This is a genomic window from Dyella sp. (assembly GCF_036384435.1).
Lineage (GTDB): Bacteria > Pseudomonadota > Gammaproteobacteria > Xanthomonadales > Rhodanobacteraceae > GSA-30.
In genome coordinates, this window is the sequence record NZ_DASVMI010000115.1 from 1 (window position 1) to 43,385 (window position 43,385).

Consider the following 43,385-nt stretch of genomic DNA (forward strand, 5'->3'; position numbering starts at 1 on the left):
GAAAAGTCTTTAGGACACGTTGAAAAAAACACCCTGAATTTCAGGGTGTTTTTTTGTATGGAGGGGTATTCAAAAAAGTCATGATGGTGGCGATGGCTCGCCATGTGGGAGCGAATGCATTCGCCAAGCAATGCCGCGACGGGGTCGCGGCTTGGGGCTTGCGCGGCCTGAAAGTCCAAAGCCCCCATCGGCGACTGAATCGCCGATGACATCGCGAATGCATTGGCTACGACGAGGAACGCGTGGTGCGTGAGGCAGGCTTAGAATTTGCCCGCGCGAAAATCCGCGATCGCTTCGTGGATCTGCGCTGGCGTATTCATTACGAACGGGCCATAACGCGCTACCGGCTCGTTCAAGGCTTTGCCGGCCACCAGCAAGACACGCGCTGGCGCATCACGACCTGCCACGCGCACGCGATCACCCCTGGACAATACGGCCAGCTCACTGCGATCCAGGCGTTCACCGGCGATAGCGGCATCGCTACCGTCGAACACATAGGCAAACCCGCTGTGACCTTCCGGCAGGGGAATCTCCACCTGCGCACCGGCCTGCACGGCGATGTCCAAGTAGACTGGCGCAGTGGCGATGCCATTGACCGGTCCGATCGCACCGTCGAGCTCGCCGGCGATCACGCGCACTTCCACGCCATCGGCTGGATGCACGATGGGGATGTGCTCGGGCGCGATGTCCTGGTAGCGGGGCGCGGTCATCTTGTCTGCCGCAGGCAGGTTCACCCACAGTTGGAATCCCCACATCAGGCCATTCTCCTGTTGCGGCATTTCCGAATGCACGATGCCGCGCCCGGCGGTCATCCACTGCACGCTGCCCGGCCCCAGATCACCTCGGTTACCTTGGTTGTCACCGTGCTGCATATGGCCGGCCAGCATGTAGGTCACCGTTTCAAAGCCACGATGCGGATGTTCGGGAAACCCGGCGATGTAATCCCCGGCCTGATCGGAACGGAACTCGTCCAGCATCAGGAACGGATCGACCATATCCAGCCCGGGCTGCCCAATGACGCGCTTCAATCGCACCCCGGCACCATCGGACGTATCCATGCCGCGCACGCGGCGCACAATGCTTCGCTCGGTCATTTGATGAACCCTCCAATCAGATGACCGCAAAGATGGCGCTTGCCCGCCGGGATGCCAAGCGGCCGGGGAGTGAACGGATTGTTTCTTTGGGGGTGAGGTCGGCGGCCTTGCCGCCAGTGAGGCCACCGACCTTACGCCAACGCCGCTCCACACTCACCGCAGAACTTCGCCCCTTCCGTCACGCCATGCCCGCAGCGCGGGCAGTGGGTGGGGCGAGGGCGGGGCATGACGGGGGGCGCCGGCGGGGTCACGGAATCGACCACGTTTTGCAGGGCGGCACGGGTGTCGGCCGCACCGCTGGCGCGGTTCATGGCGTTCATGGCGGCGATCTTTTCGACGTCGGCGCGCGAGTGGGGCATGTCCACGCTGCTCTGGCCTTCGGCGAAACCCTGCAAGTGCTCGCGCAGCACCTTGGCAAGGTCGGGACGACCGCGCAGGCCGATCATGCGACGCGGCGAGTCGGCACCGAAGGTCACCGAATCGACCTCGGCCACCCACACGCGCATGGTCATGTCGTTGACGCTGATGATTTCCTTTTCAGTGCGCACGCGATCGGTGAACTGGGCACCGATGGCCGTATTGGAGCGCTGGAAATTACCTTCCACTTCCACCCAGGTCAGGCGCGAGGTGAAGTCGAAGCGCGACCACAGGATATGCCCGGCGCGCAGGCAGAAGGTGGCAAGCGAGAACATGCCCCCGGCGAAACAGATGTATTCCCAGATCACCGGCTCGGTGACATGCGCCACGACCTTGTGCGCATACATCAGCAGGGCCACCGCGCAGGCCAGCGTATAGGCCACGCCCAGGCCGCTGAGCAGGGTGAGCCAGCGGTAACGCGGCTCGCGCAGGGCATCGCGCAAGGTAATCTTGCGCATGTCGTCGCGCGGCATCGGCTGGGTTTCTTCCAGCAGTTCGCCGCTGAAGCTGCCGGCGGCACCGATGGTCTGCGGTACATGGCGCGCGTAACGACGGTTGGGGATCTGCTCGACCCAGCCGCGTTGCATCTCCCGATCGAGTTCCACCAGGACCTGATTCGGCGGCGCGTTCATCGAGACGGTGGCGATCTCGCAGGCCATCAGCGTGGGTGGGGGCGCCACCATCTGACGCAGCAGGGCCACGAAGAACACGACCACCGCGACGATGGCGCAAACCAGCAACAGCAGCGCCTGCCAGCTCAAGTCGATGCCGCCCAGCGAACGCAGGTGCGGCGAGATGGAGTGGATGAGTACCGGGGCCAGGATCGCCACCAGCACCAGCACGATCAACCCCGCCGGGCCCAGGTAGGTGCGCGCCAGCGCACCACGCTCGAGCGGCACGAACAGCAGCGCAGCGGTATAGATGAAAAAGAACAGGCCCAGCCATGCCAGGTCATGCGGCTCAAGCACACCGAGCATGGTCACCAGCAGCGCGAGCAACACCACGATCAGGGTCAATCCTGTGCGGAACTGCAACTGCGCCACCCATTGGATCGGCTGCGGCGCCCAGATCAGCGGCCGCACCATGCTGTAGAGCAGGCCGTTGAGCGCGCCACGCGGCTCTTCCACGGCAATCGCGCCACCCCGCATGGTCGCCTTGAGGCGCGGCGCGTCGGGCTTCTCGCCCAGCTGTCCCTCGGCCAGTTCGCCGGCCAGGCCTTCAGGCTTGCCGCGACCGAAAAAGAAGCGCAACCGGCTGAATGCAGTCGCTGCGTGCTTGATGCCGCCGGCCAGCATGCCCACACCAATGATGATCGGTGCCAGCGACCAGCCATCCAGGTGCGCGCCCAGGCCCGAGCGGGCGAGGATCAGCGCATAGAAGCCACAGACGATCAGGATCGCCGCGGCCACCATGCGAAAGATATTTTCTACCCGATAGGGGTTCGGGAAATCCAAGCGTTGCGCGCTTGAACCGTATTCGTAAGCCATCCTTTCCTTCCCCATGGAGGGATCGTGGCGCATCGCCACGATCCTGACGCGATCAGTGCACCCAGTGTCCGCTGCGCTGGCGCGGCGGCGTGCTGCTCGACTCGTCGCGGTCGTGGGTCAGTGCCTGCAGTTCCGCCTCGGTAGCGGGGTGCTCCTGCCAGTACTGGCTGACCGCTTCAAGCACGATCGGCACCTGCGACAGGCACTCGTCGTACTCGTCCTCGCTGAGCTTCTCGAAGTCGGCCTCGGCACTGAGGATGCCTTCGTCCACGGCCAACGCCATCACCGGGCCGAGCAATTCCATCAGTTGCGGGTCATCGGCCAGGCGTTTTTCCCATAGGCCAGCGCGCAGGTCGATGGCGCGACTGAAGCCTTCGCACCAGCCCGCCGCGCTCAACATGGGGCCGGCGTCCGTATCGATTTCGCCCAGAATAGGCTCGTAGGCATCCACGTCGAGCTCGGCATGGATGGAATCGTTGAGCTTGGCCAGCAGGGCAAGCACCCGGTTGCCTTCATCCTCGTCGGTAAACGGGTCGTGCAACACCTCAGGCAGCCATTCGTCGGGCATGACATCCAACGGACCGACGGCCAGCGCCGACAGCATGCCATGCACCCCGTCGAGCAGCAGGTCGCCATCGTTGGCGTGCGCGCGGAAGTAGCGGTCCAGCTCTTCCAGTTCGTTGTCATCCAGCGAACTGGGCCATTCGGTCTTGGTTGTATTCATGTGCGTGTGTGGATTCCAGTGCCCTAGATATCCAGGTCCAACGTTACCGGCGTGTGATCGGAGGGTCGTTCCCAGGTCCTTGGCGTACGATCGATAACGGCCGCCCTGGCCAGGGGCTTGAGCGCATCGGCGACCAGGATCAGGTCGATGCGCAGGCCCATGTTGCGCCGGAATGCGGCCTGACGATAGTCCCACCAGCTGAAGTGGCCGCCCTCAGGCTCGAACAGCCGGAAGCTGTCGTGCAGGCCGAGGTCGGTGATGGCTTTCAGGCCGGCGCGCTCAGGCGGCGAACACAAGATGTCTTCGCCCCAGGCAACCGGATCGTGTACGTCACGATCGTCCGGCGCGATGTTGAAATCACCCAGCACCACCAGGTTGGGATAGCGGACGATTTCCTCGGCGAGAAAGTCGCGCATCTTTGTCAGCCAGTCGAGCTTGTAGGTGTACTTCTCGTCGCCTACCGCCTTGCCGTTGACGACATACAGGTCAACCACGCGCACGTCACCCACGGTGGCGGCAAGGATGCGTCGCTGTGGGTCGATCAGTCCGGGGATGTCGGTGACCGGGTCTTCCAGCGTCAATGGCTCGCGCGCCAGGATCGCGACGCCGTTATAGGTCTTCTGACCGGAGAACAGGCAGCGGTAACCGGCGGCGGCTATTTCATCGACCGGAAACTTGCCATCCTCGAGCTTGGTCTCCTGCAAACCGACCACATCGGGCTTGGCATCGGCCAGCCATTGGGTGAGTTGCGGCAGGCGCACCTTCAGCGAGTTGACGTTCCAGCTGGCTATTCGCATGCCTTGCATCGCCTTGATTTCATTAGGTAGTTCCTTCATCCAGGGCTGGCGGGCACCTGGTGGGTATCGGAGTATAACGGACACCCTCGCAGCCACCGACTGAACCGTCTCGCCGGCACGACTTGCCGTGCCGGGAGCTCGCTTGCCGGTGGGTCAGGTAAGGCCGTGGCTACGCAGCAGGGCATCCGGCTGCGGCTTGCGACCACGGAATGCGATGAAACTCTCGATCGCCGGCCTGCTGGCACCCACGCTCAGGATCTCGCGGCGGAAACGATCGCCGGTAGCGCGATCAATGACGCCATGTGCCTCGAATTCGCCGAAGGCGTCGGCGCTGAGAAGCTCCGCCCACAGATAGCTGTAGTAACCGGCCGCGTAACCACCGGCGAAAATATGGCTGAACGCGTGCGGGAAGCGCTGCCACGCTGGCGGGTGGAGCACTGCCACTTCCTTGCGTGCTTGTTCGAGCACGGCCATGGTCTGGGCACCTTGGCTGGGGTCGTACTCCAGGTGCAGCAGGAAATCGAACAGGGCAAATTCCAGCTGGCGCACCAGAAACAGCCCAGCATGGAAATGACGCGCGTCGAGCATGCGCTGGAAGAGTTCGTCAGGCAGGCGTTCGCCGGTTTCGTAATGCCTGGCGAAAAGATCCAGGGCCTGCCGGTTCCAGGCGAAGTTCTCCATGAACTGGCTGGGCAGTTCCACGGCGTCCCATTCCACGCCATCGATGCCACCAATCGAAGGCAAGGTGATCTCGGTCAGCAAATGATGGAAGCCATGACCGAACTCATGGAACAACGTGAGCACGTCGTCGTGCGTCAGCAGCGCGGGCTTGCCTTCGGTGGGCGGCGCGAAATTGCAGGTGAGGAAAGCCACCGGAAGCTGCTCGCTGTCCCCATCCCGGAAGCGTGCGCGGCATACGTCCATCCAGGCACCGCCGCGCTTGCCGGTACGGGCGTAGAGGTCAACGTATGCGCCAGCGAACACGCGGCCATCGGCGTCGATGACATCGTAATAACGCACATCCGGATGCCACACATCGACGCCTTCACGCTGCACCAGGTTGATGCCATACAGGCGATTGACCAGGCCGAACAAGCCCTCGATCACCGACGGCAACGGAAAATACGGCTTGAGTTGTTCTTCATCGAGCGCGTATTGCTGCTGGCGCAACTTCTCGGCCGCATAGCTGATGTCCCACGGTTCGAGGTTGTCGAGCTTGAGTTCGGTACGCGCGAAATCGCGCAGGGTGCCGAGCTCGCGTTGCGCCACCGGCTTGGCGCGGGTCGCCAGGTCGCGCAGGAATTCCATCACTTCCAGCGGCGACTGCGCCATCTTGGTCGCCAACGATTCTTCAGCAGCATTGGCAAAGCCCAGCAGCAGTGCTGCCTCATGGCGCAAGGCCATGATCTTCTCGATGCGTTCGCTGTTGTCGAACTTGCCCGCATGCGGCCCCTGGTCGGAGGCCCGAGTCTGATAGGCCCAGTACACGCGCTCGCGCAGGCCACGGTTGTCCGCATAGGTCATCACCGCCTGCACGCTGGGCTGCTTGAGCGTGACCAGGTATCCATCGAGCTTCTGGTCCTTGGCGTACTGGCGCAGCACGGCACGACCCGATTCGGGGATACCGGCGACATCACGCTCATCGGTGAGGTGCTCGTGCCATGCGTCGGTGGCGTCGAGCACGGCATTGGAAAACTCGGTCGACAGCCTTGACAGCTCGACACCGATGTCGCGGAAGCGCGAGCGTGCCGGTTCTTCCAGTGACACGCCGGACAGACGAAAGTCACGCAACGCATGCTCGACCAGCGCCCGCTCCGGCCGGCCCAGTTCGGCAAAGGCAGGCGCATCGGCAACCGCCTGCACGGCGGCATACAGATCGCGGTTCTGGCCCACCTCGATGGAGTGCTCGGTCAACTTTTCCTCGGCCGGTCCATAGACCTTGCGCAAGGCCTCGCTGTCGGCCACCGAGTGCAGGTGTCCCACAGGTGCCCAGGCCCTGGCCAAGCGCTGGTCCAGGCGCTCCTGGCTGAGCATCACGCTGGCGAAGTCACGCGGTGCGCCGGGCGCGGTGATGGCATCGATACCGCTGCGGTAATCGGCCAGGATCGCGTCAATGCCCGGGGCTACGTGTTCAGGACGGATCGTCGAGAAGGCGGGCAGGGCGGCGTCGGCCAGCAGCGGATTGTCTTTGCTCATGGGTATTCCTTGATGTCCGGGAAGCCAGCGTGGCGACCGCCACGGCCGAAATCAAGCGGACTGCTTTCGTTTTGTCACAAACCACACCGTACCATCGCCAGCCATGAGCTCAACGGATCTGGCCGGGCGGTTCGCGCGCTATGCCGTCTTTCGGCACCTGGACACGCAAGCGCTGGCCGCATTGGAACGCGAATTGGTGTGGTTCAGCCTTCCTGGCGGACGGCCGCTGTTCAAGGCGGGCGAGCCGGCCGATGCGCTGTTCCTGGTCAAAAGTGGCAGCCTGGGCCTGTTCGACGGCCCGACCGACCTGCTGGAGCTGATCGGGCCGGGTGACAGCGCGGGCGAAATCAGCCTGATCAGCGGCGAGCCACGGCGGCGGACCGTGCGCGCCCTGCGCGATTCGCAATTGTGGCGGCTGGACCGCCAGGCCTTCGAATCCCTGGTGGCGCGTTATCCCAAGGCCATGCTCGGCGTCGCGCAGGTTGCCATCGATCGGCTGCTCAAGCGCGAGCAGCGCGATAGCGTGCCTTTCACGCCGCGCACGTTCGCCATGTTGCCGGTGGCCGCCGACGTCCCTGCACGCGCCCTGGCCATGCAGTTGGCCCAGGCGTTGGAACGCTACGGCAGTTGCCTGGTGATCGATGCGGCGATGGGCGCCGGGCGTGGCAGCGACTGGTTTGCCGAGCGCGAGGCGCAGGTACGCTTCGTGATTTACCTCGATACCCAGCTCGACCCGCTATGGCGCGAGCGCTGCCTGCGCCAGGCCGATGCTTTGCTGCTACCAGCATGGGCGGCCCAGCCTGCGCGACCGTGGCCGGAGAACGCGCCCGGCCATCCATCCCGAGTTCGCCATCGGCCACGACACCTGATCTTGTTGCAGCCCGGGCGCCAGCCCAGTCTCGGCTCGGCTCGGCGCTGGCGTGACGTCTTCAGTGGTGAGCTGCGCCATCACCATGTCGGCCACCAGGGCGACATCGAGCGACTGGCACGCATGATCAGTGGCCATGCGCGAGGCCTGGTGCTGGCCGGTGGTGGCGCACGCGGCATGGCGCACCTGGGGGCATTACGGGCCCTGCACGAAGCCGGCCACGTCTTCGATGCCGTCGGGGGCACCAGTATCGGTGCGATCATCGGCGCCGGCGTGGCCTGTGGCTGGGACATCGATACCATGACCGACACGTTCCGCCGCGCCTTCATGCAGGGCAAGCCGCTGTCGGATTGGACCTTACCCCTGGTGGCCCTGACTCGGGGGCATCGGGCGTCGGCGATGCTGCGCTCCACCTTCGGCGCGCTGGACATCGACGATATGGCGCTGCCTTTTTTCTGTGTCTCGACCTGCCTTTCCGGTGAAGGCATGAGCGTGCACCGGCATGGCTCACTGTGGATGTGGCTACGCGCTTCGTGTGCCATTCCCGGGGTGCTGCCTCCGATGCTCCACCAGGGCCGCGTCTATGTGGACGGCGCCCTGGTGGACAACCTGCCAACCGATGTCATGGCCGACGACGGCATCGCGCACATCACAGCGGTGGATATTCGCGCCGAAATCACCCTGGCGACCACCGCCGAAGAATTCGCCACGCCGCCATGGTGGCGCGTGCTGATGCAGAAAGACGCCGACATCAGCCGCCCCGGCATCGTCTCCACCCTCGTGCGCGCCGCCATGGTCAATAGCGAGGTGCCTTCGCAACGCCGTCGTGAGCGTGCCGATATCCTGATGACGCCACCGCTGGAACACGTGGGCATGCTCGACTGGCGCGGCTGGCAGACCGCGGTGGATGCGGGGTATCGGCATGCTTGCCAGGTGCTTGAGCATGGCCAGATGCGAGAAGGATCACGGAGCGAGGAGTGAGAGAACCTGCTTTCTCTGACTTCTCGATTCTCTTCACTGTCTTCCCTCCGACACCTCACGAAGGCGATACACTGCCGGAATGAATCTGCGTTCCTACAAAGGCAAAACCCCCACCCTCGGCCAACGTGTCTATGTCGATCCCGCTGCGGTGGTGATCGGTGCGGTGATGTTGGGCGATGATGCGTCCATCTGGCCTTGCGCGGTACTGCGCGGCGACGTGCAGCGCATCGAGATCGGCGCGCGCAGCAACGTGCAGGACGGCGCCGTGATCCATGTCACCCACGATGGTCCCTTCACGCCGGGCGGCATGCCGACCCTGGTGGGCGAGGGCGTGACGATCGGACACGGCGCGGTGATCCACGCTTGTACCATCGAAGATTATTGCCTGATAGGCATGCATGCGACCGTGCTCGATGGTGCACGGGTCAGGAAATACGGCTTCGTCGGCGCCGGTAGCGTGATCCCACCGGGCAAAGTGGTGGGCGAACGGGAACTGTGGCTCGGCAATCCCGCCAAATTCGTACGCCTGCTCGATGACCGGCAGATCGAGCAGTTGCACTATTCGGCCGATCATTATGTACACGTCAAGAATGACTATCTGATCGCCTGACCGTGCATCGCTCAAGAGCAAACGGCAGCGCCATACCCTGGTCGACCTCTCATGCGCAGAGTTAGCCGGCTTTTCGTATCGAGGTATCGCCGTGCGAATCAGCGGGGCAATCGATTACTGGGTAGCCTCAGTGTGCCTGGCTGCCCGAGGCATTGGCGGCCTGCATGGCCGCGGCACGCGCTTCGTCCTGCTTGACCATCACCTGGCGCGCTGCGTCGAGCTTGCTGCCCAACAGGGACAGCGTGTAATTGGTGCTGTCGAATTCGCGCAGCAACGACAGTTCGCGCTGGGCTTCGTCCAGGTCGTTGTTGTTGATCGAGCGCTCTACTTCCTCCGTTGCCGTGCCGAACAGATCGTGCATATTCTGCGTCGCGGTCTTGTTCTGGGCGTCGAGTTGAAGCACCGAAAGATAGAACTCGTAGGCGTTGCTGCCGGCCGGTGCGACCAGATGCTTGTCCTTGATCGCGGTATCGGCCAGGCCAAGCATGATGTTCACGCCCGAATCGGAAGAGCTCGATGAAGAGGCAGGATCGTTGCCGCCTCCAGCGGTGCTGCCCGCACCGTGGCCGACCACGAACCAGCTCGTGGCGCCCAGCACGACGACCGCCAGTGCCAGTGAAATCCAGATAAGCCCGCGCCGGTTCGGCGTGGCGGAAAGAGAAACATTCATGGGACCGGGGGGATCGGGGAGTCCGTCGCAACAGGAAGCTGCCCCCTGTAGACAGGTCCTCGCGACAACTACCGTACCGTAGCCCGGACGCGTGTCAGGAATGTGACTGATGCTGCTTGGGCAAGCAAGCAGGAGGGACGGGCGGCGCAAGCGCCTGGACCTGTGCACCCATGGTCCATCGCGGCGCCATCAACGGTCAGCCGAAATGACCACCTATGATCCGTCCATCCTTGTCGAGCTCGACAAAGTAGCGACTGTTGTTGCTGCGAAAATCCATCGTGGTGATGGTATTGGGCATCACCAGTTGCACATCCGGATACGCCGCGCGGAACTGCGCCGGTGTCGGGTGCGTCGCCAGGAAGGCATCGAAGGCCGGCATGTCGGTGACGAAGCCATGATGGACCATGGGGACCATGGGGGTGGAGGAGTTGGCAGGCGTGCTCTGGCAGCCTGTCATTGCAGGGGCGAGGGCCAGTACGAGGGCCAGCGAAAGCAGTGGGCGCATGCGGTTTCCTCCGATTCGCGCAAAGGTGCATCCTGGCGATGCTGGCACCCCGCATCATGCGAGGTGCCAGCGTTGAACTTTACCAAAGCGTACTTGCGTTGCCGCCATCTGGCGACCCATCCGGATGCGTGAACCAGGCTACGCGATTGCGACCACCCAGGCAGCCCTTACCCTGGCTGTAGCTGGTCAGAACGCCAGCCGATGTGGTGAGCGAGGTCTTGTAACAGCCAAGCAGGGAATCGGTGTAATTGAAGTCTTGCGTACTTTGCTGGCCCGTGTGCGAGGTCAACACGCCCGTGGAATCGAACACCAGGGTGTCACCCGTGCTGATCGCATTGGCCACATCGGCGGTAAACAGATCGATGCCGAGCAGGCGATGCGCCAGGTGCTTCTGATAGCCCTGCTTCACGGCGCTGGCGACGTTGGTGCTGCCGTCGTCGTTTGCCGTCTGGTTGTAATCCAGATAGAACGGATAACTGGTCGTCTCGCGATATTCGGCCGTGATCAGCGGACCGATCTTGCTCTGGCTGATGCTGTTGACCGTCGTCGTCTGGCTGGTGACCTGTCGATACTGGGTGGCATTGATGGTGAAGGTCTGGGTGTTATCGAAGCCCACGGTCTGCGTCACGGTGTTCTGAACGCGTCCCTTGGAAGTATTGGTATAACCTTCGATTACGAACTGGCGACTGATCGTGGTGTTGATCGGGCCGCTGATGTTGCCATTGCCGTCGTTCTGCAATGAATCGGTGACCGTAGGCGTGACCGCCTGTCCGATCAGCGTATTGCGCGTCACCTTGCCAGTGACCTGCTTGCTGTGTGCATCCTGGTACACCAGCAGAGCCGCGGTAGCGGAGAAATAGTTGTTCGCACCGGCAACGCTTACCGCGACCGTATGCGGCTGGCCATCGCTCAGCACGCCGGCAAACGGTGACAGGTCCACGCGATAAGGCAGGAAATTCAGCGTCTGCACGCCCGTGGTCGGACGCCACATGTATGGATCGATACCGCCCGTGTAGACCCAGGGATAGATCGGGGCCACGCCGGCAGGTTGTCCATCGATGCTGACCTCCGTTTCGCGGAAATTACCGCCACCGCATTCCTGCACTTGCGATGCATATTGATCGGGTACGCAGGTGTACCAGAATTCGTCACCGATCTGGCTCTGCGCGAACACGTCCAGATAGGCCTTCTCTACGTTGCGCGGCAGAGTGAAGGTCCTGGACAGGCTGTCCGAGGGCGTATTGAGCGAAGTCGTGCTGCCGATCGGGTCGCTGCCTAGCGGGTAGACGGCATCGGGCGCAGTCGACGCCGGTTTGCCCGGATAGAACAGCAGGCGGGCCGTACCGTGGATCACGCCCGTGTAGGTGCCATCGACAATATTGCCGATCAGGCTCTGGCCCTGTTGGGCCGACTTGAGCAGCGCGGTGTAATCGGTCAGGTCACGCTCGATGTGCCAGCTCGGAGCCACCGTGGCCGATGGCTCCTGCGTGGTACCGAAGTACACATTGACGCCACCGATCCAGATATTGGCCGTGCGATCGAACTGGCGACCTGCCGTAACGGAAAAATCGGCCTCCAGTACCACCTTCGACCACGACCCCTGGCAACCGGCCGGTGGCGCATAGGCGAACGTATGGTTGCTGAAATCGGTATAGCTCACATCGCTGAACAGCTGGACCACGCACGGCGTTCCCGCGGGGCGCGGAACGCCCGGGTCCGCGATGGCGACATCCGGCGATCCGACCGTGGGCGTGGACGCCCCTGCGGCCAGCGCCGAACCGGCAAAACCCAAGGCACACGACAAGCCCGCCAGATGAAGGACGTGGCGAGCCCAAGCACGATGCAACATGACGCGTATCTCCCATGACACCCCGCCCCCTGCCCGCCGAAGTTAGCACACGGCGTGGTTTGGACGGGAAGAGGGTGCAACACGGCCCGACTTCGTCCAGGGGATGGCTTAAATCACGTAGTAAGGGGCCCAATCAACGGGAGTATTGCGCCCATGGTGGCGCGCTTGCTGCCTCGAACTGTGCGCAGCTAGCCTGCGTCAAGGGAAACGCATCACTCGAAAAAAGAGGTCTCAACTTCCCATGGTCTGAAGCTGGGGAAACTCTTTTCGTCGGCGTTCTTTCACGATCGCCGGAATGTAGGTATTTTTCTTTTTTACATCACCGAGCCCGAGAAGCTCGTAAACCGAGCCACCAATGCCGGGAATGACTTCCTCGCCATCCGAACTCTTGCATGAATCGGTTGCGAAGTGGACAAACTCGAATTTCTTCGCAAGTTCATCCGGAAACTCGTTTGCAAGCCGTTTTTCCGCGTCTTTGAGCATGACCGGAGACACGACAAACACTCGCTTAGGATTTGTCGTGGTGATGGCTTTGGTCAAGTTGGTCTTGACCACGCACGCACCGGAAATGATCGATTTGACAATCACGAACACTACGTCGCTCTTGTCATAGACCTCCTCGTAGGTACGAACGACCGGAGAGATCGAAATCCCACCGCTCTTTACCCGTGCGTTCCACATGCAGATCATGCGCGTTCTGGCGCGATGTGATTCCAGCTCTTCGATCACGCCACGCGCGAGGAAATCTGCGTCTTCCACGGTGCAGATGACGCAGATGTCTCTGGTCAACTCGGACTTGAGCGTCGGGAACATGCTTGCAGCCAGATGAGCGCCCAATCTACGCATGTGCTCACGATAACCCTTGATATCCCCTTTGAGAGTCGGGAGTGATTCCAAGAGTGTCCTGGCTTCTGGATCTTTATCTGCGAAGGCGGTAAAGGTCCTGCCTGCGGTCATGGTAGAGCCTCTTCAAATGCTTCGAAGGTCTTCGGTTGCAGCTTGACGATCTGATTCTGAAACAATGCGAATTCTTCACTCAAGACCGATTGCGCAAAGACGCCGGACGTGCCAAATGCTGTCCACTGGAAGAAGCCTCGTGAGGCACCGTACATCAAACCTTCAATCCTATCAAGAACTTGTCGGAATCGGAGGTCGAAATGGCGCTCCCAATCCTGGTCGTCGGGCAGCAAGCGGATCTGACCAGGAAACAAGCCCGCGGCCTTGCCCAGCAGCTGACTTACCGTGGCCCCATCGGGGAACTCGATACAAGCCATCAACAACGCTCCGAATGTTCCAGTAAGCGCATCGTCGGTTGGCTTCTCGACATGACTTAGCACGGCGAGGTGTTCGCGAAGCGCCGGTAGCTCCAGCACGAGCTTGTTGGCGGTCCTGGTCCACGGGAAGTGCACCACTGCGGAATGGCTTTTGATATCGACGGGAATGGACTCACCCAGCGTGTTAGCCAGGGTGGCAGCGGGAACCACCAGGTTCGTGCTGGGGGCGGGCTCGTTCATGAAAACCGATAGCTTGTGCTGATACTGGAAATCCGTTGCGATGGGATGTTCCCCAGCAGTCCAACTCACCGCTTCCTGATTTTTCATCTGGAAATACGCGGTGCCATCATCCGAACCGAGTCGCAGGTCATCCACAAACCCCTCATCCTGCCCTTTCACGTGAGGATTGGACTCACCTACCATCCACCGAGCCGCCGCCTCGGCGACTTTGAAGGCCATGAAGAAGTCTTCATAACGCGTGCCCTTGTTGCCGCTACTGCCGCCCCTGTGCTTATTGGCAGCGTACCTGGCCGCGTCAACACCCAGACAAGCCTTGATCTGTGCGTTCGTCGCCACACGTGGTTCCAGTTTGATATGGCCGACATGGTAATCGCCCGAAAGTAGCGCCTGTATCAGGCCTCGCCTGGAATATCGGATCTGAGGTCAGCCAGCTGCTATGCAATCCAAGCTTAGCTGCTCCAACGCGGCCAGATAAGCCAATGCGTACCGCAGGTCGAGGCCGCGCCCAGGCGGCCCATGCCATGTTCAGCCCAACTGCGCGCGCAGCTCGTGGTACACCGGATCGGTCTCCGGCCGCTTGCCATGCCACAGCTCGAACGCGTCGGCAGCGGTCTCGACCAGCATGCCCAGGCCATCGACGATGAACTTGGCATTGGCGACCTTGGCCCAGGCCAGGAACTGGGCCGCGCCCTTGCCATAGGAAAGGTCGTAGCAGGTGGCGCGGTTGCCGACAAAGCCAAACGGCAGATCGAGCGGAGCGCCCAGCACACCGGCCGAGGTGGCGTTGATGATCAGGTCGAAGCTGCCGATGGTATCGAGGTCTTCCCAGTAACGTGTATGCGCGCGCGCCGGCTCGCCGATCGCATCGGCCAGGGCGTCGGCCTTTTCGGGCGAACGGTTGACGATGGTCAGCGTTCGCACGCCGGCATCGATCAGCGCCCAGGCCACACCCTGGGCTGCACCGCCCGCGCCAAGCATCAGGGCGTCGTGGCCACGCAGGTCCAGTTGGTGACGATCCGTCAGGTCACGCACCGCGCCGGCGCCGTCGGTGTTGTGCGCCGCAAGGCGGCCGTCGGCAAGCCGGGTCAGCACGTTGGCACTGCCTGAGCGCTTGGCCGCCTCCGAACACTCGTCGGCCAGCATGAACGCCGCGTTCTTGAACGGCAGCGTGACGTTGGCACCGCGCGCGCCGTCCTCGGCGAAGAAGGCCCGCACCGTCTCAGCGAAACGAGCCGGCTCGGCATCGATGGTGCGGTAGTCCAGCTCCAAGCCGAACTGGCGCGCGAACGCCTGGTGGATCCGGGGCGACAACGAATGGCTGATCGGGTGACCGAACACCGCGAACTGACCTGCCTGCATGGGCTCTCCTTACGATGGCTGCGAGGGCCGACGATCCGGCCAAATGACGATTTTATCGCGGTCGCAGTCCGTGAGATGAGCGATTCACACAATCGCTTCCACACCACGACGGAAGTCTGCACCCATGCGCCAGCCTGCCACCACGTTCCAAGCCCGTCACCAGCGCCTGCTCGGCGCCGCCCTGCTCTGGCTGCTGGGCGGCACGATGCTGCTGCTGACCACCCTGGTCCCGCTCTATACCGATACCTGGGGCTGGACGCCGGCATTCTGGCTGCTTGGCGCGCCGCTATCGGTGCTGCTGGTGCTGGAGCCCGGCCTTCCACGCCACTTGCTGGCCCTGGCCCGCCACGCCCGCCGCCGCCCGGCACGCCAGCCAGCGATCTGGAACTGATGCCCTCTCAGCCCGCAGGTGCCTGCGAGGCTGATCGAACGATTCGAAGAACATTCCGCTTGGCAGTGGATGAACGCGGCGGGAGGCCGCGAGGGGAGCGCCACGCATGGTCGAGGGATCGGCGGTGCAACTTGCCTGGCGCGGTTCCAGGGAGAGGAACCTTGGATCCGGCGGCTCACGGACGAGCTGTCGGAGGCACCCGGCCGGAGCAGAAGCCTCTCGCCTTGCTCGCTGTGAAGTCGCGCCTGCGGCGCTTTAAAAAGAAAAGAGGGCGAGCCCGGTCATCGCCGCTCTTCCTCTTTACTCTTCACAGACCTCACCGGCAGCCGACCTCACCCATCAATCCCCAGCCGCTTGCGCTCCATCCTGCGCAGGAACTCCTGCATGATGCGGCGATACAGGTCCTCGCCCAGATAGGCATCTTCCACGCCGGCGTCGATCGACGGGTTATCGTTGACCTCGATCACCACCGCCTTGTCGCCCACCTGCTTGAGGTCCACACCATAGAGGCCGTCGCCAATCGGCTGGGTGGCGCGCAGTGCCAGCTTCACCACTTCCGAGGGCGCATCGCGCACCGGGATGGTCTCGAAGCCGCCTGACTTGGCCGTGCCCTTGGCGCCGTGGTTATAGATCTGCCAGTGACCGCGCGACATGTAGTACTTGCAGGCGTAGATCGCCTCATGATTGAGCACACCGATGCGCCAATCGAATTCGGTGTAGACAAACTTCTGCGCCAGCAACAGCGCACTGTGCTGAAACAGTTCCGAGGTGGCTTTTTCCAGGGCCTGCTCGTTTTCCACCTTGACCACGCCTCGCGAGAACGAGCCGTCGGGAATCTTCAGCACCAACGGATAACCAAGCCTGGCGGCGACTTCTTTCAGGCCCTTGACGTCGTCGCGGTAGAGGATCTCCGTAAGCGGCACGGCCAGCTTGCGCGATACCATCAGGTCATTGAGGAAGATCTTGTTGGTGCAACGGAGGATCGAGGTAGGATCATCCATCACCACCATGCCCTCTTTCTCCGCACGGTGCGCGAAGCGATAGGTGTGATTGTCGCTGGCGGTGGTTTCACGAATGAACAGGCCGTCGTATTCGGCAAGGCGCTGGTAATCGTTCTTGCCGATCGGATCGACCTCGATGCCCAGCTCCTTGCCGGCGGCAATGAACGACTTCAGTGCCTTCTTGTTCGACGGCGGCATGGCCTCGGCCTGGTCGACCAGCATGGCGATGTCATAACGGTAGCGCTTGCGCGCACGGGGCTTGCGCCAGAGTTTCTTGGAGAAGCGGTCCAATTCCTCGGCAAACGCATCTTCCTGCGCATCATCGAGCGTATGCAGGCCCACCGGCTTGATCGAACTGATCTGCCACACCCGGTCGCGCTCGAATTCGATGCGCAGCAGCGGGCAGGGAAAGGTTTCAAATACCTGGCGCGCAAGGTCTTGCAGCGCGGTGTAGGCCGTTTCGCCGAAATACACCAGGATGCCGAAATCGGTGGTGTCACGGCCGCCAGCAGGCAGGAAGTGGGTGAGCTTCTGATTGAGATCGTCGATGTCCAGGCCATACAGCGAACGGCGGCGCAGGTCATTGACCGTGCGTACCGAGGGCATCACGCGATGACCACGTGCCTCGGCCAGCAGCGATACGTAGTATCCCGTGCCCAGGTACTTGTAGCTGCGGCACAGGTTGATGACATGGGTGCGTTCGTCGTCTGCGCCGATTGGCTCGCGCAGGTAGTCCATCGCCGTGACCACGTCCACGGACGGATAGTACGAACTCCAGTCGGAAGCTTTCTCGACAACAATGACGAGACGAGTCATGACACCTCGGATGGGCCGCCCCGGCATTCCCTGGCCACAGACTTTTATAGGTTTTTTCGCCCGCCGGGCGGGCGTTCAAGGCGCGCAGTGTGGCACATGCGCCGCCGCGCACAAGTGCGCGCACTGAAGCTCGATTAAATGCCCAGCCCGCTCGCGTTTGCTGCGTCGGGCGCGGTTGGCTAGAGTGCCGCGCTTGTTCTTCAGGATCAGGGCCGGACGACCCGATGACACCTACGCCCGCGACCGCCGCCGTACGCGTGCGCAGAGCCGAACTTTCCGATCTGGACGACCTGGTTGCGCTGGAGGATGCCACCTTCGACAGCGACCGCCTCAGTCGTGCGCAGTACCGCCGCCATCTGGATAGCGATAGCGCGCTGGTCCTGGTCGCCAGTGCCAACCACCGCCGCTTCCTGGGCACTGCCGTGGTGTTTTTTCGCAAAGGCACCCAGGTGGCCCGCTTGTACTCGATCGCCAGCAAGCCCGAAGCGCGCGGCAAGGGTGTGGGCTCGGCCTTGATCGAGGCCGCCGAGGACGCCGCGCGCGCGCGGCATTGCCACGCCCTGCGGCTGGAAGTGCGCACCGACAACGACAACGCCATCCGCCTGTACCAGCGGCTGGGTTATCGGGAAATCGGCCGGTACGAGCGCTATTACCAGGACGGCATGGCGGCGCTGCGGTTCGAGCGCATGCTGGTGGGGACGTGAGACCGGCCCGGGCTAGGAGTGAGTCGGATTAGGAGTGAGTGGAGAGGAGTGAGAGAAAAAGCGACCAGATCTTGCTTCCTCTTACTTCTCACTCCTAGCCCTTGCACTCACTCCTAGAACGGCTGCCCCATCCGCTGTTCGGTCGCCTCATCCGCGCGAGCGACCAGACCACCGGCACGGGACAAGGTCACGGTGTAATGGCCCTGGTCGACCAGCGGAAGGTAGGCGCCGCTGCCGAATACGGCATCGACTTGAGGTAGCCAGGTCAGCTCGTTGCGACGCAGGGCGACCAGGTCTTCGGCACCATCGCGCAGGTCCACCACGGTGCGTGGCGCGCTGGCTTCCTGGCCGGGATCATCGTAGCGACCACTGAGGCGGTCCAGGCGGTACAGCGGTGGCACACCGGCCAATACCGCCGGCAGCTTCCATTTCACTACCAGCGCTTCCATTCGCCAGGCGTCGCCGGACAGCGTCAGCTTCTGCACGCTGCCATCGGGCCGATGCAGGGTGATGGCCCACTGCTGCGGCGAGAGAATGCGCGCGTCGATCTCGGCCACGGGTGTTTCCTCATCCAGCAGGCGATAACCGTGGATCATCCAGCCGGTACCGCCAAGCGCCAGGGTCAGGGCGAAGGCCAGCAGCACGACGACGGCCCGGATACCCGCCGAGAGGCGCCGGCCACGATGCAGGTGGTCGCGCAATACAAACATCTGCATCAGGGTCACCAGCAGCATCACCGCCGCCAGGATCAGCAGGATCGTCGATGGCCAACGCAGCCAGACACTCCAGTCCATCATGTTCTCCGCGCGGCGACAGGCCGGCTCGGCGACATGATAGCCAAGGTGGCCGCCGAGGTTGCGACACGGTTACCAGCCCGGCGAATATCGCCCTGGCGTTCTATACTGGCGGCTTCGTCGAAGGATAAATCCATGCGTCAGCGAATCCTGTTCTGTCTGCTGTGCCTGGCACCGCTGGCCCTGTCCGGTTGTGGCAACAAGGGCCCGCTGTTCATGCCGCCGCCCAAGCCCGCCACAACGGCTGTCACGCCCAAGCCCAAGCCTGCCACCCCCGCGCCGGCCGACTCGTCGGCGATGCCGGCCCCCGCCAGCACGGTGCGCTGACCCGCCGTGAGCCTGCGTTTTTCCAAGATGCACGGCATCGGCAACGACTTCGTCGTGATCGATGGTCGTGAACCCGGCTTCACGTTGGAGACCGCACGCGTGCAGGCCATCGGCGATCGCCGTCGCGGCGTGGGCTTCGACCAGTTGCTGACCGTGGAACCGGCGCGCGATCGGTCTTGCGCGTTTTATTACGGCATCTGGAACACCGACGGTTCGCTGGCCCGGCAATGTGGCAATGGCGTTCGTTGCGTGGCGGCATGGCTCTATCGCGCCGGCCTGCTGCCGATGGGTGAAACCACCCGCCTGGAAAGCCCCTCTGGTCCCGTGACGGTCAAGCTGCTGGCTGCCGACCGCATCGCGGTGGACATGGGTGAGCCCGATTTCGATCCTGCCGCATCGCGCTTGGAGGGCGACGCGCCCCTGGCGCTCACGGTCGGCGAGCCCGGTGGTCCGGTGGCCGGCACGCTGCTGCCAATCGGCGTGGTATCGATGGGCAACCCGCACGCGGTGCTTGAGGTCGACAACCTGCAAGACCCCGCGCTGGATGTACAAGGACCCGCCATCACGACGCACCCGCGCTTCATCGACGGCGTCAACGCCGGCTTCGTGCAACGGCTTGCGCGCGACCACCTGGCGCTACGCGTGCACGAACGCGGCGCGGGCTGGACCCTGGCTTGCGGCACCGGCGCGTGTGCGGCGATGGCGGTCATGCATGAGCGCGGCGAAGTCGATGACAGCGTACGCGTGGATCTCCCCGGCGGCAGCCTGCATATCGACTGGGCCGGCCCGGGCAGCACCTTGTGGATGACTGGCCCGGCCGCCTTTGTGTTCGAAGGTGAATGGCTCGACTCGGACCTGTGCGACTGACATAGGCCCAAGGGTGAGAACACGGTTGCTATAGCCAGCTTTTCTCTCACTTCTCACGCCTCTCAACTGACTCCACAACCATCACGCCGAAAGCCACCGGTCTGACTCGGCTGCTCAAATCCCGGTTTACGCCCTTGAGTTGTTACAGCGACTCGTCGCACACTCCCGGGCATGCGGTGACGGCCGCCAAGGAATGTGAGGACATCCAGCGCATGACCGATACGGCACTCGTGGATACGCTGCAAGCCAGTGACGTGGCGGCTTATCTACAGCAACACCCGGACTTTCTCGCTGCCTATCCAGACCTGGCCGCCCAGTTGCAACTGCCGCACGAGAAAGGCCAGGTCGCCTCGCTGGCCACCTACCAGTTGCAGGCCTTGCGCGAGAAGAACGCCGGCCTGGAACGCAAGCTCGCTGAGCTGATCGACGTTGCCGCGGAAAACGAGAAGCTGATGCAGCGCGTGCACGAACTCAACATTGCTGTGTTGCGTTCGCGGACACCCGCGGTGGCCGCACGCAGCGTGGTCACCCGGCTCGGCGAGGACTTCCAGGCCGACCAGGTGCGCCTGCTGCTATACGGCGACATCGAATTGCCGCCCGCCGACTGGCTGGTGCATGAGCCGGGCGGCCGCAGGGCTTTACCCGAATTCGCCGATTTCCTGGCGCATCATGCCCCGATTGCCGGCCGGCTTACGCAAGACCGCCTGCAACGCCTGTTCGGCCAGCAGGCCGCTGACGTACGTTCGGCTGCCGTAATTCCGCTGGGCGAACTGGGCCTGTTGGCGATCGGTAGCAAGGACCCTGATCATTTCCAGCCCGGCATGGGCACGGTGTTCCTGCGCATGATAGCCGCCACCGTCACCGCGGCGTTGGTGCGTACACAGGAAGGCGTCTGAGCCGGCCATGACGCCTGCGCAACACGTCGAAGCGTGGCTCGGCCGCCTGGCTGGCGAACGCAAGGCCTCATCGCATACCGTCGATGGCTATCGGCGCGATCTAGGCAAACTGCTGCGTTACATGGAAACACAGCAGGTCGAAGACTTCGCACGGCTGGACAGCAACCGCATGCGCAGCTTCATCGCCGCCGAGCACCGTGGCGGCCTGTCGCCCAAGAGCCTGCAACGCCTGCTCTCTTCTTGTCGCAGCTTGTTTGGCCAGCTCAATCGCGAAGGCGTCATCGACCACGACCCAGCCGCGGGCGTACGCGGCCCCAAGGTACACCGCAAGTTGCCACAAGTGCTGGATGTGGATGAAGCCACCGCGCTGGTGGAGACCGACGTCGGGGGCACCCTCGCGGTGCGCGATCGTGCCATGCTCGAACTGTTCTATTCCTCGGGGCTGCGCCTGTCCGAACTGGTCGGCCTGCGTTGGATCGACCTCAATTTCGATGACGGCGAAGTGCGCGTGCTGGGCAAGGGCAGCAAGACACGCATCGTGCCGGTCGGTCGCCACGCCATCGCCGCGCTGCGTGACTTGGCGAGCGCCGAAGGCAACCGGCCCGAAACGCCGATCTTTCGAGGTCGCGGCGGTGCTCCCATCAGCCCCCGTACCGTACAGGCAAGACTCAAGCATCTGGCGCTTGCCGGCGGATCGGCCAGACATGTGCACCCGCACCTACTGCGCCACACCTTCGCCAGCCACATGCTCGAGTCCTCCGGCGATTTGCGCGCGGTCCAGGAGTTGCTCGGCCACGCGGATATCGCCACGACCCAGATCTATACACATCTGGATTTTCAGCATCTGGCGAAGGTGTATGACGCGGCTCATCCGCGAGCGAAGAAGCGGTAACGCCAACACGTCAGGCCCGTGAAATTTTCTCTGCTTGTCGTGATGGGCCAGGTTTGGCGCAGTTAATGCCCAAGCCGATACGATCGGCCCGTTTTTTACCGCCGTAGTGCAGGGATAGCGCCGATGGCTCTTTGGCTTTTGTTGTTATTCGTATCCAGTGTCATCGCTTTCACCATCAGCGCCATGAGCGGCGGTGGCGCGGGCTTGGTGCTGTTGCCGATACTGCGTCTGGCATTGCCTGCGTCGCAGGTGCCCGCCGCGCTGTCGATCGGCAGCACGGTCAGTTCTGCCTCGCGCATCTGGTTGTTCTTCGGCCATGTTCATTGGCCAGTCGTCCGCTGGTTCGTCCCTGCCGCCATTCCCTGCGTCTGGCTGGGTGCCTGGTTGCTCAGCTATGTGGAGCCGGCCTACCTCGAGGCCGCGCTCGGATTATTCCTGTTGGCCAATCTGCCAATGCTGTTGCGCCCCAAGGCGGCATTGACCGCACCGACTAGATCAGCGCTGCCGCGCTGGTCGCTGGCGCTGGTCGGCGGTGCGGCGGGCTTTGTTTCTGGGCTGACAGGGGCGGTCGGCATGATCTTCAATCGCTTTTATCTGCGATATGGATTAAGTAAGGAACAGGTGATCGCCACCCGTGCCGCCAATGAGATCATCCTGCATCTGATCAAGTTGACGCTGTACGGCCTGTTCGGCCTTCTTACGCCTGAAGTCTGGGCGATCGGCAGCAGCGTAGGCCTGGCGGCTCTATTCGCTACTTGGCTGGCACGAAAGGCGTTGCCGCATCTGAGTGAATCGCTGTTCAAGCGTGTCGGCTATGCCGCTATGGTGTTATCGGGTGTCTTGATGTGTGGCAACGCCGGTGCTGCCCTGGCCGATCGCCACCGCATCGCCTTGCAAATAAACGGGACTCGGCAAGGCTTCGAGAGCCAACTGTTTTGGCAAGAGGCGCGGATGACGCTTGAGTTCAAGTACAGGAAGGGTTTCGAATTCGAGCAGGTAATCCCCTGGAGCAGCCTGCCTGATGACCGCAAGGCGATGACGTTTGCCTGGATGGAAGGTGCCGACCAGATCGTGGTCGAAGAGGTGCGCACCTTCAACAAGCGCTCCTACGAAATCTACATCTATCGCGATGGCCAACTCACCAAGCACAAGTTTTGAGCCCGTATCCAGCTCACGGGCCTGACCACCAAAACCATTGAACCGCTGGCAGCCACCCCCACATGATCGGTTCAAGTCTTCGGAGCGTCACCCATGGAATCCTTCCACGCCACTACCATCGTTTCCGTCCGCCGCAACGGCCGTGTCGTCATTGGTGGCGATGGGCAGGTCACGTTGGGCAATACTGTGATGAAGGCCAATGCGCGCAAGATCCGGCGCCTGGGTAAAAACGGTGATGTGCTGGCGGGCTTTGCCGGCGCAACGGCCGATGCGTTCACGCTGTTCGAGCTGTTCGAGGAGAAGCTGGCCAAGCACAGCGCCAACCTGACGCGCGCGGCCGTGGAGCTGGCCAAGGAATGGCGTACCGATCGCCGCCTGGGCCGGCTCGAAGCCATGCTGGCGGTCGCCGACAAGGATGCTTCGCTGCTGATTTCCGGCAATGGCGACGTACTCGAACCCGAGCATGGCCTGATTGCCATTGGTTCGGGCGGTCCCTTCGCGCAATCGGCCGCGCTGGCTTTGATGGAAAACACCGACCTCGACGCCCGCGAGGTGGTGGAGAAAGCATTGAAGATCGCCGGCGACATCTGCATCTACACCAACCACAACACGACTATCGAAGAGTTGTGAGGAACGAAAGGCGAGTAGCGGGGCGTCAAGCCCGAGCCTTTCGCCTTCGCCGTCTCACCCAGGCATTCATTCCTGCGCCCTCGCTACTCAACCCTCGCCCGTAGAATACACGCCATGTCCGAACTCACTCCTCGCGAAATCGTCAACGAACTTGACCGCTACATCATCGGCCAGCACGAGGCCAAGCGCGCCGTCGCGATCGCGCTGCGCAATCGCTGGCGCCGCATGCAACTGGAACCGAGTTTGCGCGATGAGGTGACGCCCAAGAACATCCTGATGATCGGGCCGACCGGCGTGGGCAAGACCGAGATTGCCCGACGCCTGGCCACCCTGGCCAATGCGCCGTTCGTCAAGGTGGAGGCGACCAAGTTCACCGAGGTGGGCTACGTGGGCAAGGACGTGGAGTCCATCGTGCGCGACCTCGTGGACGTGGCCTACAAGCTCACACGCGAGCAGGCCATGAAGCGCGTGCGTACCCAGGCAGAAGATCGCGCCGAGGACCGTATCCTCGATGCGCTGCTGCCGCGACGCCAGGCCACGGATTGGAGCCACGATCCAGCGCCGGCCGGTGACAATGACACCCGCCAGAAGCTACGCAAGCAGCTGCGCGAAGGCGCGCTGGACGATCGCGAGATCGAGCTGGATTTCGCCATGAACGTGGGCGTGGACATCGTCTCGCCGCCGGGCATGGAGGAGATGGGTCAGCAACTGCGCCAGATGTTTCAGAACATGGGCGGTAACCGTACACAGAGCCGCAAGCTTGCCATCAAGGCGGCCCGCCCACTGCTGATCGACGAGGAAGCGGGCAAGCTGCTCAACGATGAAGAGATCCGCGCACAAGCGGTCAGTTCAGCCGAACAGAACGGCATCGTGTTCATCGACGAGATCGACAAGATTGCCCAGCGCTCGGAATGGGGCGGTGCCGGCGTCAGCCGTGAAGGCGTGCAGCGTGACCTGTTGCCTCTGGTGGAAGGATCCACGGTGTCCACCAAATATGGCCCGATCAAGACCGACCATGTGCTGTTCATCGCGTCGGGCGCGTTTTCCCTGGCCAAGCCCTCCGACCTGATCCCCGAGCTGCAGGGTCGCCTTCCGATCCGCGTGGAACTGTCGGCGCTGTCGGTGGACGATTTCAAACGGATCCTGCGCGAGCCGCAAAGCGCCTTGACCAAGCAATACGTGGCCCTGCTTGGTACCGAAGGTGTAAGCCTGGAATTTTCCGATAGCGGCGTAGACCGGCTGGCCGAGGTCGCTTTCCACGTCAACGAACGTACCGAGAACATCGGCGCGCGCCGCCTGCATACCGTGATGGAGCGCCTGCTGGAAAAGATCTCCTACGAAGCGGCAGACAAATCCGGCGAAAATTATGTGATCGACGCCGAATATGTGGATAAGAATCTGGGCACCCTGGTCAAGGACGAAGATTTGAGCCGTTATATCCTCTGAGCCTGCGACAACAAAGCAAGTCTTTGTTTTGTAAGCTTATGTAGGCCCATTTGGCAAGCCTTTAGCCAGCCCTAACAAGCCGGCTGACCCCCTCTGATAAAATGCCGCCCATGGGCAAGATCATCGAATTGAAGACCACCGGGCAGCGCGCCCAGTTGCGCGAGGCCCAGGAAAACCGCCAGTTGGTCAGGCTTTGGCGCGAAGAGCTGGAACACGGCAGCTTCTGCGGTTACGTAGGCGGTGTCGGCCGCGAGTTCTTCCTGTTGTGGGTGGTGGGTGACACCATCACCTATGACGGTATCTACATCATGCGCCACCGCGACGTCACCGAACTGGAAGCACCGGACAAGCACAGTATCTTCATGGAGAAGGCGTTGGCGCTTAAGTCACTGGCACCGACCTTGCCCGAGCAGTTCCCGCTGGACAACATTCGCGAAGTGATTGAAGCGGCAGCCCGTCAGGCAGCGGTGATCGGTGTGCACGTGGACAGCGAGGAAGAGGCCGAAGTCTGCTACATCGGCAAGCTGGTCAGTGTCGAGGAAGACGGTTTCAATATGCAGGAAATCAGCCCCGACGCGGAGTGGCTGCGTGAAGCCTCGTTCTTCTCGTGGGACGAGGTGTCCACGGTCAGTATCGAAGATGGCTATGCGCAATCCCTGCTGGCGGTGGCCGGTACACCACCGCCCCTTGAGCAGGGCCCCGGCCTGGGCCTGGCCAACGAATAAGCCATAACACCCAGCGAGGAGGCGACATGCGCTATCGGATGTTGACGTGGGTATCGCTGGCCGCCTTAATGTTCGGCGCCAGCCAGGCCCATGCCCAATGGAGGTCTGACCGAATGCCAGCCGATGCCGCTCCCAACGCCAAGCGCCTGATCGTCACCTATCAGGACGGTCCGGATTCGGCCGCCGCCAAGGCGGCCAATGCCAAGGTCGGCAGCATTTTCATTCGTCCAACCGGCTCGGGTGACAGTGCCGTTATCACCTTGCCGCCCAATGCCGATGTCAACCAATCCATGGCCACGCTCAGGGCACAACCTGGCGTGACCCACGTCGAGTTGGATGGGCTCAAGACCGTGTCGCCGCTGCGCGGGCCAACGCTCGAACACTAACCTGCCGGGCCTTGAGCCCAGACTGGACGCTGGCCGTAGCGTTGCCCGTGGACTTGCAAGTTTTCGATTCAATGATCGGCGCGAACGACCGATAGAAAGAAGACGTTATCCAGTCACAGCACGGGCCCTGGAGTCATGACCGACGCATCGCTTAAACGCATCCAGAAAGAATTGACCGATATGGTCAAGGATCCCCCGCCCCATGTTTCGGCCGGCCCGGTCGGTGACGATATGAAACATTGGCAAGCCAGCTTGATGGGCCCTTCGGGTTCTTTCTACGAAGGTGGGGTGTTCTTCCTGTCGATTCGCTTCCCGGACAACTATCCGTTCGCGCCACCGCAGGTGCGCTTTCTCACCCGCATCCATCATCTGAATGTGGCCGAAGACGGCAGCATCGACCTGGACATCCTGGGCGCCAACTGGTCCCCTGCCTTGACCGTGAGCAAGCTCATGCTGTCGATCAGCAGCCTGCTCTGCGATCCCAACCCGGATAGCGCCCAACCGGCACAACGCGAACAGGCCGAGCTTTACAGGACTAACCCGGCGGCCTATGCCAAGCAGGTGCGCGAAGAGGTAGCGCGCTACGCCAAGTGATCTGGTATCGGGGGATATGGAAGACCTGTCCGTCGCCCCGACGCAGGCCTGCCCCTGAATGACAGGGCTCTGATGGGGAGCGACAGGCACGCGACTGCGGCCGAGGGTTCGCCAGCCAGGGCTCCGGAAATAACGCCGCCGAGGTGGGGCTTCTCGATCATCTTCAATGGCCCGGCTGCGGCCTGACGATACGTAACAATCCCGAGCCCAGGTGATGGAGATTGCCCGCGGTAAAGGCATCGGCGTAGGCGATGTTGGAAAACGCCAGCGTCATGCTCGACAGCTTGCCGCCCGCCCCCAGCCTGACACTATGCATCCATACCGGTTGCGTCACACAGGTCTGCGGAGGCCTGATCCGGCGCAGCATGAAAAAGCCCTCGACCACGACCAATCCCAACGCCGCGGCCGCGTTGGGTAACGGCACGCCATGCAGCATGGTGGGGTCTATCCCCACTACCGTGGCGATCAGGAAAAACATGCTCCCCATCAGCGCAGCCATCAACAGGCGATTGAACCAGCCGTGGGCATAACGTTTGGCCGTGGCGTGGCAACGCTTGCAATAAGGCAGCCATAAGCCAAAGGTGGTCTCGGTGCCGGCGACAAGCATGAAACGCGTTCGCTTGAATAATGTCTCGACCAGCGTCAGGCCATCTGGCGTGCCGCAGTTGCAACACATGTTCCGCGGCGTCATGAAGGGCAGGGCGATCTTGTCGCGGTGCACGGTGAAGACAAAAAACATGCTTGCCTCAAGCGGAGCGAATCAACACGTGTCGAACGCAATGATGTGACGAGGGCATGATCCAAGCCATGTACGGTGCCGACATGCCGCATCCCCAGGGATGCGGCGTGCCCGGACCTGTGGACTGCCTGTGCTCAGGCGTCGGACGATTTTTCCTTGTCCTCACCCTTGGCCTTGGGCTTTGCCTTGCCTTTCTTCGGCGCGGGTTTCTCCGCCACGGTGCTCATATTGGCGATCGGCGAAGCACCCACGTATTTGGCGTAGTCGCTCTTGAGCTCCTTGGCGCTCAACGTGCGGGTCACCTTGTTGCCCGCCACGTCCAGCACGTAACCGGCAGTCGCGCCGCCACTGCCGCAGCCACCCGCCGGGACCTGTTCGATCACCAGCAGCTGGCTGTGGCCTTCCAACCAGGCCGATGAGCCCAGGTTGTGGATGCAGTCGGATTTGATCTTGGTCGCCGAACTCACCGCCGTTGCCACGGGTATCTCGCGCGCGGCGCCGTTCTCCAGCACGAAGACGTGCGTGGTCCATGTGCCACCGTCACCGCCATCGGACGTATTGACGAACACGGCTTGCGAATCGCTCGACCATGAGGCCTCGATCAAGTTGAGCGCGCCGGCATAATCGCTGAGATTGGCGACAGGTTTGTCGTGCACGAGTAGTTCGAGCTTGCCTTCGCCGTCGCGCAGCGACGACTGGGCATCGGGTGCCTTGATGGTGTAGACCGAATCATGCTGCGCACTGTCGCCCGCATGAAACCCCTGCGCTCCGATCGCCCAATAAGGCGACCAGTCTTGCGCCCAGGCGCTGCCCGAGCAGGCCAGCAGCACCGTCGAGCACAACGCCAATTTCCCCATCTTGGTCATGGACCGTCCTCTGGATAGTTGTCGTAACAGCATAAGCCCCCCAGGCGCACGCGTCAGCCCCCGGCCCGGAGGCGTGTAAGTGGTTGCACAACGATGACCGGTCCTAACGCGCGACCGGGACGAACGGGGGACAGCCAGATCGGGGATAGCAGACGGGTGGGGGGGCACAAAGACCGGAAACAGGGCTAAACGTCCATGCAAGGACAACGGCAAGCCCGTATGGCAGTTCACGACATACCTGCGAACCTGCGCCTCCCTTCTCCCATCCCGGCGAAAACCTGATCGGTCAGGTTGCTATGATGCGAGCCCTCAGCCGAGACGCTTCCCGGAGCACGCAAGCATGTCGCACGCAACATTCCATGTGTCGTGGTCATCTTCGTCGGGTCGGCCCGTGGTCCAGATCGCGATGGTGACCGCCGTTGTGATTGCGCTTTCAGGGTGCAGCCTGTTCAGCCGGCATAGCCAGCGTCCCAACGACTTCAGCATCAAATATGCGCGAACGAGTCCTTCGATCTCGCAGTTGAAGTGGTGGAAGTATTCGGTGGATATCGATACCACCGGCAAGAAGACCGTACACGCCGCTTCCAGCGACGGTGACAAGAGCAGCAGCAGCCAGCTCAGCACCGACGATTACGACGCGCTTTATACGATGCTGCGCAAGGACAAGGCATTTGCCAAGCTTGGCGACAATCCGCCGTGCCCGGCACCGCCCAGTGGCAATGAAGATCTGACCTTGCAGGCCAATGGCAGGTACTACGTCATTCCGCGTTGTTCGGTAAAACATCGCAGACAGAAAAAGATCGATCGCATCTGGACGGATGTCCGCCAGGCCCTGGGACAGCCGCCCCAAGCCGACGCCCACTGAGCGCATCCGCCTGCTCGCGGGCCATGCGCCGGCCGGATCGGCCTGGAATGCAAGCAATCCATCAAGCGATACAAAAAACCTGTCCCCGGATAATCTCGAATAACCGATCATCGAATGGGTTGTCCCGGCCCAGGCCAGGATCCAGCGGCTGCGGCCGCCCACCAAAATCCGTGCGCAGGGGCAGCTCAAGGGCACCGTGGGAGATGATCCAGGGCGACGGATAGCTGAGGTTTTCAAGATACCCCATGTAAGCATATCTCTATAGCACCTGTAACAGCCTGGGCTTGCCTAAGCTCTCCTGTGTTGATTGGTTTTCAACCGGAGATAACTCATGAAGGTATCCGATACGGTTTCACAAGCCATGGCAGTATCAGCTTCAGGGATTGGTTCGTTACCCATGGAACAACGGACAGACGCTACCGTTATTTCGGCGCGCTCATCCGAAGACCATTTCCAGAAAAAACATGCCTCCGTCGCCAGGCCGTCGAACGCCGCGCCCGCCGTCAAGACTTCGATGACGTTACCTGCGATCCCAGGCCTGTCCGGTGTCACCGTACATGCGGTGTCCGGCGATCAGATCATTTACCACGCTCTTCTAACCGGGGGCCAGCCGATCCTCTTCGGCTTTGACAGCTACGGCAATTTGATCGGCGGCAACAAAAAGCAATTTATTTTCCATACCGCCGAGAAGCGTTACGCAAAAATACCCGTTGAAGTGCTCGATGTGAAAACCTTTGCGAGGCAGATTGCAGCATCCGCGTCCAGCCACGATGAAGCGTTTACGCCACGCGCACTATTTGATGAAGTCATCAAGCATCTGCAGGACCCCTTTTACGGAATAGGAGACGTCGCCACCGTACTCGGCTTCGACCCGGCCACCGCTCATGGCCTCGAACGCTATGCGGACAATCCTCTTGGTGCGCTACTCATTGACTTGAATCACAAGTATGACAACCGGATTGGACAAGCGCTTGGCTTGTCCGAACAGGCGTTTGCTGCAAGGGCCGATAGCGCTGGGCGCACTGCGCAGGGTTTTATTCCTGTTTACGGCCAGATACGCGCAATTTCGGCGATGACGGCCAGCCTGTTGAAGCATGAGCCCTTGTCCAGACAAGAGCTGGCCGGCTACGTGGAGGTGCTTGGCTTGTCTCGGCCTGGCGCGCCGTTAAACGAGAGCGCCAGCACGGCACCCGAACTTTCCAAAACCGTGCCGCAAAAGCCCTCAAAATCGTCTTCGACGACCTCAATCACGACAGCAGCCATACGCGACGCCAACGGCCTTTATCACTTCGATGACAAGCAATACATCATCTACAACGATCACGCGTTTCAGGTAAGGCAAAGCACGGTATATCCAGATACGGCTTATCTACTGAACTCCGCTGGAGACAGCGCCACTGGCCTGATGTTCAAGAAAAATGTGAACAACCAGTGGAATCCCTATAAGCCGCCCAGACTCAAGGGCGGTGATCGCGACCCGGTCGCGCCCATGCCAACGACGTCCGACGATTGGTCCAGGGTATTCAGCAGCGGCAGCGACGGCATGGCGGCGATGGATCATTTTTCACAGGCCGCGCTTGCCCGCCAGGATGCTTTGTATCAACAAATGGGATATCTAGATGCGGACGTCTATCCCGACAACCCTGGCGACGATGCCGCAAGTACGGCATCCGATGAGCTTGTGCACAACCAGGGAGCACCCAGCATCGAGCTTTTCAGCATGGATCCCGATCGTTGGCACAACGAGCTGTTACGCGATGAATACTCTGCCGATCCACAGAGCGAAGCATCTGAACCGGATGTCGCCGATTTGTACGATACGCTGGGCCTGCTACCCGTCAATCAAGGCGTGCCGCTATACGGCGGCTCGGTAGGCATCGCCAGCCTGAGCGAGCATCTGTCCCATGGCTCGATCCAGCCAGGCGACGAGTTGATCAACCCGGAATTCATGCGGTTCACCGAAGTGCCTCATCGCGTCAGGAACTATGTGGGAAGACTCGAAGGCCTGGGTGAGCACTATCGACCCGATGACACATCCGTCGTTTTCGTGCTGCCCAAGCCCATGCAAGCCCGGGCGATCAGTCCCTTTGGTGACCCAAACATGGGCGAGTCGGTTTACCGACCTGGGCATCGATTCAAGGTCACCGGCATATCGCACCAAACCGTGCACATAGATGGAAACGCGCCCCAGTTGAAAGTGGTGACCCTGGAGGAGATCCCACTGGATCAACCGCCGGCAGAGCGGCGGTTCAATATGCGTACCGGCGGGCCGTTGAACCTGGATACCTTGGGCGGCTCGATAAGCGACAACTTGAAGCAGAAGATCTTCGGACATCTGCTGCCCTGAAGCCAAAGTTGCGCGGACAGGGCTAACAGACACGGAAGCCAGGGCGTTTGGGCCATCCCGGTCTGCACCGGGATGGCATGCGCGCCGTATCAAGCCTGGATGACGGCTATTTTCCCTTGACCTGCGTCTGAAAGAAATTCTCGATCAGGTGGTACACATGCGTACGTTGACCCGGCAGGTTCAAGCCGTGCTTGGCGCCCGGATAGGCCATGAACTGGAATTGCGTGCCGCGCTTCTGCAATTCGGCCATGAGCTTGGTCGAATTGACAAAGAGCACGTTATCGTCCGCCATGCCATGCACCAGATACAGCCTGGACGTCATGCCGTCGAGCCAGGCGAAGGGTGAACTGCGGGTGTAGCCGGCGTCGTTGTCCTGCGGGCGCCCCAGGTAACGCTCGGTATAGAAGGTGTCATACAGGCGCCAGTCGGTCACCGGCGCCACAGCCACCCCACCGGCCAGTTCATTGGAGGCCTTGCTGAGCATCATCGTGGTCATGTAGCCACCGTAGCTCCAGCCAAACACACCCACGCGCTGACCATCCACCCACGGCTGCGACTTGAGCCAGTGGATGCCGGCCAACTGATCTTCCACCTCGGCGTTGCCCAGTTGCTGGTAGATGGCATCTTCGAACTTGCGACCACGACGCGCCATGCCGCGGTTGTCCAACGTGAAGACCACGAAGCCCTGGTTGGCCATGTACTGATCGAAATAGTCGCCCCATGCATCGGTCACCAGTTGTGCGTGCGGGCCACCGTAGTAGTAGTTGAAGACCGGGTATTTCTTCGATGGATCGAAACCGGCCGGCTTGTAAAGGCGATAATAGAGCGTCTGTCCATCGGCGCTCTTGAGGGTGCCGAATTCGGGCGTGATCAGGCTGTCGCGATACGGCCAGAAAGGGTGCTTTTCGTCGAGCGGATTGTGTTCGATCCAGCTCACCAGGCTGCCATCGCTTTTGTGCACGCTGACCTGCGGCGGTGTCTGCGCATTCGAATACGTGTCCAGATAGAACGATGCGTCATGCGCGAATTCGGCCATGTGCGTGCCGCTGCCCTGGCTCACCCGAACCGGAGCGCTGGCGGTGCTGCCATCGAGCTTGAGCTCGTAGACCTGGCGATCCGGCACGAAGTCGCGATTGGAGCTGACGTAGACCTTGCCGGCTTTTTCATCGACCGCCAGCACACCGTCGATCTGCCAATCGCCCTGGCTGACCGGATGCTTGAGCTTGCCGTCCAGGCCATACAGGTAAAGGTGATGAAACCCGCTGCGCTCGCTGCCCCACAGGAAACTCTTGCCGTCCTTGAGGAAGGTCAGGTCGTCATTGAGGTTGATCCAGGTGTCGCTGGTCTCGGTAAGCAAAGTGCGTTGCGCGAGCGATTTGGCATCGACCAGGCGCAGCTCCAGTTTTTGCTGGCTGCGCGGCATCCACTGGTAGCTCAGGTGTTTGCCATCGGGTAGCCACTTCACGCGAGTAAGGTAGATATCCGCATCGCTGCCCATGTCCACCCAGTGCGCCTGGCCGCCGCCGGGCGCGACCAGGCCCAGTTTCACGGTTACGTTGGCATCACCGGCAGCCGGATAGTGCTGCTCGATCACATCGGTGCGATCGGCGTAAACCTCGGTACGCTTGACCGTGGGCACATGCGACTCGTCGTAGCGCTCGAAAGCGATCAGGCTGTCGTCCGGTGCCCACCAGTAGCCTTCGCTGCGCTGCATTTCTTCCTGCGCGACGAATTCCGCTTCGCCGTTATGCACCGTGCCACCACCATCGTGGGTGAGCTGATGGGCACTGCCGTCGGCAAGATCGATCACCCACAGATTCTGGTCACGCACGTAGGACAGGTAGTGACCCTTGGGCGAGATACGCGGATCGATCACGTCGCCTCCGGTATCGAGGGCACGCGGCGATGCCTTGGCATCGGCCAGGTCATACAGGTACAGCTTGCCGCCGATGGGGAACAACAACTGCTTGCCGTCGGGTGACCACTGATAGCTGAGAATGCCGTGCAGGCCGGCCGTGCGCGCACGTTCACGGCGCGCCTTCTCCGCATCGGACAGGTGTTCGCCCTGGGGTTCGAGCTTGCGCGAATCGACCAACAAGCGGGTGCTGTTGTCCTTGAGGCGGTATTCCCACAGATCGAGCTGGTTCTGGTCATCGGGGCGTGCACGCAGGAACGTCACGCGCGTGCCATCAGGCGAGATTTGCAAGCCACGTGGCGCAGGGCCCGCCAGGCTGCCACCGTCGAAAATCCGTTCGATCGTCAATTTTTCTGCCATGGCAGGAACAGCCACCGTCATCAAGGCCAAGAACCAAAAAGCGCGCATGCATACATCCCGGGTAAAGCGCCAACGTCTAACGCGTCGGCGATTAAAACCGGTTGTCTAGCGCAATGCCAGTTATCGTGCGGTATAGGGCGCTTCACGGAGCGCCCCATTCATCCTGTCCGGCGGATCGAAACCCGCAATGTGGCCGCACCCCACCTCAGAGTGGCCCTATCGATCAGCTTTTCGCGCCCTGGCCGAACAGTACCTTGCGCGCTTCCTCATCCTTGGTCAGGTCGAAACCCGCGCGGATGGGCTCGCCAAGCGCATAGGCACGTTGCGTGGCCGGACGTTCGGCGATGGCATCGAACCAGCGCTTCAAGTGGGGGAAGTCCGCCATGTCCATGCCCTGGGCCTCGTGCGGCACGATCCACGGATAGGCCGCCATGTCGGCGATGGTGTAGTCGTCGCCAGCCACGAATGCGCGACCATCCAGCCGTTTGTTCAACACGCCGTACAGGCGGCGCGTCTCGTTGACGTAGCGATCGATGGCATAGGGAATCTTCTCGGGCGCATAGCGATTGAAGTGATGGTTTTGGCCCAGCATCGGGCCGAGCCCGCCGACCTGCCAGTACACCCATTCGAGCACCGCAAAGCGCGATCGCGTGTCCACCGGCAGGAACTGCCCCGTCTTGGTGGCCAGGTATTCCAGGATCGCACCGGACTCGAACACGCTCAGCGGCCCTTGGCCGTCGGCCGGCTCGGTATCGACGATCGCCGGCATGCGATTGTTGGGCGAGATGGCCAGGAAGGCCGGCTCGAACTGTTCGCCCTTGCCGATGTTGATCGGCTTGATGGCATAACGCAGGCCAGTCTCTTCCAGGAACATGGTGATCTTGTGCCCGTTGGGCGTGGGCCAGTAATGCAGTTCGATCATGGGAAATCCTTCGCAGGTGCCCAAAAACCGGGCAGAACTCCGATTCTCGGGGCTGAGGCCAAGTATTCAAGCGCAGGAACGTCAACGCCAGCCCCCAGGCTTGCGTTGGAGGGGGCAAACCCAAGCCCAAGGACGCCCCATGAAACGCTTCATGTTCGCCTCGCTTATCCTCGCACTCGGTATGGCCTCCCTGCCGGTCGTGGCGCAGGACCAGCCCGCCACATCCAGCAGCATGTCCAAAGGCAAGGGACAGCACATGGACCCGCAGCAACAGTTGCAACGGCTGACCAAGGCCCTGCAACTGACGCCGGACCAGCAAGGCAAGATCGGCGCCTTGTTGCAAAGCCGCTACCAGCAGGGCCAGTCGATCCGCAACGATTCCAGTCTCAAAGGTCCCGACAAGCGCGCGAAGATCAAGGCGCTGATGGAGAGCACCCAGGACCAGATCAGCGGCATGTTGAACGACACGCAGAAACAGCGCTGGAACGATATCCGTGAGAAGCGCCAGGAGCGGATGGAGCAGCGGACCAAGCAGTGAGGCCAGGGGCGTTATCGCCTGTGAAACGTGCGGTGTGAAGGGCAAGAGCACGAGCCATTGCCCTCACCACCACCCCTAACCCCATAAAACTCCTACGAAATCTCCCGCCCTTCGCGGCCAGGCCGCTCCAGATGGCGTATCCTGCGCGGCTCATCGAGTCCAAAGGGTCGACATGACACGCGTTGTGGTGGTTGGCAGCATCAATATGGATCTGGTCACCCTGGCTGCGCGCTTCGCCGGGCCTGGCGAGACCCTGCTCGGGGAGCGCTTCGTCACGCTGCAAGGCGGCAAGGGTGCCAATCAGGCGGTGGCGGCGGCCCGATTGGGCGCGCAGGTCATGATGGTGGGCGCCGTTGGCGACGATGCATTCGGACCGCAACTGCATGACGGGCTCGCGCGCGAGGGCATCGTGCTCGATCACCTGCATCGCATTGACGATTGTGGCAGCGGCACGGCCTCGATCACCGTTGCCGGCGGCGAAAACCAGATCGTGATCGTGCCGGCAGCCAATGCAAGACTGACGCCGGCCCATGTGGAGAAGGCCGCCGATGCCATTCGCCAGGCCGACGTGGTGCTGGTGCAACTGGAGTCGCCGCTGGAGACGGTGGAAGCCACGCTGCGCCTGGGTCATCGGCTGGGCACGCCGGTGATCCTCAATCCGGCGCCGGCACAGTCACTGCCGGTCGAATGGTTGAAGCTGGCGCGCTTCGTCACGCCCAATCAACACGAATTATCGATCCTGCTGGGTGCCGATGCCCACGAAGATCCTCGCCAGATGATGCAACATGCGCCTTGCCCGGTGGTGATGACCCGTGGCGCTGAAGGCGCCTGGTTCCGCGACGGTGACGAGCTGCATGAGCAGGCCGGCTTCAGGGTGGACGTGATCGACAGCACAGGCGCGGGCGATACCTTCAATGCCGCGCTGGCGGTATTCCTCCAGCAAGACCTGGCCACCGCCGTACGCAAGGCATGCGCTGCCGGCGCGTTGTCGGTGACCCGGCTCGGTGCGCGCGGCGGCATGCCGGGCATGGCTGAACTGGATGCATTCCTGGAACACCAGGCATGAGACGCAAGGGCCTGCTGCATGCCGAGCTCAATCGGCTGGTCGCCGCCATGGGACACACCGATACGCTGGTGATTGCCGATGTCGGCCTGCCGGTGCCGTCTGGCGTGCCCTGCGTCGACCTGGCCGTCGTGGCCGGCCTGCCTCGGTTCAACGATGTATTCGATGCGATCTACCGCGAGCTTGCGGTGGAGCGCGTCACCGTGGCGCGCGAGATCCATGCGCGCAACAAAGCCATGGTGGAACTGGTCGGCCATCTGCGCACCGATGGCATCGTCGTGGATGAACTTGCCCACGACGACTTCAAGCGCGCGTGTGCCAGCGCACGCGCAGTCATACGAACAGGCGAAACCTCGCCATACGCCAACGTCATCCTGCACGCGGGCGTGACCTTTTAGAAACCAGCTCATGAACCCCACCCTGGTCAGCATGCACGGCATCCACAAGGCCTTTGGCCCGGTGCAGGTGCTAAGGGGCGTCGATTTCGAACTGCGCGCGGGCGAAGTACACGCGTTGATGGGCGAGAACGGCGCAGGCAAGTCCACCCTGATGAAGATCCTCACCGGACAACACCGCTCGGATGCCGGTGACATCCGCGTCGATGGCAAGCCGGTCACGCTAGGCTCGCCGACGGATGCCGAAAAGCTTGGCATTGCAATCATCCATCAGGAATTGAACCTGATTCCCAGCCTCACCGTGGCGGAGAATCTTTTCCTGGGTCGCGAGCTGCGTTGCTTGGGTGTGTTGCGCCAAGGCGCCATGCGCACACGCGCACGCGCATGGCTCGCGCGCGTGGGCATGCAGGCACTTTCACCCGATGCACGTGTGGACAGCCTGTCCGTTGGGCAACAGCAGATGGTGGAGATTGCCAAGGCGCTGGCACTGGATGCACGCATACTGATCATGGACGAACCCACCGCTGCCTTGACCGAACGCGAGACGGCGACGCTGTTCACGCTGATTCGCCAATTGCGCGAAAACGGCACGGGCATTGTCTATGTATCCCATCGCATGGAAGAGATCTTTGCCCTGTGCGACCGGCTTTCGGTGTTGCGTGACGGACAGTTCGTCGGCGTGCGCGACGTGGCCGGCCTGGACCTGGACGAAGTCGTGCGCATGATGGTGGGCCGCGCGCTGGAAGCGCGTTTTCCCACGCGCGAAGTCCAGCCTGGTGACGTGCGCCTGTCCGTCGAGGGCCTGACCGATGCGTATGTGCGCGACATACGTTTCGATGTTCGTGCCGGCGAAGTGCTGGGCGTGGCTGGCCTGATGGGCGCAGGCCGCACCGAACTGGCGCGCCTGCTGTTCGGCCTGAGCAAGCCCAAAGCCGGGCGGATCCTGCTCGACGGCAAGCCCTTGCACCTGCATGCACCGGCCCAGGCCATCGGCGCGGGCATGGGCTTCGTCACCGAGGATCGCAAGGGACAAGGTCTGGTGCTCGATCTGAGCCTGCGCGAGAACATCAGCCTTGCGCGCGTGCCCTCCAGGTTTGGCCTGATCGACCGCCGTCGCGAGCGCATGCAATCGCGCCAGTTGATCGAGCAGCTGCATATCCGCACGCGTGACATGGAACTGGATGTACGCGCCTTGTCCGGCGGCAACCAGCAGAAAGTGGTGCTCGCCAAATGGCTGGCGCTGCAACCGCGCGTGCTGTTGCTGGACGAGCCCACGCGCGGCGTGGACATCGGCGGCAAGGCCGAGATCTACCAGATCATCAACCGCCTGGCGGCACAGGGCGTGGCGATCGTGATGGTGTCGTCCGAACTTCCCGAAGTGCTGGCGATGAGCGACCGCATCCTGGTCATGCATGAAGGCAGGGCCACCGCACTGCTGGACGCCGCCAGCGCCACGCAGGAGCAGGTGATGCATGCGGCCACAGGCGGGCATTGATGCGCGCGCCATGCCGAATCTGCCAGGAACGAGTAGCAAGCGCACGCTCGCCATGAGCCACTCGCCCCTAGCTTCTCACTCCTAGCTCTTAACTCTTGCCCTTATAAAACGTCGGACCGTCCCCATGACCGAAGCTTCCCTTCCTCCTTCCCGATCGCGACTGAGCCTTGATCGCGCGCTGACGCTGGTGCAACGCCTGGGATCGGTGATCGGGCTGCTGTTGTTGTTCGTGGCACTGAGCATCCTCAGCCCGGATTTCCTAACCACCGGCAACCTGCTCACCGTCTTGCGCCAGGTGTCGGTCAATGCGTTGATCGCCTTTGGCATGACCTTCGTGATTCTTACCGGCGGCATCGACTTGTCCGTCGGTGCTCTGCTTGCCTTCGCTGGCGCCGTGACCGCCGGTGTCATGGCAGCAGGGCATGGCATGGGGCTGGCGATCATCGCCGGTCTCGGCACCGGCATGGCGCTGGGTGTGGTCAACGGCATCCTGGTGTCGTGGGGCCGGGTGGCACCCTTTATCGCCACGCTGGGAATGATGACCCTGGTGCGCGGCCTCACGCTGGCCTTCCAGGATGGTCGCCCCATCGGCGTCTCCAACACCGGGTTCGCCCTGCTGGGCGATGGCTACGTCGCGCACCTGATACCGATTCCGGTGGTCTGGATGTTCGTGACATTCGCCGTCTGCGCCTTCCTGCTGCGCGGCACGGTATTCGGTCGTCATGTCTTTGCCCTGGGTGGCAACGAAGAGGCCGCGCGGCTGTCCGGCGTGCGGGTGAACCTCATCAAGCTTGGCGTGTATGGCCTGTCCGGGCTGCTCTCCGCATTCGCCGGCATCGTGTTGACGTCGCGCCTGTACTCGGCACAGGCCACCGCCGGTGTGGGCTACGAGCTGGATGCCATCGCGGCCGTCGTGCTGGGCGGTACGAGCCTCTCCGGTGGGCGGGGCTGGCTGTTCGGCACCCTCGTGGGCGTGCTGCTGATCGGCTTTCTCAACAACGGCTTGAACCTGCTGGGCGTATCGTCGTTCTACCAGCAGGTGGTCAAGGGCGCGGTCATCCTGGTCGCGGTGCTGATCGATCGTCGCAAGTAATCCCCTCGTCGCACAGGAGCAATCATCATGCGCAAACTCAGGCTCATGGCCGCCGCCACCTTGGCCATCTTCGCCGCCTCTTGCAGCCAGCAAGGGCCGGGCGAGTCCTCCACACCCGCCAGTAGCGGATCGGCGGCCAGCGCCGGCAGCGGCAACAAGACGATCGGTCTGGCGATCTCCACTCAGAACAATCCGTTCTTCGTCGAACTCAAGGACGGCGCGCAGAAGGCCGCCACGGCCGCCGGCCTCCAACTGGTGGTGGTCGATGCCCAGGATGACCCGGCCAGGCAGATTTCCGGCGTCGAGGACCTGATCCAGAAGAAGGTTGGCGTGATCCTGCTCAACCCTACCGATTCGTCGGCACTGGCCGGCGCGGTGCAATCGGCCAACAACGCGCACATCCCCGTGGTGACGCTCGATCGCGCCGTCGACGGTGCACAGGTGGCCTCGCACATCGCCTCGGACAACATCGCCGGCGGCGCCATGGCGGCAAAATTCCTGGCCCAGCAGCTCAACGGCAAGGGCAAGGTCATCGAACTGCAAGGTGTACCCGGCACCTCGGCTGCTCGCGATCGCGGCAAGGGCTTCGATGATGAGGCACAGAAGGACGGCCTGAACATCATCGCCAGCCAGCCGGCCAATTTTGACCGCGCCCAGGGACTGACGGTGACAGAGAACCTGCTCCAGGCCCACGCCGATGCCAACGCCATATTCGCGCAGAACGATGAAATGGCGCTGGGCGCCCTGCGCGCCCTGGATATCGGCAAGCACAGCAACATCGTGGTGGTCTCGTTCGATGGCACGCCTGACGGCATCAAGGCCGTCAAGGACGGCAAGCTTGCCGCAACCGTGGCACAGCAGCCGGAGCAGATCGGCCGCCTCGGCGTGGAAGCTGCCCAGAAGCTGCTGGGCGGTCAGAGCGTGGACAAGAACGTGGCCGTACCGTTGAAGTTGATCACGAAGTAAACAGCCAGGGCAGGTGCTCTGGCTACCTTGAGAGGGGCTCCGGTGCCCCTCTCATTCTGGGCGGGAAAGGGCCGATCCCGCCCGGCGCGCAGACAAAGCCAACCGGCCATGGCCTAATGGCGGACCTTCGACGCGCCGGATCGCCGGCCAGGATGTCCCATGCCAAGCCTCGACAGCCTGCTGGCGCACCAGACGCCTGCGTTGCTGTTCGAATGCGTCGGCGGCAGCCACGCCTATGGCACCGCCACCGCGGAAAGTGACCTCGACATCCGCGGGATATTCGTGTTTCCCGCCAGCGCCTATGTGGCCCTGCAAGCGCCCGTGGCCCAAATCGCCGACGCGCGTAATGACATCGTGTATTACAGCCTTCGTCGCACGATCGAACTCCTCTCCCAGGCCAATCCCAATACCCTGGAATTGCTGTTCATGCCAGCCGATTGTGTGCGCTTTTGCGCAGAGGAAATGGCTACGCTGATCGATAATCGCCGCTTGTTTATCTCGCGGCAATGCGTGCATACGCACGTGGGTTATGCCATGAGCCAGATCAGGAAGGCACGTGGGCAAAATAAATGGATCAATCAACCGCAGCCCGAGCGGCCGCCGGCCAAGGAAGATTATTGCTACATCGTGCCGCGCGATCGCATGCTGCCGGAACATGCGCCGCCCTCTCGCCCGATACCGCTCAGGCAACTGGGCTGGCAGCTCGATCAGTTTCATGCTTCGCGGCTGGAACACGCACACGACGGCTATCGGCTATATCGCTATGGCGCCATGGCGCGCGGCGTATTTCGCGAAGACATGCTGGTATGCGAATCGATTCCGCAGGAGCACGAGAGCACGCATTTCGCCGGCTTGTTGTTCTACAACGAGCGCGCGTGGAAGCAGGCCATGACCGACCATCACAACTACTGGACCTGGCGGCGCGAACGCAATGAATCGCGCTGGCGACAGCAGGAAGCCGGCGAACTCGATTACGACGCCAAGAACCTGATGCACACCGTGCGACTGCTGCTATCAGGCGAATCGATCTTGTTGCACGGCGAGCCGATCGTGCGTTTTTCCGGCGATTCGCTTGAACAGCTGATGGCAATCCGGCGAGGTCAGTTCGCCTATGACCAGGTTATCGACATGGCACAACAGATCGCTGCTCGTTGTGAAACATCGCCAGCGTACCGTGAGCTACCCGACTGCATCGACACCGTCGCGACCAACAAGCTTTTGCAACAACTGACCGCGCAATGGGAGGCGCGATCATCATGAATGAAGCGATCCAGGAAGCCATCGCCACGATCGAACACGATTTCGGTGTACGTGTGTTATATGCCGCCGAGTCGGGCAGTCGCGCCTGGGGCTTCGCATCGCCGGACAGCGATTATGACGTGCGATTCGTCTATGCCCATCCGCGCGACTGGTACTTAAGCGTCTTTGAGCAACGCGATGTGATCGAACGCATGCTGCCTGGCGACCTGGATGTCAGCGGGTGGGAACTACGCAAGGCGTTGCGGCTGTCCTCGCGCTGCAACCTGGCATTCAACGAATGGTTCGATTCACCCATCGTGTATCGCGCCAATGTGCATTTCGCTGCGGACATCCGGTCGGTCAACGAGGCCTGCTTTCAGCCGGCGCGTGCGCTGTACCACTATCTGAGCATCGCGCGCGGTACGTACAGCGATCATCTGCAAGGTGACGAGGTCCGTATCAAGAAGCTGTTCTACTTCTTGCGTCCTATCCTGTGCTGTCGCTGGATCGAGCATGCGCGCATGCAGCCGCCGACCCGCTTTGCCTCGCTGCTTGCCGCACCGTGGGTGCATGATGAAGAACGCGAGTGGATCAACCAGCTCGAACAACGCAAGGCACGGGCGAACGAAGGCGATCTCGAACCCGTACCGGCCTGGCTGAGGCAGTGGATGCTGGGCGAGGCCGGCCGTTATACCGCGATGGGTGCGAGCCTGGCGCAACCGACTGAAGTGCCACACCAGCGACTGGATCAAGTCATGCGCCGATGGGTCGGGGTCGGCAATGGATCGGAAGCACAGATCAGCCATGAGATGCGAGAGAACATCGCCTCGCGATGACATGATCAACCTGGCTTCTGCTCACTCGGCCGGTGCGGGTGCAATCACGTCGCGCTGGCCATTGATGCCCATCGGTGAGACCAGCCCTGCCGCTTCCATCGCCTCGACCAGGCGTGCCGCGCGGTTGTAGCCGATACGAAACTGGCGCTGCACGAACGAGATCGAAGCGCGACGCGTGCGCAGCACAAAGGCCGCCGCTTCGTCATAGAGCGGATCAGCCTCCGCATCGGTGCTGTCTTCGGAAAACAGCTCGCCCGAACCTTCGCTCGGTGGCCCTGCCAGGATTTCGTCCTTGTAATCGGGCTCGCCAAACTGCTTGAGCCATGCCACCACGCGGTGCACTTCCTCATCGGCGACGAAAGCGCCATGAATACGCTGGGGATAACCCGTACCCGGTGGCAGAAACAACATGTCACCCTGGCCGAGCAGGCTCTCGGCCCCCATCTGGTCGAGGATGGTGCGTGAGTCGATCTTCGAAGACACCTGGAACGCCACGCGGGTCGGAATGTTCGCCTTGATCAGGCCGGTGATCACATCCACCGAGGGTCGCTGGGTGGCCAGGATCAGGTGAATGCCCGCGGCGCGCGCCTTTTGCGCCAAGCGCGCGATCAGTTCCTCGATCTTCTTGCCGGCCACCATCATCAGGTCGGCCAGCTCGTCGATCACCACCACGATCATCGGCAACGTATCGAGCGTCTCGGGAATTTCCGGGTGTACCGGAAACGGATTCATCAGCGGCCGGCCCGCCGCGCGGGCCTCGCGCACTTTCTGGTTGAACCCGGCGAGGTTGCGCACGCGCAGGTCCGACATCAGGCGGTAGCGATTCTCCATCTCCGCCACGCACCAGTTGAGCGCGTTGGCCGCCAGCTTCATGTCCGTGACCACTGGCGCCAGCAGATGCGGAATGCCCTCGTAGACCGAAAGCTCAAGCATCTTCGGGTCGATCATGATCATGCGCACGTCGTCCGGCGTGGCCTTGTATAGCATCGACAGGATCATCGCGTTGACCGCCACCGACTTGCCCGAGCCAGTCGTGCCAGCTACCAGC

General features: G+C 62.1%; 43 protein-coding genes. 24 read left to right on the forward strand and 19 right to left on the reverse strand.

Annotated elements, in window-relative coordinates; all coding sequences use genetic code 11:
- The 6 genes from VF436_RS11720 to VF436_RS11745 form a co-directional block, all read right to left on the reverse strand.
- Positions 1-212, reverse strand: a 212-nt coding sequence (locus tag VF436_RS11720; RefSeq protein WP_330904212.1) for a hypothetical protein, incomplete at its 3' end; no start/stop codon positions are given.
- Between the two features lie 48 nt (positions 213-260).
- Positions 261-1,094, reverse strand: coding sequence for a pirin family protein (locus VF436_RS11725; RefSeq protein WP_330904213.1), 834 nt, complete (start codon positions 1,092-1,094; stop codon positions 261-263).
- A gap of 131 nt (positions 1,095-1,225) precedes the next feature.
- A complete protein-coding gene (locus VF436_RS11730) occupies positions 1,226-3,013 on the reverse strand; it encodes a zinc ribbon domain-containing protein (protein WP_330904214.1) in 1,788 nt (595 codons plus the stop codon).
- A gap of 37 nt (positions 3,014-3,050) precedes the next feature.
- The gene (locus VF436_RS11735) at positions 3,051-3,722 is read right to left on the reverse strand and encodes a YecA family protein (RefSeq protein ID WP_330904215.1); all 672 of its coding nucleotides are present in this window, start codon (positions 3,720-3,722) and stop codon (positions 3,051-3,053) included.
- A gap of 23 nt (positions 3,723-3,745) precedes the next feature.
- On the reverse strand, positions 3,746-4,519 hold the full coding sequence (gene xth / locus VF436_RS11740) for an exodeoxyribonuclease III (RefSeq protein WP_330904253.1): 774 nt from the start codon (positions 4,517-4,519) through the stop codon (positions 3,746-3,748).
- A gap of 153 nt (positions 4,520-4,672) precedes the next feature.
- Positions 4,673-6,715 carry a M3 family metallopeptidase gene (locus VF436_RS11745; RefSeq protein ID WP_330904216.1) on the reverse strand — a complete coding sequence of 681 codons (2,043 nt, stop codon included), beginning with the start codon at positions 6,713-6,715 and terminating at the stop codon, positions 4,673-4,675.
- Between the two features lie 103 nt (positions 6,716-6,818).
- Between VF436_RS11745 and VF436_RS11750 the strand changes: the two genes are divergently transcribed.
- Together VF436_RS11750 and VF436_RS11755 are read left to right on the forward strand one after the other, a co-directional pair.
- Positions 6,819-8,564, forward strand: coding sequence for a patatin-like phospholipase family protein (locus VF436_RS11750; RefSeq protein WP_330904217.1), 1,746 nt, complete (start codon positions 6,819-6,821; stop codon positions 8,562-8,564).
- A gap of 79 nt (positions 8,565-8,643) precedes the next feature.
- Entirely contained in the window at positions 8,644-9,174 is a 531-nt protein-coding gene (locus tag VF436_RS11755) for a gamma carbonic anhydrase family protein (RefSeq protein ID WP_330904218.1), read from the forward strand.
- 127 nt (positions 9,175-9,301) lie between these two features.
- Here the strand turns inward: VF436_RS11755 and VF436_RS11760 are convergent, their stop codons facing one another.
- From VF436_RS11760 to aroE, 6 genes are all read right to left on the reverse strand, one after another.
- Positions 9,302-9,844 carry a hypothetical protein gene (locus tag VF436_RS11760; RefSeq protein WP_330904219.1) on the reverse strand — a complete coding sequence of 181 codons (543 nt, stop codon included), beginning with the start codon at positions 9,842-9,844 and terminating at the stop codon, positions 9,302-9,304.
- 196 nt (positions 9,845-10,040) lie between these two features.
- A complete protein-coding gene (locus tag VF436_RS11765; RefSeq protein WP_330904220.1) occupies positions 10,041-10,349 on the reverse strand; it encodes a hypothetical protein in 309 nt (102 codons plus the stop codon).
- Positions 10,350-10,428: 79 nt separating this feature from the next.
- Entirely contained in the window at positions 10,429-12,198 is a 1,770-nt protein-coding gene (locus VF436_RS11770) for a peptide-N4-asparagine amidase (protein ID WP_330904221.1), read from the reverse strand.
- A 231-nt stretch (positions 12,199-12,429) separates the two neighbouring features.
- Positions 12,430-13,155, reverse strand: a complete 726-nt coding sequence (locus VF436_RS11775) for a hypothetical protein (RefSeq protein ID WP_330904222.1) — start codon at positions 13,153-13,155, stop codon at positions 12,430-12,432.
- The gene (locus VF436_RS11780; protein WP_330904223.1) at positions 13,152-14,048 is read right to left on the reverse strand and encodes a hypothetical protein; all 897 of its coding nucleotides are present in this window, start codon (positions 14,046-14,048) and stop codon (positions 13,152-13,154) included. Before VF436_RS11780 ends, VF436_RS11775 begins: the two co-directional genes overlap by 4 nt.
- Before the next feature lie 189 nt (positions 14,049-14,237).
- On the reverse strand, positions 14,238-15,071 hold the full coding sequence (gene aroE / locus VF436_RS11785; RefSeq protein ID WP_330904224.1) for a shikimate dehydrogenase: 834 nt from the start codon (positions 15,069-15,071) through the stop codon (positions 14,238-14,240).
- A gap of 124 nt (positions 15,072-15,195) precedes the next feature.
- Here aroE and VF436_RS11790 point away from each other — a divergent pair, with 124 nt between their 5' ends.
- Positions 15,196-15,462, forward strand: coding sequence for a hypothetical protein (locus VF436_RS11790; RefSeq protein ID WP_330904225.1), 267 nt, complete (start codon positions 15,196-15,198; stop codon positions 15,460-15,462).
- Between the two features lie 332 nt (positions 15,463-15,794).
- On the opposite strand, the gene VF436_RS11795 is transcribed toward VF436_RS11790, so the two are convergent.
- Positions 15,795-17,279 (reverse strand): RimK family protein, encoded by a 1,485-nt coding sequence (locus VF436_RS11795; protein ID WP_330904226.1) that lies wholly within the window; start codon positions 17,277-17,279, stop codon positions 15,795-15,797.
- 224 nt (positions 17,280-17,503) lie between these two features.
- On the opposite strand from VF436_RS11795, the gene VF436_RS11800 reads away from it, so the two are divergent.
- Positions 17,504-17,983 carry an N-acetyltransferase gene (locus tag VF436_RS11800; RefSeq protein ID WP_330904227.1) on the forward strand — a complete coding sequence of 160 codons (480 nt, stop codon included), beginning with the start codon at positions 17,504-17,506 and terminating at the stop codon, positions 17,981-17,983.
- 113 nt (positions 17,984-18,096) lie between these two features.
- Here the strand turns inward: VF436_RS11800 and VF436_RS11805 are convergent, their stop codons facing one another.
- On the reverse strand, positions 18,097-18,780 hold the full coding sequence (locus VF436_RS11805; RefSeq protein ID WP_330904228.1) for a hypothetical protein: 684 nt from the start codon (positions 18,778-18,780) through the stop codon (positions 18,097-18,099).
- A gap of 132 nt (positions 18,781-18,912) precedes the next feature.
- Between VF436_RS11805 and lptM the strand changes: the two genes are divergently transcribed.
- The 10 genes from lptM (at position 18,913) to VF436_RS11855 (ending at position 26,698) form a co-directional block, all read left to right on the forward strand.
- A complete protein-coding gene (lptM, locus tag VF436_RS11810) occupies positions 18,913-19,104 on the forward strand; it encodes an LPS translocon maturation chaperone LptM (protein WP_330904229.1) in 192 nt (63 codons plus the stop codon).
- A 6-nt stretch (positions 19,105-19,110) separates the two neighbouring features.
- The gene (dapF, locus tag VF436_RS11815; protein WP_330904230.1) at positions 19,111-19,971 is read left to right on the forward strand and encodes a diaminopimelate epimerase; all 861 of its coding nucleotides are present in this window, start codon (positions 19,111-19,113) and stop codon (positions 19,969-19,971) included.
- A gap of 212 nt (positions 19,972-20,183) precedes the next feature.
- Entirely contained in the window at positions 20,184-20,867 is a 684-nt protein-coding gene (locus VF436_RS11820) for a DUF484 family protein (protein ID WP_330904254.1), read from the forward strand.
- Positions 20,868-20,874: 7 nt separating this feature from the next.
- Complete coding sequence (xerC, locus tag VF436_RS11825) at positions 20,875-21,759, forward strand: tyrosine recombinase XerC (RefSeq protein WP_330904231.1); 885 nt, start codon at positions 20,875-20,877, stop codon at positions 21,757-21,759.
- Between the two features lie 123 nt (positions 21,760-21,882).
- Entirely contained in the window at positions 21,883-22,917 is a 1,035-nt protein-coding gene (locus VF436_RS11830; protein WP_330904232.1) for a sulfite exporter TauE/SafE family protein, read from the forward strand.
- Between the two features lie 93 nt (positions 22,918-23,010).
- A complete protein-coding gene (gene hslV / locus VF436_RS11835; RefSeq protein WP_330904233.1) occupies positions 23,011-23,547 on the forward strand; it encodes an ATP-dependent protease subunit HslV in 537 nt (178 codons plus the stop codon).
- Positions 23,548-23,661: 114 nt separating this feature from the next.
- Positions 23,662-24,993, forward strand: coding sequence for an ATP-dependent protease ATPase subunit HslU (gene hslU / locus VF436_RS11840; protein WP_330904234.1), 1,332 nt, complete (start codon positions 23,662-23,664; stop codon positions 24,991-24,993).
- Positions 24,994-25,103: 110 nt separating this feature from the next.
- Positions 25,104-25,718 (forward strand): hypothetical protein, encoded by a 615-nt coding sequence (locus VF436_RS11845; protein WP_330904235.1) that lies wholly within the window; start codon positions 25,104-25,106, stop codon positions 25,716-25,718.
- Between the two features lie 26 nt (positions 25,719-25,744).
- A complete protein-coding gene (locus VF436_RS11850) occupies positions 25,745-26,104 on the forward strand; it encodes a S8 family serine peptidase (RefSeq protein ID WP_330904236.1) in 360 nt (119 codons plus the stop codon).
- Between the two features lie 135 nt (positions 26,105-26,239).
- Complete coding sequence (locus tag VF436_RS11855) at positions 26,240-26,698, forward strand: ubiquitin-conjugating enzyme E2 (RefSeq protein ID WP_330904237.1); 459 nt, start codon at positions 26,240-26,242, stop codon at positions 26,696-26,698.
- A 163-nt stretch (positions 26,699-26,861) separates the two neighbouring features.
- Here the strand turns inward: VF436_RS11855 and VF436_RS11860 are convergent, their stop codons facing one another.
- Positions 26,862-27,437, reverse strand: coding sequence for a hypothetical protein (locus tag VF436_RS11860; RefSeq protein WP_330904238.1), 576 nt, complete (start codon positions 27,435-27,437; stop codon positions 26,862-26,864).
- A gap of 134 nt (positions 27,438-27,571) precedes the next feature.
- The gene (locus tag VF436_RS11865; RefSeq protein WP_330904239.1) at positions 27,572-28,303 is read right to left on the reverse strand and encodes a hypothetical protein; all 732 of its coding nucleotides are present in this window, start codon (positions 28,301-28,303) and stop codon (positions 27,572-27,574) included.
- Between the two features lie 340 nt (positions 28,304-28,643).
- On the opposite strand from VF436_RS11865, the gene VF436_RS11870 reads away from it, so the two are divergent.
- A complete protein-coding gene (locus VF436_RS11870; RefSeq protein WP_330904240.1) occupies positions 28,644-29,168 on the forward strand; it encodes a hypothetical protein in 525 nt (174 codons plus the stop codon).
- A gap of 331 nt (positions 29,169-29,499) precedes the next feature.
- Positions 29,500-31,515: a hypothetical protein gene (locus VF436_RS11875; protein ID WP_330904241.1), complete on the forward strand. Its 2,016-nt coding sequence runs from the start codon at positions 29,500-29,502 to the stop codon at positions 31,513-31,515.
- A gap of 106 nt (positions 31,516-31,621) precedes the next feature.
- Here VF436_RS11875 and VF436_RS11880 read toward each other — a convergent pair whose 3' ends face one another.
- The gene (locus VF436_RS11880; RefSeq protein WP_330904242.1) at positions 31,622-33,838 is read right to left on the reverse strand and encodes a S9 family peptidase; all 2,217 of its coding nucleotides are present in this window, start codon (positions 33,836-33,838) and stop codon (positions 31,622-31,624) included.
- A gap of 175 nt (positions 33,839-34,013) precedes the next feature.
- Positions 34,014-34,712, reverse strand: coding sequence for a glutathione binding-like protein (locus VF436_RS11885; protein ID WP_330904243.1), 699 nt, complete (start codon positions 34,710-34,712; stop codon positions 34,014-34,016).
- Positions 34,713-34,851: 139 nt separating this feature from the next.
- On the opposite strand from VF436_RS11885, the gene VF436_RS11890 reads away from it, so the two are divergent.
- From VF436_RS11890 to VF436_RS11925, 8 genes are all read left to right on the forward strand, one after another.
- A complete protein-coding gene (locus tag VF436_RS11890) occupies positions 34,852-35,250 on the forward strand; it encodes a hypothetical protein (protein WP_330904244.1) in 399 nt (132 codons plus the stop codon).
- Between the two features lie 172 nt (positions 35,251-35,422).
- Positions 35,423-36,316 (forward strand): ribokinase, encoded by an 894-nt coding sequence (locus VF436_RS11895; RefSeq protein WP_330904245.1) that lies wholly within the window; start codon positions 35,423-35,425, stop codon positions 36,314-36,316.
- Positions 36,313-36,711 (forward strand): D-ribose pyranase, encoded by a 399-nt coding sequence (gene rbsD / locus VF436_RS11900; protein ID WP_330904246.1) that lies wholly within the window; start codon positions 36,313-36,315, stop codon positions 36,709-36,711. The genes VF436_RS11895 and rbsD overlap by 4 nt, the downstream gene beginning before the upstream one ends.
- A gap of 10 nt (positions 36,712-36,721) precedes the next feature.
- On the forward strand, positions 36,722-38,203 hold the full coding sequence (locus VF436_RS11905) for a sugar ABC transporter ATP-binding protein (RefSeq protein ID WP_330904247.1): 1,482 nt from the start codon (positions 36,722-36,724) through the stop codon (positions 38,201-38,203).
- Between the two features lie 124 nt (positions 38,204-38,327).
- Positions 38,328-39,296 carry an ABC transporter permease subunit gene (locus tag VF436_RS11910; RefSeq protein ID WP_330904248.1) on the forward strand — a complete coding sequence of 323 codons (969 nt, stop codon included), beginning with the start codon at positions 38,328-38,330 and terminating at the stop codon, positions 39,294-39,296.
- A gap of 27 nt (positions 39,297-39,323) precedes the next feature.
- Positions 39,324-40,262, forward strand: a complete 939-nt coding sequence (rbsB, locus tag VF436_RS11915; RefSeq protein WP_330904249.1) for a ribose ABC transporter substrate-binding protein RbsB — start codon at positions 39,324-39,326, stop codon at positions 40,260-40,262.
- Positions 40,263-40,421: 159 nt separating this feature from the next.
- On the forward strand, positions 40,422-41,522 hold the full coding sequence (locus VF436_RS11920; RefSeq protein WP_330904250.1) for a DNA polymerase beta superfamily protein: 1,101 nt from the start codon (positions 40,422-40,424) through the stop codon (positions 41,520-41,522).
- Complete coding sequence (locus VF436_RS11925; RefSeq protein WP_330904251.1) at positions 41,519-42,337, forward strand: nucleotidyltransferase domain-containing protein; 819 nt, start codon at positions 41,519-41,521, stop codon at positions 42,335-42,337. Before VF436_RS11920 ends, VF436_RS11925 begins: the two co-directional genes overlap by 4 nt.
- Positions 42,338-42,358: 21 nt before the next feature.
- On the opposite strand, the gene VF436_RS11930 is transcribed toward VF436_RS11925, so the two are convergent.
- Positions 42,359-43,385, reverse strand: a 1,027-nt coding sequence (locus VF436_RS11930) for a DNA translocase FtsK (protein WP_330904252.1), incomplete at its 5' end; no start/stop codon positions are given.

Bases quoted from the DNA above. Each gene is read 5' to 3' on its own strand.
- VF436_RS11725 (WP_330904213.1), bottom strand. From the start codon at position 1,094: ATGACCGAGCGAAGCATTGTGCGCCGCGTGCGCGGCATGGATACGTCC.
- VF436_RS11730 (WP_330904214.1), bottom strand. From the start codon at position 3,013: ATGGGGAAGGAAAGGATGGCTTACGAATACGGTTCAAGCGCGCAACGC.
- VF436_RS11735 (WP_330904215.1), bottom strand. From the start codon at position 3,722: ATGAATACAACCAAGACCGAATGGCCCAGTTCGCTGGATGACAACGAA.
- xth (WP_330904253.1), bottom strand. From the start codon at position 4,519: ATGCGAATAGCCAGCTGGAACGTCAACTCGCTGAAGGTGCGCCTGCCG.
- VF436_RS11745 (WP_330904216.1), bottom strand. From the start codon at position 6,715: ATGAGCAAAGACAATCCGCTGCTGGCCGACGCCGCCCTGCCCGCCTTC.
- VF436_RS11750 (WP_330904217.1), top strand. From the start codon at position 6,819: ATGAGCTCAACGGATCTGGCCGGGCGGTTCGCGCGCTATGCCGTCTTT.
- VF436_RS11755 (WP_330904218.1), top strand. From the start codon at position 8,644: ATGAATCTGCGTTCCTACAAAGGCAAAACCCCCACCCTCGGCCAACGT.
- VF436_RS11760 (WP_330904219.1), bottom strand. From the start codon at position 9,844: ATGAATGTTTCTCTTTCCGCCACGCCGAACCGGCGCGGGCTTATCTGG.
- VF436_RS11765 (WP_330904220.1), bottom strand. From the start codon at position 10,349: ATGCGCCCACTGCTTTCGCTGGCCCTCGTACTGGCCCTCGCCCCTGCA.
- VF436_RS11770 (WP_330904221.1), bottom strand. From the start codon at position 12,198: ATGTTGCATCGTGCTTGGGCTCGCCACGTCCTTCATCTGGCGGGCTTG.
- VF436_RS11775 (WP_330904222.1), bottom strand. From the start codon at position 13,155: ATGACCGCAGGCAGGACCTTTACCGCCTTCGCAGATAAAGATCCAGAA.
- aroE (WP_330904224.1), bottom strand. From the start codon at position 15,071: ATGCAGGCAGGTCAGTTCGCGGTGTTCGGTCACCCGATCAGCCATTCG.
- VF436_RS11790 (WP_330904225.1), top strand. From the start codon at position 15,196: ATGCGCCAGCCTGCCACCACGTTCCAAGCCCGTCACCAGCGCCTGCTC.
- VF436_RS11795 (WP_330904226.1), bottom strand. From the start codon at position 17,279: ATGACTCGTCTCGTCATTGTTGTCGAGAAAGCTTCCGACTGGAGTTCG.
- VF436_RS11800 (WP_330904227.1), top strand. From the start codon at position 17,504: ATGACACCTACGCCCGCGACCGCCGCCGTACGCGTGCGCAGAGCCGAA.
- VF436_RS11805 (WP_330904228.1), bottom strand. From the start codon at position 18,780: ATGATGGACTGGAGTGTCTGGCTGCGTTGGCCATCGACGATCCTGCTG.
- lptM (WP_330904229.1), top strand. From the start codon at position 18,913: ATGCGTCAGCGAATCCTGTTCTGTCTGCTGTGCCTGGCACCGCTGGCC.
- VF436_RS11820 (WP_330904254.1), top strand. From the start codon at position 20,184: ATGACCGATACGGCACTCGTGGATACGCTGCAAGCCAGTGACGTGGCG.
- xerC (WP_330904231.1), top strand. From the start codon at position 20,875: ATGACGCCTGCGCAACACGTCGAAGCGTGGCTCGGCCGCCTGGCTGGC.
- VF436_RS11830 (WP_330904232.1), top strand. From the start codon at position 21,883: ATGGCTCTTTGGCTTTTGTTGTTATTCGTATCCAGTGTCATCGCTTTC.
- hslV (WP_330904233.1), top strand. From the start codon at position 23,011: ATGGAATCCTTCCACGCCACTACCATCGTTTCCGTCCGCCGCAACGGC.
- hslU (WP_330904234.1), top strand. From the start codon at position 23,662: ATGTCCGAACTCACTCCTCGCGAAATCGTCAACGAACTTGACCGCTAC.
- VF436_RS11845 (WP_330904235.1), top strand. From the start codon at position 25,104: ATGGGCAAGATCATCGAATTGAAGACCACCGGGCAGCGCGCCCAGTTG.
- VF436_RS11850 (WP_330904236.1), top strand. From the start codon at position 25,745: ATGCGCTATCGGATGTTGACGTGGGTATCGCTGGCCGCCTTAATGTTC.
- VF436_RS11855 (WP_330904237.1), top strand. From the start codon at position 26,240: ATGACCGACGCATCGCTTAAACGCATCCAGAAAGAATTGACCGATATG.
- VF436_RS11860 (WP_330904238.1), bottom strand. From the start codon at position 27,437: ATGTTTTTTGTCTTCACCGTGCACCGCGACAAGATCGCCCTGCCCTTC.
- VF436_RS11865 (WP_330904239.1), bottom strand. From the start codon at position 28,303: ATGACCAAGATGGGGAAATTGGCGTTGTGCTCGACGGTGCTGCTGGCC.
- VF436_RS11870 (WP_330904240.1), top strand. From the start codon at position 28,644: ATGTCGCACGCAACATTCCATGTGTCGTGGTCATCTTCGTCGGGTCGG.
- VF436_RS11875 (WP_330904241.1), top strand. From the start codon at position 29,500: ATGAAGGTATCCGATACGGTTTCACAAGCCATGGCAGTATCAGCTTCA.
- VF436_RS11880 (WP_330904242.1), bottom strand. From the start codon at position 33,838: ATGCGCGCTTTTTGGTTCTTGGCCTTGATGACGGTGGCTGTTCCTGCC.
- VF436_RS11885 (WP_330904243.1), bottom strand. From the start codon at position 34,712: ATGATCGAACTGCATTACTGGCCCACGCCCAACGGGCACAAGATCACC.
- VF436_RS11890 (WP_330904244.1), top strand. From the start codon at position 34,852: ATGAAACGCTTCATGTTCGCCTCGCTTATCCTCGCACTCGGTATGGCC.
- VF436_RS11895 (WP_330904245.1), top strand. From the start codon at position 35,423: ATGACACGCGTTGTGGTGGTTGGCAGCATCAATATGGATCTGGTCACC.
- rbsD (WP_330904246.1), top strand. From the start codon at position 36,313: ATGAGACGCAAGGGCCTGCTGCATGCCGAGCTCAATCGGCTGGTCGCC.
- VF436_RS11905 (WP_330904247.1), top strand. From the start codon at position 36,722: ATGAACCCCACCCTGGTCAGCATGCACGGCATCCACAAGGCCTTTGGC.
- VF436_RS11910 (WP_330904248.1), top strand. From the start codon at position 38,328: ATGACCGAAGCTTCCCTTCCTCCTTCCCGATCGCGACTGAGCCTTGAT.
- rbsB (WP_330904249.1), top strand. From the start codon at position 39,324: ATGCGCAAACTCAGGCTCATGGCCGCCGCCACCTTGGCCATCTTCGCC.
- VF436_RS11920 (WP_330904250.1), top strand. From the start codon at position 40,422: ATGCCAAGCCTCGACAGCCTGCTGGCGCACCAGACGCCTGCGTTGCTG.
- VF436_RS11925 (WP_330904251.1), top strand. From the start codon at position 41,519: ATGAATGAAGCGATCCAGGAAGCCATCGCCACGATCGAACACGATTTC.